The organism is Pseudomonas sp. W2Jun17, assembly GCF_023127795.1.
Classification (GTDB): Bacteria; Pseudomonadota; Gammaproteobacteria; order Pseudomonadales; family Pseudomonadaceae; genus Aquipseudomonas; species Aquipseudomonas synxantha_A.
Map to the genome: position 1 here is coordinate 376 of NZ_SPKO01000007.1, position 57671 is coordinate 58046.

The 57671-nt window shown below is 56.4% G+C and carries 47 protein-coding genes and 1 pseudogene (1 of these 48 running past the window's edge); 10 read left to right on the forward strand and 38 right to left on the reverse strand.

Going from position 1 to position 57671, the window contains the following annotated elements; translation table 11 throughout:
• The 3 genes from E4O98_RS03210 to E4O98_RS03220 all read left to right on the forward strand — a co-directional run.
• Positions 1-907 (forward strand): RHS repeat-associated core domain-containing protein (locus tag E4O98_RS03210; protein WP_248134142.1); only part of this gene is annotated, 907 nt, incomplete at its 5' end.
• A 3-nt stretch (positions 908-910) separates the two neighbouring features.
• Entirely contained in the window at positions 911-1315 is a 405-nt protein-coding gene (locus tag E4O98_RS03215; protein WP_223018568.1) for an Imm50 family immunity protein, read from the forward strand.
• 114 nt (positions 1316-1429) lie between these two features.
• Positions 1430-1792, forward strand: coding sequence for an Mpo1-like protein (locus tag E4O98_RS03220; RefSeq protein ID WP_248128215.1), 363 nt, complete (start codon positions 1430-1432; stop codon positions 1790-1792).
• Between the two features lie 6 nt (positions 1793-1798).
• Here E4O98_RS03220 and E4O98_RS03225 read toward each other — a convergent pair.
• The 3 genes and pseudogenes from E4O98_RS03225 to E4O98_RS03235 form a co-directional block, all read right to left on the reverse strand.
• Positions 1799-2595 (reverse strand): annotated as a pseudogene (locus E4O98_RS03225) (acyl-CoA thioesterase domain-containing protein).
• An 89-nt stretch (positions 2596-2684) separates the two neighbouring features.
• Positions 2685-3446, reverse strand: a complete 762-nt coding sequence (locus E4O98_RS03230) for a CHAD domain-containing protein (protein ID WP_005786356.1) — start codon at positions 3444-3446, stop codon at positions 2685-2687.
• A gap of 44 nt (positions 3447-3490) precedes the next feature.
• Positions 3491-3769 (reverse strand): hypothetical protein, encoded by a 279-nt coding sequence (locus E4O98_RS03235; RefSeq protein ID WP_005786355.1) that lies wholly within the window; start codon positions 3767-3769, stop codon positions 3491-3493.
• A gap of 205 nt (positions 3770-3974) precedes the next feature.
• Between E4O98_RS03235 and E4O98_RS03240 the strand changes: the two genes are divergently transcribed.
• Positions 3975-5012 carry a patatin-like phospholipase family protein gene (locus tag E4O98_RS03240; RefSeq protein WP_216090938.1) on the forward strand — a complete coding sequence of 346 codons (1038 nt, stop codon included), beginning with the start codon at positions 3975-3977 and terminating at the stop codon, positions 5010-5012.
• 102 nt (positions 5013-5114) lie between these two features.
• Here the strand turns inward: E4O98_RS03240 and E4O98_RS03245 are convergent, their stop codons facing one another.
• From E4O98_RS03245 to E4O98_RS03275, 7 genes are all read right to left on the reverse strand, one after another.
• On the reverse strand, positions 5115-5804 hold the full coding sequence (locus E4O98_RS03245) for a response regulator (RefSeq protein ID WP_078820683.1): 690 nt from the start codon (positions 5802-5804) through the stop codon (positions 5115-5117).
• Between the two features lie 47 nt (positions 5805-5851).
• On the reverse strand, positions 5852-8503 hold the full coding sequence (locus E4O98_RS03250; protein ID WP_248134144.1) for a sensor histidine kinase KdpD: 2652 nt from the start codon (positions 8501-8503) through the stop codon (positions 5852-5854).
• A 77-nt stretch (positions 8504-8580) separates the two neighbouring features.
• Positions 8581-9126, reverse strand: a complete 546-nt coding sequence (gene kdpC, locus E4O98_RS03255; RefSeq protein WP_103733586.1) for a potassium-transporting ATPase subunit KdpC — start codon at positions 9124-9126, stop codon at positions 8581-8583.
• 27 nt (positions 9127-9153) lie between these two features.
• Complete coding sequence (kdpB, locus tag E4O98_RS03260; RefSeq protein WP_177464404.1) at positions 9154-11211, reverse strand: potassium-transporting ATPase subunit KdpB; 2058 nt, start codon at positions 11209-11211, stop codon at positions 9154-9156.
• Between the two features lie 12 nt (positions 11212-11223).
• Positions 11224-12918 carry a potassium-transporting ATPase subunit KdpA gene (gene kdpA, locus E4O98_RS03265; protein WP_248134146.1) on the reverse strand — a complete coding sequence of 565 codons (1695 nt, stop codon included), beginning with the start codon at positions 12916-12918 and terminating at the stop codon, positions 11224-11226.
• A gap of 8 nt (positions 12919-12926) precedes the next feature.
• Entirely contained in the window at positions 12927-13016 is a 90-nt protein-coding gene (gene kdpF / locus E4O98_RS03270; RefSeq protein ID WP_003218754.1) for a K(+)-transporting ATPase subunit F, read from the reverse strand.
• A gap of 224 nt (positions 13017-13240) precedes the next feature.
• The gene (locus E4O98_RS03275) at positions 13241-18385 is read right to left on the reverse strand and encodes a hypothetical protein (protein WP_248134148.1); all 5145 of its coding nucleotides are present in this window, start codon (positions 18383-18385) and stop codon (positions 13241-13243) included.
• Positions 18386-18765: 380 nt separating this feature from the next.
• Between E4O98_RS03275 and eat the strand changes: the two genes are divergently transcribed.
• Positions 18766-20130, forward strand: a complete 1365-nt coding sequence (gene eat, locus E4O98_RS03280; RefSeq protein ID WP_032877161.1) for an ethanolamine permease — start codon at positions 18766-18768, stop codon at positions 20128-20130.
• Positions 20131-20240: 110 nt separating this feature from the next.
• Entirely contained in the window at positions 20241-20408 is a 168-nt protein-coding gene (locus E4O98_RS03285) for a DUF2897 family protein (RefSeq protein ID WP_003172675.1), read from the forward strand.
• 8 nt (positions 20409-20416) lie between these two features.
• Here E4O98_RS03285 and E4O98_RS03290 read toward each other — a convergent pair whose 3' ends face one another.
• From E4O98_RS03290 to mtnA, 24 genes are all read right to left on the reverse strand, one after another.
• Entirely contained in the window at positions 20417-21265 is an 849-nt protein-coding gene (locus tag E4O98_RS03290; protein ID WP_032877162.1) for a DUF1989 domain-containing protein, read from the reverse strand.
• 14 nt (positions 21266-21279) lie between these two features.
• Positions 21280-21924, reverse strand: a complete 645-nt coding sequence (locus E4O98_RS03295; protein ID WP_103733583.1) for a GntR family transcriptional regulator — start codon at positions 21922-21924, stop codon at positions 21280-21282.
• A 140-nt stretch (positions 21925-22064) separates the two neighbouring features.
• Entirely contained in the window at positions 22065-22397 is a 333-nt protein-coding gene (locus E4O98_RS03300) for a ComEA family DNA-binding protein (RefSeq protein WP_103733582.1), read from the reverse strand.
• A gap of 351 nt (positions 22398-22748) precedes the next feature.
• Positions 22749-23927 (reverse strand): acyltransferase, encoded by a 1179-nt coding sequence (locus E4O98_RS03305; protein WP_228309566.1) that lies wholly within the window; start codon positions 23925-23927, stop codon positions 22749-22751.
• Positions 23928-24348: 421 nt separating this feature from the next.
• Positions 24349-26337: a nucleoside-diphosphate sugar epimerase/dehydratase gene (locus tag E4O98_RS03310; protein ID WP_103733580.1), complete on the reverse strand. Its 1989-nt coding sequence runs from the start codon at positions 26335-26337 to the stop codon at positions 24349-24351.
• A 91-nt stretch (positions 26338-26428) separates the two neighbouring features.
• On the reverse strand, positions 26429-27436 hold the full coding sequence (locus tag E4O98_RS03315; protein WP_223018561.1) for a glycosyltransferase family 4 protein: 1008 nt from the start codon (positions 27434-27436) through the stop codon (positions 26429-26431).
• 35 nt (positions 27437-27471) lie between these two features.
• The gene (locus tag E4O98_RS03320) at positions 27472-28425 is read right to left on the reverse strand and encodes an NAD-dependent epimerase/dehydratase family protein (protein WP_228309564.1); all 954 of its coding nucleotides are present in this window, start codon (positions 28423-28425) and stop codon (positions 27472-27474) included.
• Complete coding sequence (locus tag E4O98_RS03325) at positions 28422-29558, reverse strand: glycosyltransferase family 4 protein (protein WP_228309562.1); 1137 nt, start codon at positions 29556-29558, stop codon at positions 28422-28424. The genes E4O98_RS03320 and E4O98_RS03325 overlap by 4 nt, the downstream gene beginning before the upstream one ends.
• Positions 29559-29646: 88 nt before the next feature.
• Complete coding sequence (locus tag E4O98_RS03330; RefSeq protein WP_103733576.1) at positions 29647-30744, reverse strand: glycosyltransferase; 1098 nt, start codon at positions 30742-30744, stop codon at positions 29647-29649.
• Positions 30741-31529 (reverse strand): glycosyltransferase family 2 protein, encoded by a 789-nt coding sequence (locus E4O98_RS03335; protein WP_103733575.1) that lies wholly within the window; start codon positions 31527-31529, stop codon positions 30741-30743. The genes E4O98_RS03330 and E4O98_RS03335 overlap by 4 nt, the downstream gene beginning before the upstream one ends.
• Positions 31526-32773, reverse strand: coding sequence for an oligosaccharide flippase family protein (locus E4O98_RS03340; RefSeq protein WP_223018559.1), 1248 nt, complete (start codon positions 32771-32773; stop codon positions 31526-31528). Before E4O98_RS03340 ends, E4O98_RS03335 begins: the two co-directional genes overlap by 4 nt.
• Before the next feature lies 1 nt (position 32774).
• Entirely contained in the window at positions 32775-33995 is a 1221-nt protein-coding gene (locus E4O98_RS03345) for a hypothetical protein (protein WP_005786317.1), read from the reverse strand.
• Positions 33996-34282: 287 nt separating this feature from the next.
• The gene (locus E4O98_RS03350; RefSeq protein ID WP_103733573.1) at positions 34283-35560 is read right to left on the reverse strand and encodes a chain-length determining protein; all 1278 of its coding nucleotides are present in this window, start codon (positions 35558-35560) and stop codon (positions 34283-34285) included.
• A 336-nt stretch (positions 35561-35896) separates the two neighbouring features.
• Positions 35897-36127 carry a LapA family protein gene (locus tag E4O98_RS03355; RefSeq protein ID WP_078820664.1) on the reverse strand — a complete coding sequence of 77 codons (231 nt, stop codon included), beginning with the start codon at positions 36125-36127 and terminating at the stop codon, positions 35897-35899.
• Positions 36128-36151: 24 nt separating this feature from the next.
• A complete protein-coding gene (gene ihfB / locus E4O98_RS03360) occupies positions 36152-36448 on the reverse strand; it encodes an integration host factor subunit beta (protein WP_003189779.1) in 297 nt (98 codons plus the stop codon).
• A gap of 131 nt (positions 36449-36579) precedes the next feature.
• Positions 36580-36864: a lipoprotein gene (locus tag E4O98_RS03365; protein WP_032877175.1), complete on the reverse strand. Its 285-nt coding sequence runs from the start codon at positions 36862-36864 to the stop codon at positions 36580-36582.
• Positions 36865-37024: 160 nt separating this feature from the next.
• Complete coding sequence (rpsA, locus tag E4O98_RS03370; protein ID WP_005786304.1) at positions 37025-38710, reverse strand: 30S ribosomal protein S1; 1686 nt, start codon at positions 38708-38710, stop codon at positions 37025-37027.
• A gap of 120 nt (positions 38711-38830) precedes the next feature.
• Positions 38831-39520 carry a (d)CMP kinase gene (gene cmk / locus E4O98_RS03375; protein ID WP_103733571.1) on the reverse strand — a complete coding sequence of 230 codons (690 nt, stop codon included), beginning with the start codon at positions 39518-39520 and terminating at the stop codon, positions 38831-38833.
• A complete protein-coding gene (locus E4O98_RS03380; protein ID WP_248134484.1) occupies positions 39517-41727 on the reverse strand; it encodes a bifunctional prephenate dehydrogenase/3-phosphoshikimate 1-carboxyvinyltransferase in 2211 nt (736 codons plus the stop codon). Before E4O98_RS03380 ends, cmk begins: the two co-directional genes overlap by 4 nt.
• A 28-nt stretch (positions 41728-41755) precedes the next feature.
• Positions 41756-42868 (reverse strand): histidinol-phosphate transaminase, encoded by a 1113-nt coding sequence (gene hisC / locus E4O98_RS03385; protein WP_032877176.1) that lies wholly within the window; start codon positions 42866-42868, stop codon positions 41756-41758.
• Between the two features lie 9 nt (positions 42869-42877).
• On the reverse strand, positions 42878-43972 hold the full coding sequence (gene pheA / locus E4O98_RS03390) for a prephenate dehydratase (protein ID WP_003172650.1): 1095 nt from the start codon (positions 43970-43972) through the stop codon (positions 42878-42880).
• Positions 43972-45057 carry a 3-phosphoserine/phosphohydroxythreonine transaminase gene (serC, locus tag E4O98_RS03395; RefSeq protein WP_032877177.1) on the reverse strand — a complete coding sequence of 362 codons (1086 nt, stop codon included), beginning with the start codon at positions 45055-45057 and terminating at the stop codon, positions 43972-43974. Before serC ends, pheA begins: the two co-directional genes overlap by 1 nt.
• 245 nt (positions 45058-45302) lie before the next feature.
• The gene (gyrA, locus tag E4O98_RS03400) at positions 45303-47957 is read right to left on the reverse strand and encodes a DNA gyrase subunit A (RefSeq protein ID WP_005786294.1); all 2655 of its coding nucleotides are present in this window, start codon (positions 47955-47957) and stop codon (positions 45303-45305) included.
• A gap of 424 nt (positions 47958-48381) precedes the next feature.
• Positions 48382-49452 carry an S-methyl-5-thioribose-1-phosphate isomerase gene (mtnA, locus tag E4O98_RS03405; RefSeq protein ID WP_248134153.1) on the reverse strand — a complete coding sequence of 357 codons (1071 nt, stop codon included), beginning with the start codon at positions 49450-49452 and terminating at the stop codon, positions 48382-48384.
• A gap of 109 nt (positions 49453-49561) precedes the next feature.
• Here mtnA and E4O98_RS03410 point away from each other — a divergent pair, with 109 nt between their 5' ends.
• From E4O98_RS03410 to E4O98_RS03425, 4 genes are all read left to right on the forward strand, one after another.
• Positions 49562-50893, forward strand: coding sequence for a TRZ/ATZ family hydrolase (locus E4O98_RS03410; protein WP_032877179.1), 1332 nt, complete (start codon positions 49562-49564; stop codon positions 50891-50893).
• Positions 50894-50957: 64 nt separating this feature from the next.
• A complete protein-coding gene (gene ubiG / locus E4O98_RS03415; protein ID WP_003172645.1) occupies positions 50958-51656 on the forward strand; it encodes a bifunctional 2-polyprenyl-6-hydroxyphenol methylase/3-demethylubiquinol 3-O-methyltransferase UbiG in 699 nt (232 codons plus the stop codon).
• Between the two features lie 4 nt (positions 51657-51660).
• Entirely contained in the window at positions 51661-52332 is a 672-nt protein-coding gene (gene mupP / locus E4O98_RS03420) for an N-acetylmuramic acid 6-phosphate phosphatase MupP (protein ID WP_032877180.1), read from the forward strand.
• Between the two features lie 186 nt (positions 52333-52518).
• Positions 52519-53259, forward strand: a complete 741-nt coding sequence (locus E4O98_RS03425; RefSeq protein ID WP_032877181.1) for a YciK family oxidoreductase — start codon at positions 52519-52521, stop codon at positions 53257-53259.
• Between the two features lie 133 nt (positions 53260-53392).
• On the opposite strand, the gene E4O98_RS03430 is transcribed toward E4O98_RS03425, so the two are convergent.
• The 4 genes in view from E4O98_RS03430 to E4O98_RS03445 are tightly spaced (at most 31 nt apart) and all read right to left on the reverse strand, a layout consistent with a single transcriptional unit that may run on beyond the window.
• Positions 53393-54907, reverse strand: a complete 1515-nt coding sequence (locus E4O98_RS03430; RefSeq protein ID WP_248090850.1) for an ABC transporter substrate-binding protein — start codon at positions 54905-54907, stop codon at positions 53393-53395.
• A gap of 31 nt (positions 54908-54938) precedes the next feature.
• On the reverse strand, positions 54939-55910 hold the full coding sequence (locus tag E4O98_RS03435; protein ID WP_032877183.1) for an ABC transporter ATP-binding protein: 972 nt from the start codon (positions 55908-55910) through the stop codon (positions 54939-54941).
• Positions 55907-56863 carry an ABC transporter ATP-binding protein gene (locus tag E4O98_RS03440; RefSeq protein WP_103733564.1) on the reverse strand — a complete coding sequence of 319 codons (957 nt, stop codon included), beginning with the start codon at positions 56861-56863 and terminating at the stop codon, positions 55907-55909. The genes E4O98_RS03435 and E4O98_RS03440 overlap by 4 nt, the downstream gene beginning before the upstream one ends.
• On the reverse strand, positions 56860-57671 hold the 3' portion of the coding sequence (locus tag E4O98_RS03445; protein ID WP_078820656.1) for an ABC transporter permease. 46 nt of this gene lie beyond the right edge of the window; only the last 812 of its 858 coding nucleotides appear in the window; the start codon falls outside the window, past its right edge; its stop codon occupies positions 56860-56862. Before E4O98_RS03445 ends, E4O98_RS03440 begins: the two co-directional genes overlap by 4 nt.

Here is a 57671-nt window from a genome sequence, read left to right on the forward strand (position 1 = left end):
GCGACGTGTCAGCAAAACCGTGGATGGCAAGACCACCGAGTTTTTCTGGCAAGGCGACAAGCTGATTGCCGAACACCATGCAAACTGTCATCGCAGCTACATCTACGAGCCGGACAGCTTCTGCCCGTTGGCACTGCTGGAAGGCTATGGCCCAAAGGGCACCACGCCCTACCACTACCAACTCGACCACCTCGGCACACCGCAAGAACTGACCGACACCGAAGGCGAAATCGTCTGGTCCGCCCACTACCGCGCCTACGGCCAGATCGCCCGGCTCGACGTAGGCAAAATCGACAATCCGCTGCGTTTCCAGGGGCAGTATTTTGACCAGGAAAGCGGGCTGCACTACAACCGCCATCGTTACTACAATCCGGATATTGGTCGTTACCTGACACCGGATCCGGTGAAGTTGGCGGGTGGGATCAACTCCTATCAGTACGCGCCCAATCCTACGGGGTGGGTGGATCCGCTAGGACTAAACACGGAGTGTCCTGGAAACCGAAAACGTAATTGCAATCAACTAACAGGACCCGAAGAACCTGCTTATTCCCGTTCAGGCGCATTTAGGCAAGCTAAGTTAGATGCAAAAATCCCTATGAGCCAGCATCCAGACACCGTATTTGATCAGGAAAAGGGAGGCTACGGGCAGTTCAGGCATGTCAGAATGAAAGACATGAGGGGCAGAGAAATACTAAATAATGATGGAAAGCCAATCCTTACGAGAGAGTATGAGTTCACACGCGCAAACAGTCAGAAAATTGTTATCCAAGAGCACAGCGCAGGACATAAATTTGGAGCGCCCGGAGGCCTCGGCGATCAAGGAGCTCATTTCAATTTGCGTCCAATTGGAGACACCCGTCACGGGAAGCTGAAGGGTGCAAAAGACCACTATAATTTTTCGAGGTGAAAAATGAAATTCTGGAATGAATTCGATAGAAGTGTTTTTTTCAATAGAGTTTTCTCCATACAGGTCCCGATTGGAGAGATAGTGTTGTTTTCTATCGATATAGACAACAACAGATCTCATATAACCCTTGCATTTGATATACCTGAGATTCCAGACAAACCACCAGAAAAATGGTCATTAGAAGGCTTCAACACGTGCCGAATTGGTCTTAGCTGTGGCGGGTTGAGTGATGTCGTTATAAAAAATATTCCCACTCTCAATAGATTGCAAATGACTGTACAAAAGCACGAAAATTTTTTTGTCGTTAGGGCTGAGTCGGCAGACTCGTTGATCGAATTTAGAACAAAACACCCATCCTTGTGCGGACCCTCTGTTTACATTAAAGATCCTGACTCCGCCTGCTATTAAACGAGCATTACAAAAGCGAGACTATGACCCCCATAGCCAGCCTTGATTCGCTACTCCGCCCGCCCACATCTAAACTCCATCCAAGTTGTTCCAACGGACAGAGGACTCACGATCATGGGCAAACGTCACCCCAATCTCCCCGCCTGGCAATGGCGTCATTATCCACAAAACCATCAGCACCCGACCAACCTGGCGTTGCACCTGATTGCCGTGCCGCTGTTTATCGTCGGTTTCCTGCTGATCGTTTCAGGGGTGTTCAGCCTGAGCCTGGCCAGCTTGACTATCGGTGTGGTCGGCATCGTGGCGGGCCTGGCGTTGCAGCGTCACGGCCACAGCCTGGAAGCCCAGGCCAGTGAGCCGTTCAGCGACCGTAAAGATGCGGTGCAACGCCTTGTTGTCGAGCAGTTCGTGACCTTCCCGCGCTTTGTGTTGAGCGGTGGCTGGTGGCGTGCCTGGCGGCAACGTCACCACCACTGAAGGGGCTTAGGCGAACACCACCACGGTCTGGCGGCTGAGGGCGATCAACTCGCCGGTCGGGCTCCACAGCGCAGCGGCCGCATGGCCGTAGCCGTCGCGGGCATGTTCGATGTTGACGTGGTATTGGCACCAATCGAGGGTGGTCAGGTCTTGCAGCGGCTGGATGAACTCGATGGTCCAGGTCAGGGTGCTGCCTGGCGCAGGCTTTTTCAGGTGTGGCAGCAGGGCCGGCGGCCAGGCGTCGACCAGGGCGAGGATATGCGCCTCGGTCAGTGGCTCTTCTTTCACATCCCCGCGCAACCGTACCCAACCGCCCATGTCGCGGGATTTGTTACCGGTGAACGGCAGGCCGCCGACACTCCAGCGCATCGCCAGATGGCGCATGAATTCAGGGGTGACGCCCTTGATGTAGGGCAACTCCTGACATTCATCCCAATGTTTGAATACCGGCGGAGCTTCGCTCGCCACGTCAATTTCCGATGCTCGAGACGCGCCAAAACTGGCCTGGACCAGGGTCGCCACTTCGCCGTTCTGCAACACGCGGCCGAGCAACTGGCTGACGGCCTTGCCTTCGCGCAACACTTCGACTTGATAACTGGCGGGCACATCCGGCGCGACCGGGCCGACAAAGGTGATGGCCAGGGAGCGCAAGGGGCGATCCGCCGGCACCTGCGCGCGCAGGGCCTCATATTGCAGGGCGGCGACCAGGCCGCCAAAGGTGGCACGGCCTGAGCCCATTCGGCAGGAATGGTGACGTCCAACGGGTTGCTTCGGGCAGCGTCGAGCAAATCACTAAAGCGCATGGCGACCTCACATCAAGAAAATCGATGGGGAATCTTAACCATCGAGACGGACCGGCACACCGCCCATTCCGGCCAAAAGCCGGACCGCGTTAAAAACAATCGGCGCTGAGTTTGTCCAGCACACGGTCAGCCTGCCCTTGAGCCTTGAGCATGGTGCGCTGCCAGATGGCAACGCAGGGTTGCAGATCCGCCTGCTGCCCGGCCTGGGCCAGCCACTGCCAGCAGTCATGCCAGTCGCCCAGGGCGCTTTGGGCTTTCTTCAATCGCGACATGGCGTTGGGGGATAGCTTGTCCAGTTCGGGGTAAGCCTCGGCGGCGTAACGCACGCGCTTGATCAGCAACCGCAGGCGGTGGCGATCATGCTCGGGATCCTTCAGGGCTTCATCGAGTTTCTGCCATTGCTTGGCCAGGCGTTTCTCGATGCGCGGGCGCAGGCCTTTGAGCAGTTTCTGGTGCTGGGAGGCGCGAATAAAGCGTGGGAATGCATCCAGAATCAGTAACAGGTGCGCCAGTTCCGGGCTTTGCGCCACATGGCGATAGGCCTCGGGTTGCAGGCGCAGGCGCCGATCAGCCGCCTCGTGATAACCGTGCTGATGCAGATACGCCGCCAGGACCTCGCGGTCACGCAGCGGCGTCGTCAATTGGCCAACCGTACTGGCGGCCAATTCAAGCTGTTCCACACCGGGCAGGCCGCGCAAAGGCCGCAACAAGCTGCGCAAGCGCCGCACGGTGGTGCGCAAATCATGCAGGGCTTCATCGTCAGTGACGGCGGCGAGGCGAGCCTGGCAGCTCAGTAACCCTACTTCCAGGCCTATGACCTGGGCGACTAACTGATTGACCAACGCTGACATCCTGCCCTCACTTTCCAATGAATAATCCTACTCGCCGCTACAGGTCAACGCCCGGCGCGAGACTCACGAATATAGAACCGCGCCTTCTGGGCTTTGTTGGAGCACCCTTCAAACGCTTCAAACTGCTGCTGGGTCTTGGCGCCAGTCAATAGCGACAGAGCCTTGGAGTAGCTCACGGTGCCAGCAAAACCTTCAGCCTTGGCCAGATCGAGTTCTTTCCAGGCGGCATCCAATTGGGAACCGCAGCTGTCGCGGTAGGCCGTCTTGCCGGCACAGCCGGCCAAGGCCAGCACGATCACAGGCACACACATCCAGGCTTTCATTGATGACACCTCAAAATAAGCAAAATCATTCGTAGCCTGTAGACGTTGCCCACAGGGAAAAGTGCCTTGTCCCTAGCCTGAAATCGGTCGTACCTATTGCCAGAGCATACCCGAGCGCAAAGGTTATCCTCTAAAAATAACCGAAGATTGAAGCCGCCCCCCGGATGGGTGCATTGTGGGCACCTGTTTTGCGAAGGACTGGGACATGAAAAAACGTGTTGCCTTAGTGCTGGGCTCCGGGGGAGCCAGGGGCTACGCCCATATCGGGGTGATCGAAGAAATCGAACGACGCGGCTATGACATCGCCTGTATCGCCGGCTGTTCGATGGGCGCGGTGGTCGGCGGCATCTATGCCGCAGGCAAGCTGGACGAATATCGAAACTGGATCGAAAGCCTGGACTACCTCGACGTATTGCGCCTGGTAGATGTGAGCTTTCGCCTAGGTGCGATTCGTGGCGAAAAAGTTTTCGGGCAGATTCGCAAAATCGTCGGCGAGATCAATATCGAAGAGCTGCGCATCCCCTACACCGCTGTGGCCACCGACCTTACCAACCAACAGGAAATCTGGTTTCAGGAAGGCTGCCTGCACCAGGCCATGCGCGCATCGGCGGCGATCCCAAGCCTGTTCACCCCGGTGATGCAAGGCAACCGGATGCTGGTGGACGGCGGGCTGCTCAACCCGCTACCCATTGTGCCGGTGGTGTCGAGCCACTGTGACTTGATCATCGCGGTCAACCTCAACGCCACCAACCAGAAGCACTATCAGTTGCCGGTGATCCAGCGCCCGCCGGCGTTCAAAAGCCGCTTCAACAGCCTGGCCAAGTCACTCGGATCGCACCTGCCATTTCGCCGCAAACAGGCCGAGCAGTTGATGAAGCTCGAACAGGAAGCCTTGCAGGCCCAGGCAGCAGAGATCAACCCGTGGCTGGAGTCGGCTGAACCCGAATCCCAGCAACCCGCTGCCGCGCCGGAAAAAGCCGGCGCACCGAAGTCGGCGACCGGCTCGTTCATCATCGATAACGTCGGGCCTGCGTCGCTACTGGACCTGATCAACCAGAGTTTCGAGGTGATGCAAACCTCATTGGCGCAGTACAAGATCGCAGGCTACCCGCCAGATGTGCTGATCAACGTGCCGAAGCGAGTGTGCCGGTTCTTCGAGTTCTACAAGGCGCCGGAGCTGATCGCCTTGGGGCGGGAGATCGCCAGTGATACGTTGGATCGGTATGAGAGTGAGCAGAGTTGAGCGCGTGGGTGTTGCTGATGGCCTCATCGCGGGCAAGCCCCACATTTTAATCTGTGAATACACTCAAAATGTGGGAGGGGGCTTGCTCCCTCCCACAAAAACTCAAGCATTCAGCAACCGATACCCCACCCCTGCCTCGGTCACGATAAACCGTGGCTGCGTCGGGTCATCCGCGAGTTTCTGGCGCAGGTGCCCCACCACGATACGCAGGTAATGGCTGTCTTCGGTGTGAGTCGGGCCCCAGATGTCCTTGAGCAATTGCTGCTGGGTAATCACCCGCCCCGGATGCCGGGCCAGTTGCGCCAGCACTGCATACTCCTTGCGGGTCAACGCCACTTCGGCACCGTCCAGCAGCACGCGGCGATAAGCCAGGTCCACCGTCAGCGGGCCGAAATTCAAGGCGGCTTCCTGGGCCTCTCCCGCCGGTGCCTGACGCAACAACGCACGCACCCGAGCGAGGAACTCCTGGATGCCGAAGGGCTTGGTCACGTAGTCATTGGCGCCACCGTCAAGAGCCTCGACTTTCTGGCCTTCACTGGCCCGCACCGACAGCACCAGCACCGGTACCGTCGACCACTCGCGAAACTCGCGCAGCACCTGCTGGCCGTCCATGTCGGGCAGCCCCAGGTCGAGCACCAGCAGGTCCGGTTTGTTCAGGGCCGCTTGCGCCAGGCCTTCGTTGCCGGTGCCGGCCTCGATCACCTTATAGCCCTGGGAGGCCAGGCTGATGCGCAGGAATTTGCGGATCTGCGGTTCGTCATCTATGACGAGAATCGTCGCGGTCTGGCTCATGGTGTCTCATCAAAATCCGTTAAAAAATCACCCCATTCAGGAGCCATTCAAAGGTCAGTGTCCAAGCCAGGTTGAGATTGTAGCGGCAGAAACAACGTGATGCAGGTACCCCGCCCATCAATGCCATCGGCCACGCTGATATGCCCGCCGTGCGCACCCACCATGCCCTGGCAGATCGCCAAACCGAGGCCAGTGCCCTGTCCGCCCCGATCACCGCGGGCAGCGGTATAGAACATGTCGAAAATCTTCGCACGCTCCTCCTCGGGAATCCCCGGCCCTTCATCCGCCACGGCAAAAAACAACTGCTCATCCTGCACGCCAGCGCGCAACTGCAAGCGACCCTGGGGCGGCGAAAACCGGGCGGCGTTTTCCAGCACATTGACCAATGCCTGTTCGATCAACGCCGCATGCACATACAACAAGGGCAGTTCCGACGGCACCTCGGTGCTCACTTGCAATGGCGCCAGCACCGCGCGCAAACGCCCGAGGGCACTGCCGACGATATCACCGGGCGACACCCAGTCGCGCGCCAGTTTCAGCGCGCCGTGGCCCAGCCGCGTCATGTCCAGCAGGTTCTGGATATAGCGGTCCAGGCGCTCGGCCTCATCACGGGTGCCTTCAAGCAATTCGCGACGATCCTCCATGGGAATGGCTTCGCCGAGGGCCAGCAGGCTATCGATACTGCCGCGCATGGAGGTCAACGGCGTGCGCAAATCGTGGGACACCGACGCCAGCAAGGCGCTGCGCAGTTGTTCGGTTTCGCCGTGCAGACGCGCCGACTCCAACTCTTGCCCCAACTGCGCCCGCGCCAGCGCCTGGGCCAGTGGCTGGCTCAAGGCAGTGAGCAAACGTCGGCGTTGCCCGCTCAACTCCAGGCCCGGTTTGGCGCTGACACCGAGCAAGCCCAGCGGCCCCTCTTCACCCGACAACGGCCACCACCACCAACGTCCGAACGGCAAGGTGCCGGTGCCCATACCGGCAGGCTGATCATGCTGCCAGGCCCAATCGGCGGCAGCGCGTTCGGCTTCGGTGAGGGTCAGCGGGCCACCGGTCTCGACCGTCCAGCCGCCCTGACCATCGCGATTGACCAGACACAAGTCGAGGTCGCGCCAGCCTTGCAGATGATGGGCGGCAGCACTGACCACGGCTTGGCGATCGGTGGCCGCCGTGAGCTTGCGCGACAGGTCGAGCAGCTCGCTGGTTTCTTCCTGGGTATCGCGCAACGCCTGCAGCTGGCGGCGCTGGCGCGCGGCGAGGTTGCCGGTCAGGGCTGCCATCAGCAGGAAGAACAGCAGGGTCAGCACATCCTCTTCGCGCTGAATGGCGAAGGAAAAGTTCGGCGGGATAAACAGAAAATCGTAGGTCATGAACGACAGCGCCGCGCACACCAGCGACGGCCCCAGGCTGCTGCGCACCGCCACCAGCAATACGGCAGCGAGAAACACCAGCGAGATATTCGGCAGCGGCAACACACTGGACACCGCCCAAGCCACGGCCGCAGCAACCACCGTGGCAACCACCGCCAAAGCGTAATCGAACCACACCAACCCGCGCACATCCGGCAAGCGTGGCGGCGCCGGTATGTCATCGCTGTCGAGGACATTGATTTCCAGGCCACGGGCATTGCGCAACAGCCGCGCCGCCAAGCCACCACCGAACAAGCGCCGGCGCCAGCGCATCCGCGACTGCCCCACCAGCAACAAGCTGGCACGGCGTTCGGCGGCGTGCTGGATCAGGGTCTTGGCGACCTCCCCGGCCCGCAGTAACACCACTTCGCCGCCCAACCGCTCCGCCAGTTGCTGGGCGTTCTGCAGACGCAGGCGCGATTGCTCATCCCGCGCTCGGCCGTTGTCGACGTGCACCAGGCTCCAAGGCAAATGCCGACGCTGGGCCACGCGACTGGCATGACGCACCAGGCGTTCGGCTTGCGCATCGCCATCCACGCCCACCAGCAAACGCCCACGTACCGCCGGCGCGGCCTGTCCGAGTTGGCGATAGCCCTGGGCCAGATCATCGTCGACGTGGGCGGCGGCGGTTTGCATCGCCAGTTCGCGCAGGGCCATGAGGTTGGTCTGGGTGAAAAACGCATCGATAGCCGCACGCGCCTGTTCGGGCACATACACCTTGCCGTCACGCAGGCGTTCGAGCAGTTCGCGGGATGGCAGGTCGATCAGCAACAGTTCGTCGGCCTCTTGCAGCACCCAGTCCGGCAGGGTTTCGCGCACTTGCACGCCGGTGATGCCACGCACCTGATCATTGAGGCTTTCCAGGTGCTGGACGTTGACCGTGGTGAACACATTGATACCGGCCGCGAGCAATTCCTGAATATCTTGCCAGCGCTTTTCATGACGGCTGCCGGGGGCGTTGCTGTGGGCCAGTTCGTCTACCAGCACCAGCTTGGGCTTGGCGGCGAGCAGGCCGTCGAGGTCCATTTCTTCGAGCATCACGCCGCGGTATTCGCTGCGCAACAGCGGTTGTTGCGGCAGGCCGCTGAGCAAGGCTTCGGTCTCGGCGCGGCCGTGGGTTTCGACCACACCGGCAATCAGGCTTACGCCTTGGCGCAACTGGGTGTGGGCCGCCTGGAGCATGGCGTAGGTCTTGCCCACGCCGGGCGCGGCGCCGAGGAAGACCTTGAGCCGGCCACGGCCAGCCCGGGGCAGATCGGCTAACAGGGCATCGGCGCGGCCGGAGTCGCTCATACGGGTTCCTTCAGGCAGGTATTTTCAGGTCAATGAAGATCAACTGTGGGAGGGAGCAAGCCCCCTCCCACAGGGGTTCAGAGTTTTTCCAGGGCCATGTTGAGGGCCAGGACGTTTACCACCGGCGGCCCTACCAACGGGCTTTCGATGTGCTCATCCATCAACCGCTGCAAGGTCGCCACCGGCACATTGCGCGCTGCCGCCACTCGCGCCAGTTGATAGGCAATCGCCTGCGGTGGCAAGTGTGGATCAAGGCCGCTGCCGGAGGTCGTCAGCGAGGCCAGTGGCACCGGGCCCTGGCCAGGCACTGATTGTTTGCCGGCATCCTCGACTACGCGGGTCGCCAAGGCCGGATTGCTGGGGCCCAGGTTGCTGGCACTGCTGGACACCGTCGCAAAGGCTCCTGCTGACGGGCGTGGATGAAACCAGCGGTCGCCGGTAAAGTCCTGGGCGATCAGGCTGGAGCCGCGCACCTTGCCGCTGGCGTCGTGCACCAGGCTGCCATTGGCCTGATCGGGGAAGGCCACTTGCGCCACGCCCGTGACCACCAGCGGGTAGGCGACGCCGGTGATCAGGGTCATGAGTACCAGCAGACTCAGGGCGGGGCGGATGATGTTTGTCATAGTCAAATCCTCAATAAATCAGACAGGTCAAACCAGGTGCAGCGCCGTCAGCAGCATGTCGATGGCTTTGATACCCACGAACGGCACCAAGAGCCCGCCCAGGCCGTAAATCAGCAGGTTGCGCCGCAGCAAGGCCGCCGCACTCGCCGCTTGCACCCGTACACCGCGCAGCGCCAGGGGAATCAGCACCACGATAATCAAGGCGTTAAACACAATGGCCGAGAGGATCGCGCTCTGCGGGCTCTGCAAGTGCATGATGTTGAGCACGCCCAGTTGCGGGTAGATCGAGGCGAACAGCGCCGGCAGGATTGCGAAGTACTTGGCCACGTCGTTGGCGATGGAAAAGGTCGTCAACGCGCCACGGGTTACCAGCAATTCCTTGCCGATCTGCACCACGTCCAGCAGCTTGGTCGGGTCGCTGTCGAGGTCGACCATGTTGGCCGCTTCGCGCGCGGCCTGGGTGCCGTCGTTCATGGCCATGCCGACGTCAGCCTGGGCCAGCGCCGGGGCGTCGTTGGCGCCGTCGCCGCACATGGCAACCAGGCGGCCGTCGTTCTGCTCATGGCGAATACGCGCAAGTTTTTTCTCAGGCGTGGCCTCGGCCAGCACATCGTCCACACCCGCTTCAGCCGCAATCGCGGCGGCGGTCAGGGGGTTGTCGCCAGTGACCATCACGGTGCGAATCCCCAACTTGCGCAACTCGGCAAACCGCTCGCGGATGCCGGGCTTGACCACGTCCTTGAGATGGATCGCACCGAGCAATTTGCCATCGGCGCAGACCAGCAATGGGGTGCCGCCGCTTTGGGCGATCTTGTCGATTTCCCGCGACAGCGCAGGTAAAAGCTCGCTGCGTTGCTGGCCGATAAACGCCAGCAGCGAATCCACGGCGCCTTTGCGGAACACGCGGCCCTGATAGTCGACACCCGACAATCGGGTCTCGGCGCTGAAGGGTACGGCGGTCAATTCATCCAGGCTTGGCTCGGCCTGCGGGTGCAAGGCACGCAGGTATTCAACGATGGATTTGCCTTCCGCCGTGTCATCGGCCAGGGATGCCAGCAGCGCGCCTTCAGCCAATTCCCGACCACTGACGCCAGGCGCCGCGACCACGGCCGAGCAACGACGGTTACCAAAAGTAATGGTGCCGGTCTTGTCCAGCAGCAACACATGCACGTCCCCCGCCGCTTCCACGGCGCGACCGGACTTGGCGATCACATTGAGACGCACCAGGCGATCCATGCCGGCAATCCCGATGGCGGACAACAAGCCGCCAATGGTGGTGGGAATCAGCGTCACCAGCAGTGCGACCAGGAACACCAGAGGCAGGCTGCCATTGGCAAAATGCGCGAACGGCTGCAAGGTCACCACTACCAGCAGGAAGATCAGGGTCAGGCCGATCAGCAGGATATCCAGCGCGACTTCGTTGGGGGTTTTCTGGCGTTTGGCGCCTTCCACCAACGCAATCATGCGATCCAGCGTGGACTCACCCGGGTTGGCGGTGATGCGAATCAGCAGCCAGTCCGACACCAGCCGTGTGTTGCCGGTAACGGCCGAGCGGTCACCGCCGGACTCGCGGATGACCGGGGCGGATTCGCCAGTGATCGCCGCTTCGTTGACCGCCGCAATACCTTCGACGACCTCGCCGTCACCGGGGATCATTTCCCCCGCGGCAACACGTACCACATCGCCCTTGCGCAGGCTGGTGGCCGGCACCACCTTGAAGCTGCCATCGGCCTCCTGGCGCCGGGCGCTCAAACCTTCGCTGCCGGCCTTGAGGCTGTCGGCGCGGGCCTTGCCGCGGCCTTCGGCCAGGGCTTCGGCGAAGTTGGCGAACAGCACGGTGAACCACAGCCACACGGCGATTTGCACCGCAACAAAGGTGGGCACGGTGGTATCGGGCACAAAGCACAATACGGTGGTGAGGATGGCGGTCAGTTCGACCACCAGCATCACCGGCGAGCGTTGCAGTTGGCGTGGGTCGAGCTTGACGAAAGCCTGGACCAGCGCCGGGCGCCAGAGCGCCGAGATGGCGGTTTTGGCAGGCTCCTGGGTTTTGACCGGGGCCGCGTTTTTTGCAGGCATATTCATTTTCATGTCCCTTTAGAAGCCCATGCTCAGATGTTCAGCGATAGGCCCAAGCGCCAGCGTCGGCAGGAAAGTCAGGCCGCCCACCAGCAAAATGGTCACGGTCAACAAGGTCACGAACAGCGGGCCATGGGTGGGGAAGCTGTTCTGGCCAATCGGTTCGGCCTTCTTCATCGCCAGGCTGCCGGCCAGAGCCAGCACCGGGAGGATGTAGCCAAAGCGGCCGATCAACATGCCCAGGCCGAGCATCAAATTATGGAACGCGGTGTTGCCGCCGAAGCCGGCAAACGCCGAACCGTTGTTGGCACTGGCCGAGGTGTAGGCGTACAGCATCTGACTGAACCCGTGTGGGCCAGGGTTACTGATAGCGCCCGCCGGGCCCGGCAGGCTGGCAGCGATGGAACTCAGCACCAGCACACCAACCGGCATCACCAGCAGGGTCACCACCAGCAATTGCACTTCCTTGGCCTGGAGTTTCTTGCCCAGGTATTCCGGGGTGCGGCCGATCATCAGGCCGGCGAGGAACACCGCGATCAGTACGTTAAGCAACATGCCGTACATGCCAGCACCGACACCGCCGAAGATCACTTCGCCGACCATCATGTTGACCAATGCCACCATCCCGCTCAGCGGGCTGAGGCTGTCCTGCATACCGTTGACCGAGCCGTTGGATGCTGCGGTAGTGGTCACCGACCACAGCACGGTGCCGGTGGTACCGAAGCGTGTTTCCTTGCCTTCCAACGGTGCAGTTTGCTCCACGGCCGGGTTGTTCAGGGTCGGATTGGGCTGGTATTCGGACCACAGCGACGTCGCGCCGCCGATCAGGAACAGCGCCAGCATACACGCGAGGATCGCCCGGCTCTGACGCAGGTCCTTGACGTAGTGGCCGAAGGTAAATACCAACGCCACCGGGATCAGGATGATCGAGGCCACTTCAAACAGGTTGGCCCAGGCCGTCGGGTCTTCGAACGGATGCGCCGAGTTCACCCCGAAGAAGCCGCCGCCATTGGTGCCCAGTTGCTTGATCGCAATCTGGCTGGCTGCCGGGCCCAAGGGAATCACCTGGTCCACGCCCTGCAGCGTGACGGCGTCAACATAGTGGGCGAAGGTTTGCGGCACGCCCTGCCACACCAGAAATAGTGCGAGCACCAGGCACAACGGCAGCAGGCCGTAGAGGGTGGCGCGAGTCATGTCGACCCAGAAGTTGCCCAAGGTCTGGGCAGATTTGCGCCCGATCCCACGGCACAAGGCGACCAGAACGGCGAGACCGGTCGCCGGACTGACGAAGTTCTGCACCGTGAGGCCGGCCATCTGGCTCAGGTAGCTGAGGGACGCCTCACCGCTGTAGTTCTGCCAGTTGGTATTGGTCATGAAACTGACGGCGGTGTTGAACGCCAGGGTCCATTCCTGGCCCGGCAACTTCTGCGGGTTCAGTGGGAGGGAGCCCTGGAATAACAGGATCGAGAACAACAACAAGAAGCCCGCCAGGTTGAACGCGAGCAAGGCCAGCATGTATTTCTGCCAGCTCTGTTCCTGCTGCGCGTCCACGCCCGAAAGGCGATAACAGACCTTTTCGACAGGCCCCAACACCGGCGTCAACCACGTGCGCTGGCCTTCCATCACCTTGTAGTAGAACCGCCCCAAAAACGGCGCCGGCACCAGTACCACGGCAAAGAAGGCGATGATCAGCCAATAGTCATAACTGTGCATAGCCGCTCCTAGTTCCGATCCGCGCGTAACAGCGCAACCAGCAGATAAATGAACAGCGCCACGGCCAATAGCAGTGACACTCCGTCCAGAACGCTCATGGAAATTTCCCCGTCTTGCGGCGATTGCCGCGTGTGGGGGCATTGTCCCTAGGAGGGGTGTAAAGGAACGAGAGCAAGGCGTTGGGTGAGGCGTAAAGATGGCGTAAAGAGTGGGTTTATCCGGGGTTTACAGGGGGCCTTATGGGGTAACCATCCAAAGGTGCCAGGTTAATGATCGCGAGCAAATCGACCCTTGCACTGCCACCTTTTGACCCACTGAGTGATTACAGAGGCGTGAACAAGTCGGAAACTCCTCCTGGCACCGCGGCCACGTTGGGATTTACCTGCGACTCTTTAAGCACTGACACTTGATACTCAGGTAAGCCCGATTCACCGTCGAAGTGCGACAGCATTGCCTTGCTCTGGCCTTTTCTCAAGGTCATTTCCAGGGCCGCTTTCATTTGCGTCTCGTCGGTGAATATCGCAAGACCATAGTTAGGGTCAAAATAGAACCATGTCTTGTTCCCATTGAGATCAACCACAACACGGGCCATCAAGCCATGGTCTGGGGTGCTGATTAACAAAGTTTTCGTTTCGCGGCTACTGGCCAAATCGGAAATGATACCGGTGGAGGGAACCTGTTTAAGTTCACCGGGTTGAAGGTATTTAGTTTCGATTTTTTCCTGAAGCCGGCTCAGCTTACTACGGAAGGTAGCGACTTGAGTGGCGCGCAGTTGTTCGGCATCGGCTTTCGCCGGGTCCAGTTTTCGCAACTCTGCAATGTCCTCGCCCGGAGGCACGGGGCGCATCGCCTGACTTAGATTTTCAAGAAAAATTTCGTGTTTGCCCTGCTTGAGGGCTTCCGCCATCAGCGTAGACAGCGCCGCGCACTCCCCCTCCGACAACAAGTCAACTCGACTGAGGTACAACCCTTGAGGAATACCCTTGATCACTATAGGCGGGCGGGCGTCTGTTAATCCAATGTCTTCGCTGAAACGTTTGAAGTTTCTCTTGCTCGCCTGTTCTCTTATCTTTTCCATATGCCTGACCAAGTAACCAATTTGTTCAGGTGTGCGTTCGGGTGCGATAGCCAGCTCTGCCACCTGATCGAGAGTCAATTTTTCCGTCAACTTGTCTAGCCCTGCCGGCTGCCCTGCGCGATACCCTCTCGCATAGCCGTCTTTGTCAGTGAGGGCCGCTTTAAGATGGGCCATCTTGAACCTGTCGGGCAGTTCTTGGAGATCTGCAATTCGTTTTGCCAGACTACCGAGTTGGCCCGGCGTACGGCGCTGGGCTACCGCAAGGCGTTTTAACTGATCGATGGTCATCGCTGGAAAGTAGCCATAGACGGCTTCTGGGTTTAACTCTCTCCACCCCTTTGAGTACGTGGCGAGGTCTTTACTCTTTGCATCGGCTATAACGTTATTGTAGTCAGTGCGAAAGTTTTTGTTGGGCGGCACAGGAGGTGCCAATGTGTTTGTTATTCTTTCCCACGACAGGTAATCAGAGAATCCTTTGATTTCCCCTTTGATTGCACCTTGTTCGGGCTTGAAACCCTTCGCGGTACCATATGGGCGACCGCTGATGGGGTCATAGAGACCCCACTTACCATTCTGGAAGACCGCAGATCCATGTAGGGTCTGCTCGCCAACCTTGAATGTACCGTTGGCTACCGCGTCATAACGCTTACTGAGGTTGATGAGTTCCGGCCGGCCTAATGTGCTCTTGACGAACCGGAAGTTGTTAATGACGTGGCCAGCGCCCTGGGTGACCACTTTCGCCCCCCCCACAATCAAGTCACCAACACCGGCTAGCGGATTGAGCTCGGATAGAAGGCTTGTGCCCATTATTTTGGTGACCTTGAGCACCTTTTTCAGTGCGCTCCCCCCTTTAGCCAGCACTTTCGCTGCTTTGGCAGCAGCACCGACACCAGCGGTGATAAAACCAAAAATATCAAATGCAACATCTGTGATTCCTTCACTGTAGTTACCGTCTATAAAGTTGACAATTGCCGATCGAAAGGGAATAAAGTCGAGAAGAAAATTCCCTATCACTTTCTCCTGTTCCGCCCCCTGTTCGGACCGCGTCGCCCCCATAGCGGCTTTCCGAATGGCAGGGTTATCGAAGTCCAGTGCCTTAACAATCGAGTCAGCAATATGGTTGGCTCGTTCGTCGGTGAACAGGTACGGTGCAGACGGTGCGGAGGCTCTTGGCTGATCAAGAATGTGTCGTTTGATATCATCAGCATGTCTCACGCCAAACGGTAATATAGCCGCTAGCGTATTACTGCCATCGACCCATTTACTTAAATCTTGATCGGGGAAAAACTCCTCGGTTTTAGTAACCTCGTTCTGAATGTACTCAGGATCACGCGGCACCTCAATATTGCCAAGGTTTTTGATCAGACCTTTTTCCGTATCGAACTCATAGTTACTGGTGGTGCCGTTGCGTTTAGCGGTTACTAGTACCTTGGAACTGGTATGAAACAACGTATTACCCAACGTTCCGATTTTATAGCTTTTCTCTTGATAATATTGGATTTCGCCAAAGCTGAGATTTTTTTTATCTTCCGGTGGCAAGTTGGTAAGGGCGTTCATAATAGACAGCTTTTTGACTGCCTTATGGTTGGCTGTTACCGTTGAAAATGCCTCATCAAAATCTTTTTGAATACTAAATTCCGGACTCTTAGTAAAAGCGGTAAACCTCGCAAGATCAATGCCATCGCCCTCTTTAATAATTTTCCAGCGTTCATCCATTGCATTCCCTTCCATGACGATATCCAGCATGGAATAAGAAATGCCAGGAGCGTAGGACGCGTAGGGCGAAGTTTTGGCGAATTTAGGCTCCTCGAACGCTACGTTTTCCCCAAACGTCTTCTTGAGTAACGCCAGGGCGATCTCTCGACGGCTTGGCAGGGGCGTATCCAGTAAAGCCGAAGCTTTTTCGAGTTCTGTTTGCTGATGGTTGAAAGCCGCTTGCGCTTTGTTGATGTCGTCCTGGGTGTAAAGCGCATCCTGTTTTCCGTTGAGAATGTTATTGGCCACAGCCCAATTGAGCAGTATCGCCGTTTGCGCAGGCTTGGGAGCCGCGTCTCGGGCGTCGGCGGCGATCATCACTTCAGCGTAGGTCATATGGGCGACGCTGCCGGGTGACTGGGCTTCGATGGCGGCGACCGCAATGCACAGAGTCGCCCACGCCACACTGCCGTAGACCACACTGTCGGGGACATCTTTGACCAGTAATTGCGGCGCTGCCCGCATCAGCAACAGGTACGCCCCCGCCTTGGCCATCGCCGATGATGCACGGCCGGTTTCAATCAGGTGCCGGCTCAGGCCTTCGATGATGGCTGAGAGGGGCTGGCCCCAATATTTTTTATCGGTCAGGTCGAAACCGGCTACCCAATTTCGATGCGCCCTGGTGAGAGACTCCGGGTCCAGCGCCAGATTCATGAGTGCCAGCGTATAGTCATTGACGCTGATGTCCGTGGAGACGCCACCCAAATTGGTTTGCATCTCTAGTCCCAGCGCATGCCCTTGCGGGGAGCCCACGAGGGCCTCCAGCATCGTCACTGGATCCTGCAATACGTCCTGAGAGTGCGGTTGACGCGTGTTCAAGTAGTCCAGCAGCCCCATCTGCGTGCTGACCTTATAGTCACTGGCGACGGCCCGCACCGTCTGCTGCTCGCGGGCAGTCATAGGAATCGGCCAGGACAGGCCGCCCCCGAAATTGCCTAACGGGTGCTGCTGGGCCCTTGCAATTGCCGTTTGTGCCAGGGAAAGCAGCTCGTCCAGGGTCTTGGGCAGGGGCAAGTCATTTTCGTTGATGAATGCCTCCAGACTGATCGACTTACCGGGTTCGCGGACAGATGACTGGTAATGAGCAGAGTCCGGGGCAATTCTCATCGGCGTACTTTTCAAGAGGGCCGATATGTCCTGCGCCGTGGCATTTTCCGGTAGCGCCTGGCCGGCCTGGTTAAGCTGTTGTGCCAAATACTGCCAGTTGCTGCGATTCGCTGTCCGTTGCTGCATCACCTGGAGATTGTCCTGCTCGCTCAAACGCTCCAGCAGCCACTCATTGCGTGCCCGCAGAACGTTATCGGCGCTGAAATGTGGCGCCAGAGCAGACGCCTGATCCAAGTCCCTGAGCGTTTGCGATCGTTGCCAAGGGTCCGTGCTCGCTACACCGCTATCGTCGTCGAATAGCGCTTGCAGCTCGGTGTTTACCTGCTGCTGCTGGCGTTCGAGCAGCTGCGGTACGCCTGCGGCAATGACGTCAGTGGTGAGTGGAATAAGGGTTTGGCTTAGCTCGTTTTCCCAACCAGGCTTGAGGCTTTGCTCGACCGAAATCGGCAAACGCTGCTTGGCCTGTTGCGCGGCATAAGCGTTGTTGCTGAGGCGCTGGCGCCAGGCTTGCAGGGCTTTGGCCGGGCTGTCGAACACCTCGTAGCCATCGCGGGGGGTATAAAGCACCGTGAGGCCGCGTTGCTCGCTGGGCGATAGTGCCCTGTTGGTGTCCGAGTTATTGAACGGGCGCTGTGTCGACGAACCGTCACTACTCGTGATCAGGAAGGCGCCTGCCATCAACGTACCGTTGGGCTTTGGCGTATCGAGCTTGAGCGGATACACCCCAGGCCGCTCTCCATCCTGCATGGCGCTTTCCCGCGCCTCCAGAGTGGGGTATTCAATCGCTTTGTCGATCAGCACCTTGGCGGCCGGGAGCATTGTGCCTTCTTCTACCTGAAGCGCTGCAAGGGTAGACAACATCTGCCGTTGAATACGCAGTAACTCGCCTTGCCGTGCCTCAGGGTTCGCTTCGCCAGAGCGTGGCTCCGTCCAGAATCGGGCAAGGCTCGAGGGCAGCTCTTTTTCGATGGTTTGGGCAATCGACAACAGGCTACCGGCAGCGTCCAGTTGTTTATCGCGTTCGGCCGGCGCGTCCCCCAGATAAAAACCGCAGTCTGTGGTGGCGGGGCTTGTGGAGGGGTCCGAGCCACCGAGCCCCTTGGAGGTCTTGAGCGCGTTAAAGAGTGCCGCAGTGGCAGGCTCTACAGAGAGCAATGTGCGCTGCCCCTGCTCATCAGTGTGATAGCGATGAAAATAGAGTTTAGTGGCGTCCAGCGGCGTCTGTTTGTAGAGCGCCTCAGCGAGTTGCTGTTCGATGACGCTCGAAAGGGTTGGCTGCTGGCCCGTCAGTGCGTGGATTTGCTGATTCAGCGCCCGAAATTGGTGAAGCAACTGAAGGTGTTTTTCGCTGATTTGCCGGCCGTTTTTCAAGCCTGCCGGGGTCACGCTGATGGGGGCAATGCCCTTCACATGAGGAATCGTTGATGGCTCATTTGCCGGCGATAGGGCATTGGCCTCGGGCAATAGAACGCTGTGCGAGGGGGGCAGATCCCGGCGCGCATGAAGACCAGTCACAGCTGAAGTCATTTCGGCTTTCTCGGATGTATTAACCCATGCGTCCCTGACGATTATTCATGTAACACTCTTCCTGAATGGGCACCGCATAGTGAAAACTGAGCAGGGAACAGTTCCGACAAGGTCGATCAGTAATAGTAAGTAAGCGTAAATGGACCGCCTCCAACAGCCCGTTGATTGCAACCATGTCATGGGCCAAGACATGCACCACCGTCAGGTCATGGCGGATAAACCGACCGGGCTGGCGCACATATCTGGTGCGCACCGGAAAACTTCAAACACAAAACCATCCTCCAAGCGACACTGGCGCCGCTTTACGACGTATCCCCATGGCATGGCACGCCTGCTGCAACACGCTGAACCATTTCCAACGGTTCAGGGAGCGCAGCACAATGAACACACAACTCAAACCCACCTTAGGCACCCTGCATCTCTGGGGCATCGCCGTGGGGCTGGTGATTTCCGGCGAGTACTTTGGCTGGAGCTACGGCTGGGGCGTGGCCGGCACCTTAGGCTTTCTGGTCACTTCGTTGATGGTCGCCGCGATGTACACCTGCTTCATCTTCAGTTTTACCGAGCTGACTACCGCCATTCCCCATGCCGGAGGCCCCTTTGCCTACAGCCGTCGCGCCTTTGGTGAAAAAGGCGGCTTGATTGCCGGGCTGGCTACCTTGATCGAATTCGTCTTCGCCCCGCCCGCAATTGCCCTGGCCATCGGCGCCTACCTGAACGTGCAATTCCCGGCACTTGATCCCAAGCACGCCGCCGTCGGCGCTTATATCGTGTTCATGGGCCTGAACATCCTCGGGGTCAAACTTGCCGCGACCTTTGAGCTGGTGGTGTGCGTACTCGCCGTCGCCGAACTGCTGGTGTTCATGGGCGTGGTCGCCCCGGCGTTCAGCTTCAGCAACTTCGCCCTCAACGGCTGGGCCGGTTCCGACACCTTCGGCGCGCCGGCGATTGCCGGGATGTTTGCCGCTATTCCCTTCGCCATCTGGTTCTTCCTCGCCATCGAAGGTGCCGCCATGGCCGCCGAAGAAGCCAAGGACCCCAAACGCACGATTCCAAAAGCCTACATCAGCGGCATCCTCACCCTGGTGTTCCTGGCCATGGGCGTAATGTTCTTCGCCGGTGGCGTAGGCGACTGGCGCACCTTGTCGAACATCAACGACCCACTGCCCCAGGCGATGAAAACCGTAGTCGGCGAAAGCTCCGGCTGGTTGCACATGCTGGTGTGGATTGGCCTGTTTGGGTTGGTGGCGAGCTTCCACGGCATCATCCTCGGCTACTCGCGCCAGTTCTTCGCCCTGGCCCGCGCCGGTTACCTGCCGCCCTTCCTGGCCAAACTGTCGCGTTTTCAGACACCCCATCGAGCAATTATTGCCGGCGGCCTGGTCGGCATCGCGGCCATCTACAGCGACGGCCTGATCAACCTGGGCGGCATGACCCTGACCGCCGCCATGATCACCATGGCGGTGTTCGGTGCCATCGTCATGTACATCATGAGCATGCTCAGCCTGTTCAAACTGCGTAAGACCGAGCCCCTGCTGGAACGCACCTTTCGCGCACCGGGCTACCCCATCGTGCCGGGTATTGCACTGGTACTGGCAGTGGTGTGCCTGGTGGCGATGGCCTGGTTCAACGCCCTGATCGGGCTGATCTTCCTGGGCTTTATGCTGGCAGGCTTCATCTATTTCCAACTGACCGCGCAAGACCGCGCCGACGCCCCGACAGATGCGATGTTGACGGGACTATAGCGCCCGCGAGGCAGAACGGGCCTACACTGAACTACTCAGAAAGCCCGTGACTCAAAGCAGTCATTACCGTGGGAAACTTTCCCACGGACATCTGCCTCAAGGAGAGCCTTATGCCGTGGTATGCGTGGTTGATTATGGTAGTCGCAATCGGGTCGATCGTCGGAGGGCTGATGATGCTGCGCGACAGCGCCAACAAAGTCGAACTCACCGACGAACAACGTAAACGCGTGGCCGAGCGCAATGCGCAGGCGGATGCCAAGGATGCGCAGGATCGCTGAACATTGAGTTACTCCCAATCCGCCTTGGCGATATGCAAACCGTGCTGCCCCTTGTAGGCAGCACGTTCCGGCTGGCTCCAGCCATTGAGCAACTCATCCTCCAACCGGTAGATCTCCACCCCCAACGGACGACACACCGTCAGCGGATCCTGCGCATCCGGCCCCCACATCGGTAGCGATAAATCCCCGCCAGGGCACGTCGACAACGCACACAGCAAATCAATCTCGGCAAAAAACTCCAGGTAATCACCCTTCTGCGCCGGACAGGCTTTCATAAAGTACATGTCATCGTGATTGAGGCCCGTGCACTGGAAAATATTCAACACGTCATGCACGTCGAATTCCGTCAGCCCATGGGGCAATACCGCACGGGTCAGGTTCGAGTGGCAATGGTGATGAAAGTCCTCCCCAGTCAGCATCCGGTTCACATAGGGATCGCAGCGCGTACCGAGCAAATCGTGCAAGCGTCCGCCGTATTCATCGATGCCGTAACTGGCGAGGCTGTCGTCGGTGATGGTCACCAGTGGCCGTAGAAAAGGCAGGTTCGACCACAAGCGATCATGGGTGCTGACATGGGCACCCTGAAGCTGCCGAGTGCGCGCAGCCCACAAACGCTCGCGCGGGTCATTGGCGTTCCATACGTTGAAGTCCCCCACCTGCGGGCCCACCGGCGTGGTCACACGGAACACATGCCCGGCCGGCACTTTCCATGCCCTGCCCGTACGGATAGGTACCTCGAACTGTTCGATCAACGTGCGCTGGGTTTTCTGATCACGAATGCGCTCATAGAACGCCGTATCCACCTGCAATGCTGAGCCTTTGCTGACTTGGTACGCGGCCGGATAGTCTTTGTACATGGGGCAATCCTCCATCAAGGGTGATCAAACAAGGCCAGGGAAAGATGTTCCGAATCATCCAGGTACAGGCTCATCGCCTCGCTGGCGGCCTGGGTTTGGTTGCGGGTTAACAGCGTGTATATCTCATGGTCGCGCTCCAGCCAGGGTAACTGGAAACTCTGCTCATCCGGCGCGGCGCAAAACACTAGGCGCAGCTGGGCGATCACCTGGGCAAAAAACTCGTCGAACAGTGGGCTGTCCATCAACGCGACGATCTGTTGGTGGAAAACAAGACTGTGGGTAGCCACCGCTCGCCAATCTTCGCGCTCCCGGGCCAGGGTGGTGGCGTCGATAGCGTTTTGCATGCGGCCTGATTGAGTGTCCGTCAGCGGGCCGCTTTGGGCTATGGCCTGCAATTGCAGGGTGCGGCGGACTACGAAGAGGTCACGTACTTCTGCCCGCTGCAGGCGCCGAACCATTACGCCCTTATTGCGGACATAGCGGGTAAGCCCTTCTTGGCCCAAGCGATGCAGCGCCTCACGGATAGTATTGCGCGAGGCGTTGTAGCCCTTGACTAAGTCGGCCTCGACGAGCGACACACCCGGCAGCAGCCGCCCGCCGATAATGTCGGCGCGTAATTCCAGGGCGATTTGGTCGGCTAAAGACAAGCTGGACGTCATGTACACCTCAAGATTGTTGAACAATCATTGAGTTGAATGTAATCACGTTTCATGCCAACGCGGCCTGAGAGTAAATAGACGCAGCTTTGATAAAGGAAAGGCCGGTCAATGACCGGCCTTCTGGGGCTATCTTCGCATCTTCAATTAATAACCAATCTGTCGCGATTCTTCTCCAGCAGTGCTTTACCGATGCCTTTTACTTCCAGTAACTCATCCACCGCCGTGAACGGACCGTTGCTTTCGCGATACGCAACGATTGCCTTCGCCTTGGAAGCGCCGATACCGAACAGGTCGCGGCGCAGGGTTTCGGCATCGGCGGCGTTGAGGTTGACCTTGGTGGATTGCTCGATCTTGGTCATTTGGGTGGAGATTGGGCTTGAAGCTTCCGGCTTGATGGAGGGCGCAGCAGTAGTGGCGACGGAGAGGCTAGTGAGGAAGGCGAAGATGAGGGATGAAATGTAGAGATTTTGCATTGGTGACGCTCCATGACACGGTAAGAGAAAAGCAGCTTTCCGAAGCTGCATTTCTACATTAGGCGATAGATGGAGGGTGTCAAAAATGGGGGTATTGCAAGGTATGAAAGAGTTCGGCTTTTTGTGTACAGGCCAGTAAACGCTTGCCGTCAAGCAACGGTGGATGCCGACGATCGCCCGATAAATCTTCGCACAGAATCGCAAATTGAAGTCGCGAGCGGTGCCTGGAATATCCAACCACTTTCCTAATGACCATCGATAATATCAAGGTCCGCAGCAAACTCGGCGGCCCCGGCATTACCGATGGACAGTAGGCGGAACAAAGAGGCCGATGCAGTAGCACCGCACACTTCATATCACAGCGTTTGTTTTTTCCGAGTAGGCAACCGTGGGGGCGTTGGTCTGCTCCACTCGTTTCTTGCGCATAAACCTTTTCTCTACATGAACAAAAGTAATGGTCGACAAGGCGACGATGATTGGAATGGTCACGAAATTTGCCACCCAAAAAGTTACTTTATCAAGAGCAGCAAGATCAAAAAATACAGACAGGAGCTTGAAGGATAAAAACAGTACCGGCAAGTGGAGCAGGTAAACACTGTAGCTGATATCACTGAGCCTGTTCAGGAACTGGTAATGCAAGAAGTACGGATTTGAAATTGTAATACATATGAAGAATATTGTTGCCAGAGCGAATCTCAACGCTCCGTAGCCGGGGACATCAACCAGCCCGCACACCCAAACAAATATACCCACTGCAATTAACATGGAAAAGAATTTAACCGGTTTATTCGTGATATTTTTTTTATGAACAACCGCTGCCACCATGCCTGACAGAAAGTAGGCCCAACACACCACGGCAGAGGTGCCCAGGTCAATGGCAGCAATCAGTATCGCCACCGTCATGATAATGGACCTATAGCGCGACCTGTAAAAAATTGCCACCATTGGCAGCACTGCATAAAAACGCCATTCATGAACCAACGTCCATGTCACGGAACTCAGAGGCACAAGCGATACGCCGCCAATTTTCATTGGGTTATCTATGAAATTAAACGTTACCAGACCAGCGATAGTGGTAATAGACTCTTTATCCAGGAAATCAAACCCTGCAAAAGAAATCGCAATAATAAATACCAAGAACGACGCCAGATAGTAAAGCGGAGCCACTCTCCTGATTCTGGCTACGAAAAAATCACCCCAATCTATATGCTTGCTCTTCATGACTTTGTCAAAGAAAAGAAAACCCGTTATGCAGAAAAAAATCTGCACACCAAAAGATCCAAGGTTCGGGTAAATTTGTCCCCACGCAGAAAAAACTGTATTTTTCACACCCAAATTTATTAATACAAACGGCGCATGATTAATAAAAACAAATATAGCCGCAAGACCACGCAGGCCATTGATGAATTTATATTCATGCTGAACTTCTGCACTTTCTATTTTCGACCTGAATATCGACGAAAAAGTAATGAACATCAATATTATCAATAGCGTAAGTGCAATTACTTCAAGTGAATATTCGGTTTTCATTTAGAAAAATTACTCATGCAATGCCTTCCTGCTTTGGGCTATGTTGAAAAAGCTCCATGGATGATCAAGCCGCCGGCTCTGCCCGGCCGCTTATCACGAGGCAGCGCTCAATGAAAATGTCATCGTGCAGCGCCCCAAGCGGATTGTATTCCGTAAGCGGTGTGCAGGGGAAGAAAATGTAGAGCGCGAACGCTCCGTAAAAAGGGCGAGGTTATGCCAAAAAACGCTCTAAATGCACCTCGTGGCAGACAATGAAGCTGATAGCTGAGTATTTCAACGTGTCGGCAAAAAAAGCCTTCTGATCAATAGATGTTGATTGACGTGAGTGCGCTGTAATTAATTAAATTATTTAACAGACCGAATGTTTTTAAAGCATAGATAACAGCACCGGTGTACTGTTATCTTCCTCCAAGACCATACATTATGGTTCCAGCCGCCTTTGTTGATAAGACCAGTCTACAATTTCACCATCGGGGGCATAGCCGCTAACAGTTTCGCGCAACAATTGACGTACTTTACTGTAATCATGGCTTTCAATAGCACATAACAACTCGGACAACCTCGGTTTCAATACGCTCCACGATAAATAATCTTCGTTTGCACTCATGATCATTGGATGTTGTGTGGCATCGACATTATCACCGATGAGTAACTCCTCGTAGAGTTTTTCTCCGGGCCGAAGCCCTGTAAACTCGATGGCGATATCGCCCAGCGGTTTTTTATCTGAACGAACACTCAGGCCAGACAGATGAATCATTTTCTCTGCCAATTCCGTGATTTTAACCGGCTCCCCCATATCCAATACAAAAACATCTCCTCCCTGGCCCATTGAGCCTGCCTGGATAACAAGTTGAGCCGCCTCAGGGATGGTCATGAAATATCGAGTGATTTTCGGGTGGGTCACTGTTATCGGCCCACCTGATTTGATCTGCTTATGAAATAGAGGAATGACGGAACCAGAAGAACCCAGAACATTTCCAAACCGAACCATTGTGAAGCGTGTACGATTTTGAGGGGTAGCAGCACCGTTGAAGAGAGCTGGTTGTAGCTCACGGCTGAGCGCCTGCAACGTCATCTCAGCGAGCCGCTTGGTGCTTCCCATTACATTGGTAGGGCGAACCGCCTTATCAGTCGAAATAAGTACGAAATTAGCAACATTCGAAATAATGGCCGCTTGAGCGGTATTTAACGTACCAATAACATTATTCAGAAAACCTTCCGCAATATTATGCTCTACCATCGGCACATGCTTATAAGCGGCCGCATGATAGACGGTATTTACATGCCAGGTTTTCATCACATCAACCAATTTATCCTGGTGACGTATTGAGCCCAGGATCGGCAGCAATTTTACCGCCAATGAATCCCTGAGTATGCGTGCCTCCAGTTCAGACATAATGCTGTATAAATTGTACTCACTGTGCTCAAAGAGAATCAGGGTGGTAGGTTGCAGTTCAAGGATCTGGCGACACAGTTCAGATCCAATCGACCCACCAGCACCGGTAACCAGCACCACATGGCCCTGTATGCAATGCTCCAACAGATCTTCTTGGGCGGGTACAGGATCGCGCCCCAACAGGTCGGCAATATCCACTTCTTGAATATCATCAACTTTGACACGACCGCTGGCCAAGTCCATGAAGCCCGGGACACTACGCACATGTAAAGGAAAACCTTCCAGAAATCCGAGGATTTCCCGACGACGCCCGCGCGTCGATGAAGGTATCGCCAATAAAATTTCTTGAGCCCCTGTGGCATCGATCATACGCTGGATATGTTTGGGCTTATAAACCTGCAGCCCCGAGATTACCCGATCCGAAATAGTGGAATCATCGTCAATGAACGCAACGGGTCTCATCAAGCGGCCCATGCGTAATGCCGCGACGAGCTGATTTCCAGCAGATCCGGCACCGTAGATAGCTACACGCGGCAAACCATCGTCACGGTTGGTGAAAGGCACATGTTGAGCAGCGGTAAACCAATCTCCCAGGAAGAATTGGCGCAGCGCTAATCTCAAGCCCCCAATCATGATCAGGCTGAGCCACCAATAGTTGAAGATGATCGAACGCGGAATTACATTCTGGTGATTACTATACCAATAAACGACCACACCAATAATTAGCGAAGACAGGCTGACGGCTTTGACGATAGCAATTAACGCATCATTTCCGAAATAGCGCAAAACCGCCCGATACATACCAAAATGTATAAACAGCGGGATAGTCACGATCGGCGCGGTCAAAAAAAGCCAAGTGTGCAGCATAAACGGATTGATCATTTCATCGAGACCTATCCGCACGACAAAAGCCAACCAAAGCGCAAACCAGACTAAGAAGACGTCAGTAATCACCTGCAAAATACGTTTATACCTGCGCGGGAGGCTTAATAAGCGCGATCTCAGTGAGTTCATATATTTCTAAACCTCTCGCAGTTCTAACAATCTAAAATCTAAATAGACGCACATCACGATTACGCTCTCGCCACTCCGAACCCTAACAACATTACTCTTTAACCCCGGCCTTGAATTTCAGAGCCAGGACAACGAGTGGAACATAGGCGATCAACATACCGACAGCACCATCAATTCTGTCAAATGCAACAAGCCATGCAATCGGTGCGAGCCAAACCAGGTTTATCAAGATTACGCACAGTGTGACAGGGACGTGGGCATTAAAGCGCCGTGAGGCGTATTGATAAGCGTGACTGCGATGTGCCTCATACACTTTTTCGCCGCGTAGTAGCCTGCGCATCAAGGTAAATGTCGCGTCAACGATAAATACTCCTAATAAGATCAGCCAGACCCATAGCAGCGTAGAGGAAAAAGAAGCCGCTTTAAGAGAAATAATGGCCAGCGTGATTCCCAGGAAGCCGCTGCCCGCGTCGCCCATGAAAATTCGTGCTTTTGGAAAATTCCAGTAGAAAAAGCCTGCCGTTGCCAACGCTAAATAAATAGGCGGCCATAACAACTCCTCATACCCCAACATCCAATAGATGAGAGCGGCAGAAGAGCACGCACAGATGGCTTCAGCACTTGCCAAGCCGTCAATACCATCCATGAAGTTGTAAAGATTCAACATCCACACTGCATACAAAACGGCTAACGCCCCGCCAATCCAGCCTAGGTTGACGTGTAATCCAAAAATCGTGACAGACGGTAGCCCGCCGATCCAATACACCGCCCATATCGCAGAGAGAAAATGTCCTAACAGGCGCCAGCGTGCAGGAATATGCCCGTGGTCATCCAGGAAACCTAACGCGGCTACCGTTATACCCGCCAGGAACGATGCAAGGAAAAAGGCGTTATCGATCAAATCAAAGGAACGCATCAACCCCAGGGATATCAGAAATCCCAGCACAATTGCCAGTCCACCACCACGAGGGGTCGGTACAGAGTGTGAACTTCTGCTGTTAGGAATATCCAATACATTGCGCTGGAGCGCATACCGACGCAATAATCCTGTGAAAAAAATGGAACTCGCTATTGAAATAATCGCTATCCAGAACGCCATCTGCCTATCCCTACCTGCAATAATTTCGAAGTGAATCACTTTAATAAACGGAACTTTCGGCCTGTTTCGACCAAAGCATTACTGGCTTCTTCCGCAGGAACCCAATTCAATAATGTTTGAGCTTTGGCAGCATCCACAACCAATGACCTACACAACTGCGTATATAACGATCGCTTCCCGAGTGCGCTGGCGACCGAACGTATTACAGTGTCAGGAAGGCTGAACAATTTTTCTTTTCGCTCCATGCCCGAGGCGAGAAGTTTGATAATTTCGCCAATGGAAAAATCATCTCCGTCAGAAATTAAAAATAGTTCGTTTGCAGCCAAAGGGTGCTCAATACACAGCTCAACGAAATCCACCAGATTATCCAGCGCTATCATGCTGCGCTTGTTTTTCACGGCGGCGAAGGGTAACGGCAATCCAGACGCTATCAGCTTCAGGAGACGATTAAAATTACCTGGCGCTTCAGCGGCATACACTAAAGGAGGCCGGATAACTGTCAACTCCATCGCCTCTGCAGCAAGTAACTCTGCTAGCTTTTGCTCTGCTTTTAATTTCGAGCGGGCATATTCTGCATGCGGCCGGGGCTCATCGCTCTCAGTAAAACCACACTTATCCGTCTCCGCACCATTTACGCCAATAGAGCTAATGAATATAAACCGACGGACACCTGCTTTTATCGATTGCTTTGCTAAATTAACGGCACCTTCGACATTTATTCGTTCAAACTCCGTAACTGGATCTTCGCTCCCCGCATTCAACACATGCGCGCGCGCGGCCAGATGGATAACGGTATCAACGCCTTGCAGGGCACGATCCCAGTCAGTATTACCGTCTACCTCACCGGTCGAAAACATCTGGATATCAGATGGCACATCAGTAGAGGGCCTGCGGGAAGAGCCGACAACTGAGTATTTGGCTAAACTGACGAGGTGCCCGGATAACGCCCGCCCAATAAAGCCATTCGCACCAGTAATAAGGATTTTCATTTAGTCCTGTCTAACACTTTCTGGTAAATTTTCAGAATTTTATCCAACATAATATCGAAAGTAAAATTTGTGCGATATCTGTATTGACCTGAAATGCCTTGTTTTTTTCGAAGCTCAGCGGATTTAATCAATTGCGTCAATGCGTCGATCAGCCCTTGCTGATCCCCACGCTCTACCACGAAACCGTTATCACCATTCGCAACCAGCTCGGACACCCCTCCGACGTTAGAGGCGATGACTGCAAGCCCACTGCGCATAGCTTCCAATATAGTCAGCGGCAGTCCTTCCCAGTCAGAAATCAAGACGAAAATGTCAGATCGTGAAAGCCTGATCGGAACGTCATCACAAGCCCCGGAAAACACCACCTTCTCGCCAATTCCCAGCTGTGCTGCCAATTTCCGGGCGTTCGCAAGTGAAGGGCCGTCGCCCACCAATTCAAGCTCCCAGTTTTTGGCTTCCACTTTTGCAAGCGCTTCCAATAGGAATTTTTGGTTTTTGGGTACTTCGAACCTTGCAACCATGATCAAGCGTATTTGATCAGACTCGGTAAAGCCGACGCGATTGGAACAGACCTCGGGCATACCATTGTGGATGGTCAGAACAGTATCTTCATCGCCCACTTTGGCCTTCAAGGCAAGTTGCCTGTCAAACTCGGAAACCGTAAGGATCTGGTCTGAGAAACGAGCCATTACCCTCTCAATATTACGGTACACGAAACGACGCTTCTCAGACACGCCCTCCGTAAAAGCCCAACCATGTGCCGTAAAGATCGCTGGTAAACCAAGACTCTTAGCGGCCAGCCTGCCGAGGATGCCAGCCTTGGAGGAGTGCAAGTGGACGAGATCGGGTTTTAGCTTGGAAAGCATCGCTCTCAATTCAAAGAAGGCGCGAATATCCTTTCCAGGACTGATTTCACGAACGAGATATTTCAATGAATAGCACGACAGCCCCAGATCCCGCGCTCGAGAGTTAAAGACGCCCTCGCCACCCACGAGGATATCAACGCTATGACCTGCTTTAGATGAGCCCAAAGCCAAATCAAGGAGATGCACGCTGGCGCCACCTATAACATCCGAACGAGTTATGACATAAACAATTTTCACACTACGCACCTTTTCAAATAACTTGCCCAAGCCCAACTTACCGGGTCCAGAGATTGGCTATTTCTCATCGAGATGATCACACTAAAAACCGCTCGAGGATTGCTGACAACCAAGATCCTCAGGCCTTGGGCTGGGCATATAACTCCTCCCACCTACCAATCACAGACTCCATGGAAAAGTTATCAAGTACTCTTGATCTTGCCGAAGTGACGAGTGACTTTTTTTGCTCTGGAAGTAGATCAAGTGCCGAGTTGATAGCTTGACGTAGCGCCTCAGGATTGAATGGTTCAACAAGATAGCCGCTATCCCCCAGCACCTCCTTCACCCCTCCGCAGTCTGTGGCAACCACTAACGTTTCGCACGACATCGCTTCAGCGACAACTAGCCCAAAGCCTTCCCATGCAGAAGACAAAATATAGATATCCGCAGCACTGTAGAATGACGGAACGTCGTCGCGCCGCCCGAAAAAACTTATCTTTTCGCTCAGGTTGGCTTTGTTAGCATATAGCGCAAGATCAGCAGCCAAGGGGCCGTCGCCTACTATCCACAGACGTACATTGTCGTGGTCTTGTGAAACCAGCGTGAATGCATCTAATAGACAGGGATAGTTTTTGGCTTCAACCAGACGGCCGACTGCCAAGAGAACTTTAATAGAAGGATCTACAGACTCTCTGGCACGAACTTGATTTCGCACCGACTCATCAAATACAAAACGCTCCGTATCTATACCGTTGGGTACAAATACCATACGCCCGACAGGCGAAGCGCCTTTCGCAATAAGTATATCAACCGCTTCCTGACTTACATTCGTTGTGAGATCCGCCAAAAAATCAGTCAGACGGTAAGCCAGCATTTTCAGCTTACCTCCTTCATTTGAACTATGTGCCGTACAAATCAGCTTGGGAATTCTTACAACTGAACGAACCATTCTGGCTATTAAATTCGCATGTACCATGTGGCTGTGCAATACATCCGGCTCAAATCGCTTGATTAATTTGACCAGATTACTAATTGCACGCACCATCGCGAAGATGGTTTTATTGCCGTTTAGAGCCACCACCGTTACATCGGGCTCCTCTGGAAGCACATCCGCGTCGCCCGTCAAATAAGCAATCACGACGTTATGTCCTCGTGCGCTCATCCGGTCAGCCAGATTTACGACTTGCTTCTCGGCCCCACCCATACCCAACCCAGTGATAAAATATAATATATTCATCGAGGCCGCCCTAGAAGCATATACAAAATGCACTGCACGGACCTGATTAAATTCTTCAACTTATAATATACTGTTTTTTCACGCAAAAATTGCGACCAGTAATAAGTAAAGAACCCTTTGGGATTAGCTCTTAAATGGCGTGAAAAGTTACGACTGTATCCATCTTCCAGGTAATCGCAGAGGTAAATTATTTTTCGTGTAAAAAAGATGATATCGCCCGCATCCCCCAATTTATTCCAGATATATAATTCCGGAACAAATTTTTCGTTCTTGAATATGGGAAACGGAAAAGCTGACATCACGTCAGTTCTAAATATGTAAGCCAAGTCACCCTTGAATAACTTGCCTGCTTCCGTCGGCGTCGAGATAAAGCTCTGCTCGACCGTGCTTAAGTCATTACCAAGCAGCTCACCGCTGAAATACGCCTTTCGATAGCACAAGCCCACTGTCTTATCAGTCGCCGTGGCGATTGAGGTAGTTATCGTTTCAACGGCGTCAGGCACCAGTGCATCATCGCTGTCGACTATAAAGATCCAGTTTGTTTTCGCAGCTGCTACCCCGCTATTGATAGCTGCGTGCTTTCCAGCATTACTTTGTCGCACCGCTGTCAGCGTGAAGCCTAGGTCTTTCTTTTTTAACTCTTCAATGAAATTCTGAGTTTCATCTGAGCTGCCGTCGTCTATCAGCACCCACTCAAACTCTTTTGAGCTTTGTTCAAGCAAGCTCTTGAGTAGCCTAGGGAGAGTACTGTAACGATTATATGTCGCTGTTAAAATTGTTATCACTCAGTGCGCCCCTCAAGATAAGTGACCGGCTTATATCGGTAAGACAATACAAGAAACGTCACGCACAACATGACTTCCGCCAAAATAAACCCAAGCACGATACCATTGACGTAATAGTTAATCGACAACAGACTTGCCAGAAGTATCGACACTACCGAGAACAAAAGCATTGCAGAGCTCGCAACTTTGTCCATACCGCGAGGTATAAGCATGCACAAACCCAATGCTTGATTAGTCATTCTAAAGGGGATTATCCATACAAAAATCTGCAAGGTCGTCGTCGCCTGCTCGAAATCAGCCCCCAATAGTTTGTTTATCAGGAACCCACCAGCTACGGAAATGGAAAATGCACTTACGCACCCCAGCAAGAACATCAACCCGACAATGATCCAGGAGAGCCTTGATGCTGATTTTGCAGAGGAAAGATACTGTCTATTCAAATACGGAAAAAACCCAATTAGGACTGGATTTATAAACCCCACAAATCCTCTTATGATTTTTTCAGCTGGGACATATCCTGAAACGGCGATTTTTCCGCAGAGCAGTCCTACAAGAGCAGGCCCAGCGCTAAGCAGAATATTGTTTGAGCTCTTATAGATGAAAACGTGAAACCCTTTGCAAATCTGAAGCCATCCACCTGACAAGCTGAACCGAACGCGGCATCCATTTCGGTAGCACAAATAATTTCCTAGCAATGTATTTGCCAATGCAAATGTGGCTAAAATCGATAACGCCACCAATGCGTCACCTGGGTCGTGAACAAAAACAAATAAGCATATAAGGCTTGCGACCCGCAGACCTACTTCTAAAAAGACCACAAGCGCAATTTTCTCAAGCCCTTGAAAAAACCAAAACGGGCTAAACCCAAAAGCTATAAAGTACAGAAAACCCAAGCCTATTACTTCAAGCTCGAAGGTCTGTGAATTGATAAACATATAAAAACACAGTGCCGCGATGCTTATAACCGATGAAATTATCAGCTTCGCGGACAGCACCTCACCAAAGACCCTAGACAGTACCGTCACATCAGTCTTCGCCAAAGAGACTTGTCTGGCAGCACTCAACGAAAAGCCGTATTCAACAACGAGTGAAGACAGTAAAGCAATTGATTGGACCAGTACGACCTTGCCGTATTCCTGTACACCCAATGAGCGCGCCAGTACCGGAATCTCCAGAATAGGCACCAAATAACCAAAGAGCTGTACAACAAAAAGCAGGCTCATATTTTTAAATACGGTAAACACGTTATCGCCCTATCTGCTTGTCATACATAATATTCACCACCCCGGCATTGTCATACTTGTAAATACGAGACAACCAGGACACCATCAGAATCCAATAACCCCACTCTGACATCTCAGTACTCAGCGGGTGAAAGAGCATAATAAAAATATAACAAAGAACGCCCAATACTGCGGCAAATTTAAAGAATATATTCTTATTTAAATCAGAACCGTCCACCAGCGACAACAAGAAAAAAACAAACGGCATTAGCATTAAAAATAAAAGTGCCAACTCACCCAGTACGCCCACATCACCCAGCATGCCCAAATACACATTATGAATAACAATATTTTCCCCATCCACCACGCTAAATGAACTGCCGAATCCGCACCCGAATGGAAAGCATTTTTGGACGTTTGATATTCCATCCTGTATCATCGCCGACCTGACTGGATCGCCCTCAAACAAACGATTCAAGACCAACAATGAATCATGATTCGTCAGGTCAATATTTGAAGAGAGCAGCACACAAACCCCTGCGATCAAGCACAGTATTGCGACCAGTAGCGTCCTGATAGGGAAAATCAAAAAGCGCAAAAGAAAAAAGGAACATACAACGATCGCAAACCATAGAAAACCGGTGCGACTGGAGTCCGCCAACAATATATACACCGACGCCATTAAAATAAGGCCAGCAAAAAGTGCATTTTTAATACGCGTCGTGAGTAACATTGCAATAATGTAGGGCGCAAAGAAAGCACACACTTTCCACATCACCCCTGGGTAGGCAAATTCACTGCCTTGCCGACCGTCACCCAATTGAATATAGAGGTCGGTAAAAAAGAATTTCGACAGCATAAATACAACAAGACTCACCACAATCGAAATCGAAGCAATCTTATAAAAGTCGTTCAACTCCAGCAAACCCGAACAGCTATATATCACGAGAAACAATATATAAATAGCTATGAATTTGACACCTTGATAAGCGGTATAGATATCCGAATTAATTACTCCGGAGATCATAAAAGCTAGTGTCATCAACGTAAAACCGAGGGTAATAGAGCTTACTTCTGGCGACAACTTCACTCTGCCGCCGCTACCATAAATCCCAAATACTAGTACTCCACCCCACAGCAACCAGTAGTTAAGCGAACCAATAATATTCCTAGTGTCACCCAAGGTCACGAGTACGCTGGCTGCCAGCACGGCCAGGAAGGCGTAACGCTTATTAGTTTTCATATCGACCTCAGAATACGCTCAGTTGAAGCATGCGCCGGTTGCCAATCGAGCCATTCTCAGGTACCGATTAGATGAAGGGGACCACTAGAGCAAGCCATAGGCCCGACAGCGAGTAAAAACAATTTTACACTGCAATCGAGGCTTCTATCTAGGATCTTCTGCTGGGTCAAGGCTAAGAAAACCAACACTACAACAGATGGCAATTTGCCTCTAGGATAAAGGGTCGCGATTTTTACGCTTGCCCCCGCGATCGAAACCCATCCTATATTGTATAATTGAAGAACTTGCTAAAGATCCGGCTCGCGCAATGCGTGCTTTATTATCCGGAAGAAAGCGATTGCAAACCCAACAACAAGACCAAGCAGTAATCCACCGATTATCAGCAAGGGACGATTCGGGCTTATCGGGGAAGTTGGCTCTAGTGCTTCTTTATCAATGGCCACCAGCTTAAGATTACTCATATCCTTATTCACACTCAGCAATCGTGCTTTCTCTGCGCGTAATGGCTGCACATCTGTCAGAAACAATTCATCCTTCACGCGACTCTTCAACACCTCAATCTCTCTATTGGACTCCAACAACTTTAATTCTTTGGCAATTTGAGAGATCCGTCGCTCAGTGAAGTCATTAGACTTTCGCTGTAGCAAGACTGCGCGCTCAGCTTCAAGCGCATTGACACCCATGAAATACAATGGAATCTGCTGATTGTTAATTTCCGTTCTCATGCTGACAGAACCGGAATGTGCATCATCACCCACGGAGGTAGGTGAAGCAGGCATCATAATATTCAGTTTCTTGGCAATTGTTATGGCCTCATTAAGCTCGGCAATTCGATTCGAATTTAAGCTATGAAGCTGCGTCCGCAGCCCTTGAAGCTCGTCTTGTAGCTGAGCTCGGCGAATTCTATCTGACTCGGAAAGGGATGCAATTCGTGCTTCTTTCCACGTGTCATAGTTTGAGCGGGCTGCGGCCAACCTGCCGTCGATCTCCTTTAAACGGTTATTGATAATAACCGTCAAGTCGGCCGATATATGATCACGCTCATTCGCTATTGCATACTCTACAAAACCATTGAGTATTGAAACACCATCAATTCCCTTTGGGTAGGTCAACTCAAGTTTCAAATAAGAACTAAGCGAATCAGCTTTATCTTTATCGGACAACATCAAACTTATAGATTTTTTATTGAACTCTTCGAACGTCTGCTGAAGATTACGTCCAGGGCGCACAAACCCCTCAAAGAGCTTTTGATTGGATCTAAAAAAACCCATGCGAATCTCGTATGACTCTAAGGCCATACCTACCCTTACCAATGCTTCACCAGGAGGTAAAACGTAAACTTCCGAGCGGTTAAGCGCATCCAATTCATTAATCGCAGCAGGCCTAAGCACACTGCTCACCTTGTATTCTGGCGTGACCGAAAATGCATAAATCGCAAAAACTGAAGAAATCAGTGCGCCCACTGAAAAAATAATGATTTTTTGACGCCAGAGGCTTGTTACAAGCGCTAACGAGTCAAATTTTTTATGCTGGGGGATGAGAACGGAGCGTAAGCTACTACTCACAACAAAAACCTGCCTTCAAAGAGAAACTGCGGGCTCGTTATGCAAAACAGATTGTGTATTTTCTTATTTTAATTGGATTATCGTCAAAACCCTGCGTCTCTGCCGAATTTCGAGCGCACAAAATGCCTGTTATCGAGAACAGATTCCATTTTGCCATCTCTCAGACATTTTACAAGTCTTGACATGTATGTAGGGCGATTCTGAGTTTTCCAAGGAACTATCGCAATCTACGGGGCTGCGCCAATAGGCACCCGCAGCGATTCATAATCCTTGATGGGCATGAGATTTCTGACAAGCGGTCACGATCACCGCTTATCCAATCCCTGCCTAAGACAATCAAGCAATCGACTTATTCTGACGCCTACGCAGAAACACTCCCAACACTGGACCAATCAACATCCCAACAATCAAAGCCACCACCACAAACACCGCCACCGGCATCTGCGCAGTACTCCACCCCAGGAACGACAGCGCCACACCCTGCTGGTTCTCCAGCACAAATGCCAAGACCACCAACGCCGCAAGCACTGCAATCAATACCGCAACAACGCGCTTAACCCCACGCATACCCTTCTCCTTCCCCAAAAACACTCAGACGCCTTCTTCCTCTTCTTCGTTCACCCGATCACGCAATTCCTTGCCCGGTTTGAAGTGGGGTACGAATTTGCCATCGAGGCTGACGGATTGGCCAGTTTTTGGGTTGCGGCCTACGCGCGGTGCGCGGTAGTGCAGTGAGAAACTGCCGAAGCCACGGATTTCGATGCGGTCTCCGGTGGCGAGGCATTGGGACATTTGCTCAAGCATGGTCTTGATAGCCAGCTCCACATCCTTGGATGAGAGCAGCCCTTGATGGGTGACAATTCGTTCGATCAACTCCGACTTCGTCATATTTTTCCCTTCTTTTTCAAGCAGCTAGGAAAAGCGCTTCGAAGGTTTTAGCATGACTTGATGAATTTGAACAGCCCATGTGTAAACTTATCTGCCGACCGCATAAACGCCTTCAGCCACCCTACCGTTACTCATTTACAGATCACCAACATCGTCCGCGTAACTGCGCCAGCCGGGTTCCAGCCGAACAGGTAGTCACCCTCTTCATCCTCTGCATCACTGGAGCGAGTGATGACTTTGTAGCCCTGCATCTTGCACTCACGGGCAGCACGCTTCTCGCACTTCTCCCATTTATTACCCAAGCCGGAACAGTCGATCTCGATGCCACTGACACCTCGCTTGGCGTGCGTCTTGGCGCTGGTGGAGGAGCAGCCGGCAAGCACTGCCAATGCAAGTATTACGATAATCCTGTTCATTCAAACCCTTATTGAGTCAGCAACGCGAAATAGCCGTTTCAAAGACTATAGTCAGTTCTGACATTGGGCTGAACGCCTTCGTTCGATGCAGTTGCTTCATCAAATTTCAGGCGCAAAAAAGGGCGACCGAAGTCGCCCTTTTTCAACAGCTTTACAGAACTTAGTTCTGCTTGGCCATTGCCTGGCGCAGCAGTGCCGCCATGGTGGTGTCAGCAGCAGCTTCCGGAGCAGCTTCTTTCAAGCTCTGGATAGCTTCTTTCTCTTCCACTTCGTCTTTCGACTTGATGGAGAGTTGGATCACGCGGCTCTTGCGATCAACGCTGATGATCTTGGCTTCTACTTCTTGGCCTTCTTTCAGAACGTTGCGCGCGTCTTCAACGCGGTCACGGCTGATTTCGGAGGCTTTCAGAGTCGCTTCGATATCGTCGGCCAGAGTGATGATGGCGCCTTTAGCGTCAACTTCTTTCACAGTGCCTTTAACGATGGCGCCTTTGTCGTTCTCTTGAACGTACTCGGAGAACGGATCGCTTTCCAGTTGCTTGATACCCAGGGAGATGCGCTCGCGCTCTGGGTCAACCGACAGGATAACGGTGTCCAGCTCGTCGCCCTTCTTGAAACGACGAACAGCTTCTTCGCCAACTTCGTTCCAGGAGATGTCGGACAGGTGAACCAGGCCGTCGATGCCGCCGTCCAGACCAATGAAGATACCGAAATCGGTGATCGACTTGATGGTGCCGGAGATTTTATCGCCCTTGTTGAACTGGCCAGAGAAATCTTCCCATGGGTTAGATTTGCACTGCTTGATGCCCAGGGAGATACGACGACGCTCTTCGTCGATGTCCAGAACCATGACTTCCACTTCGTCGCCGACTTGTACGACTTTCGAAGGGTGGATGTTCTTGTTGGTCCAGTCCATCTCGGAAACGTGTACCAGGCCTTCCACGCCTTCTTCCAGCTCTGCGAAGCAGCCGTAGTCGGTCAGGTTGGTAACACGCGCGGTTACGCGAGTGCTTTCTGGGTAACGAGCCTTGATAGCAACCCATGGATCTTCGCCCAGCTGCTTCAAGCCCAGGGAAACGCGGTTACGCTCACGATCGTATTTCAGAACCTTGACATCGATCTCGTCGCCAACGTTGACGATTTCGGAAGGATGCTTGATACGCTTCCAAGCCATGTCGGTAATGTGCAGCAGGCCATCGACGCCACCCAGATCGACGAATGCGCCGTAATCGGTGAGGTTCTTGACGATACCTTTGACTTGTTGGCCTTCCTGCAGGGATTCCAGCAGAGCTTCACGCTCGGCGGAGTTCTCTGCTTCCAGCACGCTGCGACGGGAAACGACAACGTTGTTGCGCTTCTGGTCGAGCTTGATGACTTTGAATTCGAGTTCTTTGCCTTCCAGGTGCGTGGTGTCGCGCACAGGACGAACGTCGACCAAAGAACCTGGCAGGAACGCACGGATGCCGTTAACGTCGACAGTGAAGCCGCCTTTAACCTTACCGTTGATAACGCCCTTGACCACTTCTTCAGCTGCGAAGGCTGCTTCGAGAACAATCCAGCATTCAGCGCGCTTGGCTTTTTCACGGGACAGCTTGGTTTCACCGAAACCGTCTTCAACCGAGTCCAGAGCAACGTGAACTTCGTCACCGACATTGATAGTCAGGTCACCAGCATCGTTGTAGAACTGTTCCAGCGGGATCAGAGCTTCAGACTTCAGACCAGCGTGAACGGTTACCCAGCGAGCTTGGTAATCGATATCAACGATAACACCGGTGATGATGGAGCCTGCCTGAAGGTTCAGGGTTTTTAGGCTTTCTTCAAAGAGTTCCGCAAAGCTTTCGCTCATTTTAATTCCTGTTGATAAGGGCGAAGAATACGCCCATCTCCACACCCCAGACGGTGTGGGTCAGTTTCAGTTAAAAGAAGCCACCGCAGGACTATGACTGGTCCCCTGCGGCCTTCTTGATCACCCGGCGATATCGCGAATGGCGATTTCACTCATGATGCGTTCCAGCACCTGCTCGATGGACAACTCCGTGGAATCCAGCTGTATGGCGTCAGCCGCCGGCTTGAGCGGGGCTACCGCACGCTGGGTATCACGCTCATCGCGTGCACGGATCTCATCTAGCAGACTCGACAGACTAACACCTTCGACTTTGCCCTTCAACTGCAAGTAGCGGCGGCGCGCTCGTTCCTCGGCACTGGCCGTGAGGAATATCTTCAACGGCGCCTCGGGAAACACCACCGTGCCCATGTCACGGCCGTCGGCCACCAGGCCCGGCGGCTCCTGGAACGCACGCTGGCGCTGCAGCAAAGCCTCACGAACCGCCGGCAAAGCAGCCACTTGGGAGGCGCCGGCACCGATGCTCTCGGTACGAATCACATCACTGACTTCGTCGCCTTCCAGAATGATGCGCTGCAGTTGACCGTCGGTCGCCGCGATGAACTGCACGTCCAGATGGGCGGCAATTTTCGTCAGCAACTCTTCGTTGGTCAGATCGACACCATGGTTGCGCGCCGCGAATGCCAACAGGCGGTACAGCGCGCCGGAATCGAGCAGGCACCAGCCCAGGCGCTTGGCCAGGATGCCGGCGATGGTGCCTTTGCCCGAGCCGCTTGGCCCGTCGATGGTAATCACCGGTGCTTTGATATTCACAATTGAGCCTCTTGGGCAACACGAATGCCGACGTGGGCACACAGTGTAAGAAAGTTCGGAAAAGACGTAGCAACATTGGCGCAGTCACGAATACGAATCGGCGCCGCTGCCTGCAGGGAGGCCACGCTGAACGCCATGGCAATGCGGTGATCGCCATGGGCATGCACTTCGCCACCGCCTATCGGGCCACCGTCAATGATAATCCCATCAGGCGTGGGTTGGCACTTCACACCCAGGGCCAGCAGACCGTCGGCCATAACCTGGATACGGTCCGATTCCTTGAGCCGCAGCTCCTCGGCACCGCGTAATACGGTACGCCCCTCGGCGCAGGCAGCGGCGACAAACAATACGGGAAACTCATCGATCGCCAACGGCACCAACGCCGCTGGAATCTCGATACCCTTCAAGACAGCTGCCCGGACACGCAAGTCCGCAACAGGCTCGCCACCTACCTCACGCGGATTTTCAAGGCTGATATCAGCCCCCATCAGCCGCAGGATATCGATCACGCCGGTGCGGGTAGGATTGACGCCGACATGCTCAAGCAGCAACTCCGAACCCTGGGCAATCGAGGCCGCCACCAGAAAAAACGCCGCAGACGAAATATCCCCAGGCACTTCAATGTGGGCAGCCGTCAACCGATGACCCGACTCCACCGACGCCGTCGCGCCCTCCACCGCCACCGGATAACCAAAGCCACGCAACATGCGCTCGGTATGATCGCGGGTCGGCGCAGGCTCGGTGACTGCGGTTTTACCTTGTGCATACAGACCAGCCAGCAACAGGCAGGATTTAACCTGCGCACTGGCCATCGGCAACGCGTAAGTCAGGCCCTTGAGCGTCTGCCCACCACGAATGGTCAGCGGCGGACGCCCTTCAGGACCGGTCTCGATCACCGCGCCCATTTCCCGCAGCGGCTTGGCCACGCGACTCATCGGGCGCCTGGACAGCGATGCATCACCGGTCAGGACGCTATCGAAGCTTTGCGCCGCAAGCAGACCCGCCAACAGGCGCATTGATGTACCGGAGTTACCGAGGTAGATCGGTCCTGGCGCTGCCTTCAAGCCGTGCAGGCCAACCCCATGAATAGTCACTCGCCCATGGTGCGGGCCCTCGATCACCACGCCCATGTCGCGAAACGCCTGCAAGGTCGCCAGGGCATCTTCGCCTTCAAGGAAACCGTCGACCTCCGTTACGCCGTCAGCCAATGAACCCAGCATGATCGATCGATGGGAGATCGACTTGTCACCTGGCACCCGAATGCATCCGCTCAAGCGGCCACCCGGATTGGCGATAAAAGTCAGCTCATCGGCGTTCACTGCAGTTTCCATATAGGCCCGGCGCGCCAGGATCTTGCTGAAATGCTCTCGCGCCATCCGCGCCCGGGTGAACACACCCAGTAACTGATGGCCATCACCCGCATCCACCGCATCGCGCAAGGCGTCGAGGTCACTGCGGAACGTGTCCAGGGTGCGCAACACCGCTTCGCGATTGGCGAGAAAGATGTCATGCCACATCACCGGGTCACTGCCGGCAATCCGCGTGAAATCGCGAAAACCACCGGCGGCGTAACGGAAAATCTCGAGGTTTTCGTTGCGCTTGGCCAACGAATCCACCAAGCCGAATGCCAGCAGATGGGGAAGATGGCTGGTCGCGGCCAACACTTCATCGTGGCGCTCGACCTGCATATGCTCCACATCCGCGCCCAGCTCGCGCCAGAGCCGATCCACCACGGCCAACGCCGCCGGATCAGTCTGCGCCAGCGGCGTCAGGATCACCTTATGCCGACGGAACAACTGCGCATTGGACGCTTCCACCCCGCTCTGCTCGGAACCGGCAATCGGATGGCCCGGCACAAAGCGCGGCGGCATAGCGCCAAACGCCAATTGTGCCGCGCGCACCACATTGCCTTTGGCGCTGCCGACGTCCGTGAGGATCGCCTGCCCCAGGTCCATGCCAGCCAATACGGCGAGCAATTTCTCCATGGCCAGGATCGGCACCGCAAGCTGGATCACGTCCGCGCCCTGGCAAGCGATTGCCAGGTCCGCTTCACAGCGATCCACGACACCCAACTCCACCGCCAGCTTGCGCGATTGCGGGTCAAGGTCCACGCCGACTACTTCGCCACACAGCCCGCTGTCCCGCAGGCCCTTGGCGAACGAACCACCGATCAACCCCAGGCCGACCACCACCAGGCGACCGATCATAGGCACAGCAGGTTGCAATGCAGTGACATCAACCACGGGCCAGAACCTTGGCCAACGCCTCCAGGAAGCGGCTGTTCTCGGCCGGCAAACCAATGGTGATACGCAGGTGGTTCGGCATACCGTAGTTGGCCACCGGACGCACGATCACGCCTTCGCGCAACAAGCCCTGAAATACCGGTGCAGCCTCTTGGCCGAGGTCGACGCAGATGAAGTTGCCCTTGGACGGAATCCAGCCCAGGCCCAACTCGCGAAAGCCGTCCTGCAACTGCAACATGCCGCTTTCGTTAAGGCGGCGCCCTTCTTCCAGGTATTGGGCATCCTTCACCGCCGCACACGCAGCCGCCAGGGCCAGGCTGTTGACGTTGAACGGTTGGCGTACGCGGTTCAGCACATCGGCCACTACCGCTGTGGACAGGCCGTAGCCAACCCGCAACGACGCCAGGCCATAAGCCTTGGAGAAGGTGCGCGACACCAGCAGGTTCGGGTAGGCCGCGAGGAAATCCAGGCCATCGGGCAGGTCGCCGCCTTCGGCGTACTCGATGTAGGCTTCGTCCAGCACAACCAGCACATGCTCCGGCACGTTCTGCAGGAACTCGTTCAGGGCCTGCGCATCGAACCAGGTGCCGGTCGGGTTGTTCGGGTTAGCGATAAACACCACGCGGGTTTGCGCATCGATCGCTGCCAGCATCGCCGGCAGGTCGTGGCCCCAGTTCTTGGCAGGAATGACGCGCGCATCAGCCCCTACGGCCTGGGTCACGATCGGGTAGACCGCGAATGCATGCTCACTGAACACCGCATTCAAACCGGGCGCCAGGTAGGCACGCCCGACCAGTTCAAGAATGTCGTTGGAGCCATTGCCCAGGGTCACCTGATTGAGCTCGACCCGGCATTTTTCTGCCAGCAGGGACTTGAGGGCAAAGCCATTGCCGTCGGGATAACGGGTCAGCTCGGCAAGCTCCTCCCGAATCGCCGCCAATACTTTGGGGCTCGGACCCAGCGGGTTTTCGTTACTCGCCAGCTTGACGATCCTGGACGGGTCCAGATTCAACTCACGGGCCAGTTCGTCCACAGGCTTGCCTGGAACGTAAGGCGAGAGTTGTTGCACGCCCGGCTGTGCCAGGGCGAGGAAGTTGCCACTCATGTCAAAGCCTCACAAAACCGCTTTCGGGTAAGAGCCCAGCACTTTGAGTGCCACGGCTTCCTGACTGATCTTCTCCAGCACACCCTTGACCAGCGGGTCGCGGTGGTGGCCGATGAAGTCGATAAAGAACACGTAGGTCCATTTACCGCTACGCGAAGGACGAGTCTCGATGCGCGTCAGGTCAATCCCGTTGTCGTGGAATGGCACCAGCAGCTCATGCAACGCGCCGGGCTTGTTGCTCATGGAAACGATGATCGAAGTCTTGTCGTCGCCGGTTGGCGGCACTTCCTGGCTGCCGATCATCAAGAAGCGCGTGGAGTTGTCCGGGCGGTCCTCGATTTTCTCGGCCAAGCGTGTCAGCCCGTAGAGGCCCGCAGCCATATCGCCGGCAATCGCCGCCGAGTTCCACTCACCCTTGACCCGCTTGGCCGCTTCGGCGTTGCTGGACACCGCCACGCGCTCGACATTCGGGTAATGGGCGTCCAGCCACTTGCGGCACTGGGCCAGGGACTGAGCGTGAGAGTAGATACGGCTGATGCTGTCGGTCTTGGTGTTCTCGCCCACCAGCAGGTGGTGGTGAATACGCAACTCGACTTCCCCACAGATCACCATGTCGTGCTCGAGGAAGCTGTCCAGCGTGTGGTTGACCGCGCCTTCAGTGGAGTTTTCCACCGGCACCACGCCAAAATTCACCGCGCCGGCCGCCACTTCGCGGAACACTTCGTCGATGGCCGCCATCGGCTTGCTTATCACCGCGTGGCCGAAGTGCTTCATCGCCGCCGCCTGGGTGAAAGTGCCTTCGGGGCCCAGGTAGGCCACTTTCAGCGGCTGCTCAAGGGCAAGGCACGAAGACATGATTTCACGGAACAACCGCGCCATCTCCTCATTGCCCAGCGGCCCCTTGTTGCGCTCCATCACGCGCTTTAGCACCTGGGCTTCGCGCTCAGGCCGGTAGAACACCGGCACTTCGCCTTCCGCCAGGGACGCCATTTTCACCCGAGCCACTTCCTGGGCGCAGCGCGCGCGCTCACTGATCAGCTCCAGGACTTTCTCGTCCAGGCTGTCAATGCGTACGCGCAGGGCTTTGAGTTCTTGCTCAGACATTAGCCGTGTTCCTTTTCGAACTCTGCCATGTAGGCAACCAGCGCGTTGATGGCGTGGATGTCGACAGCGTTATAAATGGAGGCGCGCATACCACCGACCGAGCGGTGGCCCTTGAGGTTCAGCAAGCCACGCTCGTCGGCGCCGGCCAGGAACGGCTTGTCCAGACGATCATCGGCCAGGCGGAACGGCACGTTCATCCACGAGCGGTCGGTAAGGTTGATCGGGTTGCTGTACAGGCCGCTGGCGTCGATGAAGTCGTACAGGGTGCGCTTCTTCTCTTCGTTGCGCTTGCCCATCGCAGCCACACCGCCCTGCTCCTTGAGCCATTCGAAGACCAGGCCGGACAGGTACCAGGCAAACGCCGGCGGGGTGTTGTACATCGAGCCGTTATCGGCCGCGACCTTGTAGTTGAGCATGGTCGGGCACAGCGAACGGGCGCGGCCGAGCAGGTCTTCGCGGATGATATTGACCAGGATGCCGCTCGGGCCGATGTTCTTTTGCGCACCGGCGTAGATCATGCCATAACGGGACACGTCGATCGGGCGCGAGAGGATGTCCGAGGACATGTCGCACACCAGCGGAACGTCACCGACTTCAGGCACCCAATCAAATTCCAGGCCACCGATGGTTTCGTTCGCGACGTAGTGAACGTAGGCCGCGTCCTTCGTCAGCTTCCACTCGTTCTGACCTGGAATGGCGAAGTAGTCGTAGGGCTTGGCGGTACCGGCCACATTGACGTGACCGTAGCGCGAGGCCTCTTCAATGGCTTTCTGACCCCAGATACCGGTGTCGATATAGTCGGCAGTGCCCTCTTCGGGCAACAGGTTCAGTGGGATCTGAGCGAACTGCTGGCTCGCGCCGCCTTGCAGGAACAACACTTTGTAGTCGGAGGGGATGTCCAGCAAGTCGCGCAAGTCCTGCTCGGCCTTGGTGGCGATGGACACGAACTCATCGCTGCGATGGCTCATTTCCATCACGGAGAGGCCTTTTCCATGCCAGTCGAGGAGTTCACCCTGCGCACGCTGCAGGACTGCTTCAGGAAGCGCCGCGGGACCGGCACAGAAGTTATAGGCTCTCTTGCTCACATCCAATCTCACTCTGATCTGGTGGGGCTGCAATCATGTTCGGCAACACCCTTTGTCTGAAGCCAACCCGTGTGGGAGCTGGCTTGCCTGCGATACAGGCACCTCGGTAGTTCCAGTGATACCGCGGTGATGCTATCGCAGGCAAGCCAGCTCCCACATGGACCGCGTCCAGGCAAAGGACGTGTATTTTTCAAAGGGGACAAACAACAAGGGGGCGAATCTTCATCCGCCCCCTGTGTGTCCGCTTATTCCTGCGGTTCTTCTTCGTCTGCGGCAGCATCGAGGGTTGGCTCGTCGACGTTGTCATCGCCGGCTGCGATCACCTCGCCGTCGAACTCCTCGCCTTCCAGCTCTTCACCTTCAACTTCCGAAGGCTCCTGCACACGCTCCAGGCCGACCAGTTTTTCATCCTTGGCCAGCTTGATCAGGGTCACGCCCTGGGTATTACGGCCCAGGCTCGACACTTCAGCCACACGGGTACGCACCAGCGTCCCCTGGTCGGAAATCAGCATGATCTCCTCGCCATCAAGCACCTGTACCGCGCCAACCAGGCGGCCGTTGCGGTCGTTGCTGACCATGGCGATCACGCCCTGGCCGCCACGCTTGTACTCCGGGAACTCGCTGATGGCAGTGCGCTTGCCATAGCCACGCTCGGAAGCGGTGAGGATCTGGCTGCCTTCTTCCGGGATCAGCATCGAAATCAGCTTCTGCCCTTCCGGCAGGCGCATACCACGTACACCGCGGGCGGTACGGCCCATCGCCCGCACGTCGGATTCCTTGAAGCGCGTAACCTTGCCGCCATCGGAGAACAGCATGACTTCGCGCTCACCATCGGTAATGGCGGCGGAAATCAGTACGTCACCTTCATCCAGCTCCAGGGCGATCAGGCCCACGCTGCGTTGACGGCTGAAGGATTCCAGCGGGGTCTTCTTCACGGTGCCCTTGGCGGTAGCCATGAAGATGAAGTGACCTTCGGTGTATTCCTCGACCGGCAGCATGGTGGTGATGTATTCATCACTGTCCAGCGGCAGCAGGTTGACCAATGGGCGACCACGGGCAGCACGGGAAGCTTCCGGGATTTCGTAGGTTTTGAGCCAGTACACCTTGCCCTTGCTGGAGAACAGCAGCAGCGTGGTGTGGCTGTTGGCGACCAGCAGGTGAGCGATGTAGTCCTCATCCTTGACGCCGGTAGCCGATTTACCTTTACCGCCACGACGCTGGGCCTGATACGCAGCCAACGGCTGGGTCTTGGCATAGCCACCGTGGGAGATGGTCACGACGCGCTCTTCTTCCGGGATCATGTCACCCAGGGTCAGGTCCAGGCGCGCATCGAGGATTTCGGTGCGGCGCACGTCGCCGTACTCGGCGCGGATCACTTCCAGTTCTTCGCGGATCACTTCCATCAGGCGCACGGCGCTGCTGAGGATGCGGATCAACTCGCCGATCTGGTTGAGGATCTCCTGGTACTCGGCCAACAGCTTCTCGTGCTCAAGACCGGTCAGGCGGTGCAGGCGCAGTTCCAGGATGGCCTGGGCCTGCTCCGGCGACAGGAAGTACTTGCCTTCGCGTAGGCCGTATTGCGGGTCCAGGGTTTCCGGACGGCAAGAATCGGCGCCTGCGCGCTCAACCATGGCCACCACGGCACTGGATTCCCAAGGCGTGCTGATCAACGCTTCCTTGGCTTCCGACGGGGTTGGCGAGGCCTTGATCAGGGCGATCACCGGGTCGATGTTCGACAACGCAACGGCCTGGCCTTCCAGGATGTGGCCGCGCTCGCGAGCCTTGCGCAGTTCGAACACGGTACGGCGGGTGACCACTTCGCGACGGTGACGTACGAAGGCTTCCAGCAGGTCCTTGAGGTTCAGGATGCGTGGGCGGCCGTCGATCAGTGCAACCACGTTGATACCAAACACGCTTTGCAGCTGGGTCTGGGCGTAGAGGTTGTTGAGGATCACCTCAGGCACTTCGCCACGACGCAGTTCGATCACCACGCGCATACCGTCTTTGTCGGACTCGTCGCGCAGTTCGGTAATGCCTTCGAGCTTCTTCTCTTTAACCAGCTCGGCGATCTTCTCGATCAGACGCGCCTTGTTCAACTGGTACGGGAGTTCGGTGATGACGATCTGCTGGCGGCCACCGACCTTGTCGATGTCTTCGATCATCGAACGGGCACGCATGTAAATGCGCCCGCGACCGGTGCGGTAGGCTTCGATGATGCCGGCGCGACCGTTGATGATCGCGGCGGTCGGGAAGTCCGGGCCGGGGATGTACTGCATCAGCTCATCGACAGTCAGCTCGGGGTTGTCGATGAGGGCCAGGCAACCATCGATGACTTCACCGAGGTTGTGCGGCGGGATGTTGGTGGCCATGCCCACGGCGATACCGCTGGAGCCGTTGACCAGCAGGTTGGGGATCTTGGTGGGCATGACGGCCGGGATCATTTCGGTGCCGTCGTAGTTCGGCACCCAGTCCACGGTTTCTTTATGCAGGTCGGCCAGCAGCTCGTGCGCCAGCTTGGTCATGCGCACTTCGGTGTATCGCATGGCCGCGGCGTTGTCGCCGTCGACCGAACCGAAGTTGCCCTGGCCGTCTACCAGCAGGTAGCGCAGGGAAAACGGCTGGGCCATCCGAACGATGGTGTCGTACACCGCAGTGTCGCCGTGAGGGTGATACTTACCGATCACGTCACCGACAACACGGGCAGATTTCTTGTACGGCTTGTTCCAGTCGTTACCCAGCTCGCTCATCGCGAACAGCACACGCCGGTGCACGGGCTTCAAGCCATCGCGCGCATCAGGCAGTGCCCGACCGACAATTACGCTCATCGCGTAGTCGAGGTAGGACTGTTTCAGCTCGTCTTCGATATTGACCGGGAGGATTTCTTTGGCCAGTTCGCCCATGAGAAGCCTGATTCCTTTTTCGGGTGAAACCTCGTCACATCCATTCGGGACGAACGAAGCTCGCCGCTGCCGGCACGGTGCCTGACAACGACTTACGACAAATCAACGAGTTATGACACGGATCTGCGCGTTATGAGCAACCCCTCGGGGCAGCCCTGGAAACCGCCGGATGTTATCACAATCGCCGCCACGCACCTATCCCCCTGATGCGCATGGAGGCTAGTAATTTGACGGATGACAGGCTTGAAGGGGACGAGAGGGGCTCAGAGGTGGGGTGATGCTGTTTTTTGAGGATGGATCCGAGGGTTTTATTGACTTTCGGGCCCAATCGGGGGCAAGCCCCCTCCCACACTTGAATTGTGAACACAGTCAAAATGTGGGAGGGGGCTTGCCCCCGATTGCTATTTCACAGACACCACTGTCCTCAATGCAGCCGCTTACGGCACATCAACCTGGCCAATTTGGCAGTATCCGGCCGCTCGACCACGCCTTTCTCAGTCACGATCACATCAATCAGGTCGGCCGGGGTCACATCAAATACCGGATTAAAGGCATCCACCTCCAGGCGCTGCCCCATGACGTCCAGCAGCTCAGCGGGATCGCGCGCCTCCAGTGCAACATCATCGCCAGTAGCCATCATCAAATCGAGCGTCGAACTCGACGCCACCACCATAAAGCGCACGCCATGATGCATGGCACAGACGGCCAGCTGATAAGTGCCGATCTTGCTGATCACGTCGCCATTGGCGGCAATACAGTCAGCACCGACCACCACCCAGGTCACGCCTTTGGTCTTGAGGATATGCGCCCCGGCGGAGTCGGCATTCACCGTCACCGGGATGCCCTCGCCCGCCAACTCCCACGCCGTCAGGCGCGAGCCTTGCAGCCATGGACGGGTTTCGTTGACATAGACCTGCTCGACCAGCCCCTCCAGGAACGCCGCGCGAATCACGCCGTGGGCCGTGCCGACACCGCCCGTGGCCAATGCACCGGCGTTGCCATGGGTGAGGATCGCCTGGGCGTTGCCCTGGTGCTTGCGAATCCGCTCCATACCCAACTGGGCCATGACCACATTGGCCTCCCGGTCGCTTTCATGGATCACAATGGCCTGGGCTTCCAGCACGGTAACCGGGTCGGCGTGCTGCTTGACGCGGTCCAGGCAGTCGCGCATATTCTTGAGTGCCCAGAACAGATTCGACCCGGTCGGGCGGCTATCGGCCAGCAGCGCGTAGTCTTCTTCCCACGCTGCCTGCCAGTCGCCACCCTCGGCAATGCGCTCACGGGCAGCCAGCACCAGGCCATAGGCGGCACTGATGCCGATGGCTGCTGAGCCCCGCACCACCATCGAACGAATGGCCTCGGCCACCGCCGCGACGGTATGGCAGGCCACCCAGCTCTCCCGGGACGGCAACACGCGCTGATCGAGCAGGTACAGCGCGCCGTCACGCCAATCGATGGCCTTCACTTTCTCTGCAGCCAACAGTCGGTCGCGCATCCCTTACCCCGCACTCATGAACAAAAGCCGCGGATTATAGCGATCCGCCAGCCAGGACGCTCGGGTATACTTCGCCCTTCTTTTATAGCTGCCTGGGAAGAAGCCTGCGATGACCTCCACTGCCGCCCCGCTCGACGTGTTGCTCTTGCCGACCTGGCTGGTACCGGTCGAACCTGCCGGCGTGGTGCTCAAAGAGCATGGTCTGGGCATCCGCGATGGGCGCATTGCCTTTATCGGCCCACGGGCCGCCGCATTGAAGCTGGCGGCCAATGAGGTGCGCGAACTGCCCGGCATGTTGCTCAGCCCCGGCTTGATCAACGCCCACGGCCATGCGGCAATGAGCCTGTTCCGTGGCTTGGCCGATGACCTGCCGTTGATGACCTGGCTGGAAAAACACATCTGGCCGGCCGAAGCCAAATGGGTCGATGAAGCCTTTGTGCGCGACGGCACCAACCTGGCCATCGCCGAACAGATCAAGGGCGGCATCACCTGCTTCTCCGACATGTACTTCTTCCCCAAGGTCGCCAGCGATTGCGTGCACAATAGCGGTATGCGCGCGCAGATCGCCATGCCGATCCTCGACTTCCCGATTCCCGGCGCCAGCACTGCCGACGAGGCGCTTCGCCAGGGCATCGAGCTGTTCGGCGACCTCAAGCACCACCCGCGCATCAAGATCACCTTCGGCCCTCACGCGCCCTACACCGTGTGCGACGCCAACCTGGAAAAGATCCGGGTGATCGCCGAAGAGCTGGACGCCGCGATCCATATGCATGTGCATGAAACCGCCTTTGAAGTACAACAAGCCGTGGAGCAGACCGGCGAGCGGCCATTGGCGCGCCTGGGTCGCCTCGGCTTGCTCGGGCCGCGCTTCCAGGCCGTTCACATGACCCAAATCAGCGAAGAAGACTTGGCTTTGCTGGTAGAAAGCAACACCAGCGTCATCCATTGCCCGGAATCGAACCTGAAACTGGCCAGCGGCTTTTGCCCGGTTGAGCGCTTGTGGCAGGCTGGGGTCAATGTGGCCATCGGCACCGACGGCGCCGCCAGCAACAATGACCTGGACCTGCTGGGCGAAACCCGTACCGCCGCGATGCTGGCCAAGGCCGTCGCCGGCTCGGCCACCGCCCTGGACGCCCACCGTGCCCTGCGCATGGCAACGCTCAACGGTGCACGGGCCATGGGCCTGGAAAGCCAGATTGGCTCGCTGGAAGTCGGCAAGGCCGCAGATATAGTCGCCTTCGATCTGTCGGGGCTGGCGCAACAACCGATCTACGATCCGGTCTCACAGCTTATATATGCCACCGGACGCGATTGCGTGAAACACCTTTGGGTCGCCGGCAAGCTATTGCTCGACGACCGGCAATTGACCCGCATGGATGAACAACAGTTGACCGCCACGGCCATTGCCTGGGGCCAACGCATCAGCGGGCACAGCGAATAACGAAGGCGCTGAGCCCATGCGCTCGGCACCCACTCACCGATTTTTCAGATTTAGAGGATTCATCATGAGCAACGTCGACCACGCAGAAATCGCCAAATTCGAAGCCCTCGCCCACCGCTGGTGGGACCGCGAGAGCGAGTTCAAACCCCTGCACGACATCAACCCGCTGCGGGTCAACTGGATTGACGAGCGCGTCAACCTGGCCGGCAAGAAGGTGCTGGACGTGGGTTGCGGCGGCGGCATCCTCAGCGAAGCCATGGCTCAACGCGGCGCGACCGTGATGGGTATCGACATGGGCGAAGCGCCATTGGCCGTGGCGCAGTTGCACCAGCTCGAATCCGGCGTGAGCGTGGAATACCGCCAGATCACCGCCGAAGCCCTGGCCGAGGAAATGCCCGAGCAGTTCGACGTGGTGACCTGCCTTGAGATGCTGGAACACGTGCCGGACCCATCCTCGGTCATCCGTGCGTGCTTCCGTATGGTCAAGCCGGGCGGCCAGGTGTTCTTCTCCACCATCAACCGCAACCCCAAGGCTTACCTGTTCGCGATCATTGGCGCCGAATACATCATGAAGCTGCTGCCGCGTGGCACCCATGACTTCAAGAAATTCATCCGCCCCTCCGAGCTGGGTGCGTGGAGCCGTCAGGCCGGGCTGACCGTCAAGGACATCATCGGCCTGACCTACAACCCGCTGACCAAGCACTACAAGCTGGCCAGCGATGTTGACGTCAACTACATGATCCAGACCCTGCGCGAGGAGTAAGCCTGTGAAGTTGCGAGCGGTTCTCTTCGACATGGACGGTACCCTGCTGGATACCGCGCCGGACTTTATCGCCATCTGCCAGGCCATGCGCGCCGACCGCGGCCTGGAACCGATCAACCCGCAGCACATCCGCGATGAAATCTCCGGCGGTGCGCGGGCGATGGTTGCCGTGACCTTTTCGATGGATCCTGAATCGCCAGGCTTTGAAGAGCTGCGCCAGGAATTCCTCGATCGCTACCTCAAGGGCTGCGCGGTGCACAGCAAACTGTTCGACGGCATGGCCGAGTTGCTGGAAGACATCGAGAAGGCCAAGTTGATCTGGGGTGTGGTCACCAACAAGCCCGTGCGCTTTGCCGAACCGATCATGCAGCAACTGGGCCTGGCCGAGCGCTCGGCCGTGCTGATCTGCCCGGACCACGTGAAGAACAGCAAGCCGGACCCGGAGCCGATGATTCTGGCGTGTAAGCTGCTCGACCTCGACCCGGCGAGCGTATTGTTCGTGGGCGATGACCTACGTGATATCGAATCCGGCCGCGATGCCGGTACGCGCACGGCGGCGGTCACCTATGGCTATATCCACCCGGATGACAACCCACGTCACTGGGGCGCGGATGTGGTGGTGGATCACCCGCTGGAATTGCGCAAGGTGCTGGATAACGCGCTGTGCAGTTGCTGATGGCTCCCACACTCTAATGACCCATGAAGATTAAAAAATGTGGGAGGGGGCTTGCTCCCGATAGCTGTGGGTCAGTCAGTAAATGCAGTGACTGACACACTGCTATCGGGAGCAAGCCCCCTCCCACATTGGATTTTCAATGCACTCAAAATTGGTATTACCTACTGAATTTTGTCGAGGCTATTTATGTTTGATTATTCTGCCCCTCCAGAACTGCTCAAAGGCCGGGTCATCCTGGTCACCGGCGCCGGCCGCGGGATTGGCGCAGCAGCAGCAAAGACCTATGCCGCCCATGGCGCCACCGTGCTGTTGCTGGGCAAGACCGAAGCCAACCTGGCCCAGGTGTATGACCAGATCGAAGCCGCCGGCCAGCCGCAACCGGTGGTGATCCCGTTCAACCTGGAGACCGCCCTGCCCCATCAATACGATGAGCTGGCAGCGATGATCGAAAAAGAATTCGGCCGCCTCGACGGCCTGTTGCACAACGCCTCGATCATCGGCCCACGCACGCCCATCGAGCAGTTGTCCGGCGAGAATTTCATGCGCGTGATGCATGTAAACGTCAACGCGATGTTCATGCTGACCAGCACCTTGCTGCCGCTGCTCAAGCTGTCCCAGGATGCATCGGTGGTGTTCACCTCCAGCAGCGTCGGGCGCAAGGGGCGGGCGTACTGGGGGGCTTATGGTGTATCGAAGTTTGCTACCGAAGGCTTGATGCAAACCCTGGCCGATGAGCTGGAAGATGTAGCGGCAGTGCGCGCCAACAGCATCAACCCGGGCGGTACACGCACGAGTATGCGGGCCCAGGCGTATCCCGGTGAGAATCCGATGGAAAGGCCGGCGCCGGAAGACATCATGCCGGTGTACCTGTACCTGATGGGGCCGGACAGTGCTGGCATCAATGGGCAGGCGTTTGATGCGCAGTAAGCCCTGACACCCCGCAAAAAAATGTGGGAGCTGGCTTGCCTGCGATAGCATCACTGCGGTGTAACTGAAGCACCAAGGTGTCTGCATCGCAGGCAAGCCAGCTCCCACACTGCTTTGTGGTGTAGTCAAAAACTCAGTTTTTGACTACTTCTTCAAGGGTGAAACGGCCCAGCGGGTTCTGCAGGAAGTTGCTCACATTCTTGCGTGAAATATTGATGTACGGGCTGTAGTACAGGTCAATCCAGTTCACATCCTGTTTCGCCAGTTTCTGCAACTCGACATACATCTGCTCACGCTTGGCCGGGTCTGCCTCGACTCGCGCCGCAGCTACCAGCGCCTTGACCTTGTCGTTCTTGTAGCGGGTCATGTAGTTCTGGTTGGTGTCGTGGCCCAGCACGAAGGTGGTCTTCTGGTCCGGGTCGAGGATGTCGTTGGTCCAGTACATCACCGAAATATCGTACTCACCGTCCACCAGCATCTGCCAGCTTTGGGTCGGGTCGACCTTTTGCAGGTTGGCGGTCACGCCGACCTTGGCCAACTGGTCCTTGATGATCACCGCAATCTGCTCGTCGGCCTCGTTGCCGGCGTTGACCACGTAGTTGAGCTTCAAGTCCTTGGCACCGGCCTCTTCCAGCAGTTTCCTGGCCTCAGTCGGGTCATAAGGACGTTGCAGGTTGTTGGCGTAGTGGTACAGCGAGCCTTTGGGAATGTAGGAATACGCCACGGTGCCTTGACCGTAAGTGGCGGTTTTCACCAGCGATTGTTTGTCGATGGCCATGTCCAATGCCTGGCGCACCTGCGGCTTGGCGAGCAAGCCGTGCTCGTGGTTGATCAACAAGTGATCTTCACGGGTGGACGGGTCGGCGTGGATCACCACGTTCTTGTCTTTCTTCAGCTCTTCGACCCGCGAGAACGGTACGAAGATCGCCGTGTCGAGTTCGTTGTTCTGCACCATGCGCATACGGGTGTTGTCGTCGGTCACCGACACCCACTCCACGCCGTCGAGGCTGACGTTATTGGCCTGCCAGAAATTCGGGTTCTTCTTCAGGATGACCCGGTCGCCCTTGCGCCACTCTTCCACGGTAAACGCACCGGACGTCACCGGGTTTTCCGAGTAGGCGTCTTCGCCCATCGTGGTCATGGCTTTTTCCGACAGGATCGACACCGTCGGCGACGCCAATTGCGAGAGGAAGGCCACCGCCGGGGTTTTCAGAGTGACCACCAGGGTCTTCGCATCGCTGGCCTTGGCGGTGTTGATCAGGCTGAACGGATCGCTCCACAACGACGCCTTGTTGTCGCGGATGCGCAACAGGCTGAACGCCGCGTCGGCCGCGGTGATCTTTGATCCGTCGGAGAACTTCGCTTCACGCAGTTTGAAGGTGTAGGTCAAGCCATCCTTGGATATCTCCCAGCTCTCGGCCAGGCCCGGTTCCATCTTGGTGCCCAGGTTATCCACGCGCACCAGGGTGTCGTAGACGTTGGCGAATACCCAGGTGTCGCGGTTTTGCGCGCTTTTGATCGGGTCAAAGGTGGTGCTGTCTTCACGGCAGCCGATGGTGAGGACACCAGCGGCCTGGGCCAGTCCTGCGGTCAGCGACCAGGCGGTCAGCGTAGCGGCGGCGAGCAACTTCAAGTGGCGCGATTGCATATCACAACTCCTTGTTAATGAATGGCAGAGGTCAAGGCAAAGGTTCTTCAAGCACGCAACTGTACCGATGCTCGTGCAGGAAATGGGTCGGCGGCAACACCGCGGAACACACGGCTCGCGCATACCGGCAACGCGGGTGAAACGCACAGCCTGTAGGCAGATTCAGTGGGCTTGGTGGCTCACCCGGCAAGGGGTGCGCGGGCAATGGCCGATGCGGGTCAATCTCGGGAATCGCCTCGATCAACGCCGCCGTGTACGGATGACGCGGCGTGGTGAACACCGCCTCCACCGGCCCTTCTTCGACGATCTTGCCCAGGTACATCACCGCCACGCGGTCGCACAGGCGCCGCACGATGGCCAGGTCATGGGCGATAAACAGGATCGCCAGGTTCATGCGTTGTTGCAGTTCCAGCAGCAAGTTGATGATCTGGCCCTGGATCGACACATCCAGCGCGGCCACGCATTCATCGGCAATGATCAGGCGCGGCTCCACCGCCAGTGCCCGGGCGATACCCACGCGCTGGCATTGGCCGCCGCTGAGGGAGCCCGGTTTGCGCCCGGCCAACTCGGGGCGCAGGCCCACCAACTCCAGCAGCTCATTGACGCGTGCCGGGATCTGCTCCACAGCCACCTTGCGCTGCACGCGCAACACCTCGGCGAGGGTTTCGCCAATACTGTGCCGGGGGTTCAGCGCGGCGTACGGGTCCTGGAAAATCATCGCGGTTTCATGGCGCAGGCGGGCAATGTCGATGGCGCTGCCGTGCGCCATATCGATACCGTCAAACAGCACCTGGCCGGCGCTGATCGGGTTGAGGTGCAAAATCGCCCGGCCCAGGGTGCTCTTGCCGCTGCCGGACTCGCCCACCAAGCCGAGGGTTTCACCGGCGGCAAGGTTCAGCGACACCCCGTTCACCGCCCTCACCCACTGCTTGTTCAGTCCGAGCAGGCCACTGCCGGACGCGGCAAAGCGCACCTCCAGGTCCTTGATCTGCAACAGGCTCATGGGCGACCTCCCAGTGGATAGTGACAGGCCACGCGTGCGCCTTGGGGCAACAGCTCGGTGCATAAGGCCCCGGCCTGCGGGCAACGCGGATTAAAGCGGCAACCGTCAGGCAAGGCATCGAGCAACGGCGGCTGGCCAGGGATGGTGCGCAACAAGGCATGACCGCTGCTGTGGGCCGGCTGGCAGTCGATCAGCCCAGCGGTATAGGGATGTTGCGGCCGCGCCAGCAGTTCGTATTTGCTGCCGTGCTCGCACAGGCGCCCTGCGTACATCACCGCGATGGAATCGCAGGTTTGCGCGACCACGCCCAGGTCATGGGTGATCATGATGATCGACAGGCCACGCTGGTCGCGCAGGTCGAGCAACAGGCGCAGGATTTGCGCCTGCACCGTCACATCCAGGGCCGTGGTAGGCTCGTCGGCAATCAGCACTTTCGGGTTGCAGCCCAGTGCCACGGCGATCATCGCGCGCTGGCGCATACCGCCGGAAAACTCATGGGGATAGTTGTCGACCCGCGCCTGCGGGTCAGGAATCCCGACCTGGCGCAGCACCTCGATAGCCTGCAAGCGGGCGTCCTTTTTCGACGCACCTTGATGCAGGCGGATGCCCTCGGCGATCTGCTCGCCGATGCGCATCAGCGGATCCAGGTGGCTGCTGGGGTTCTGGAAGATCATGCCCAGTTGCCCGCCACGCACGGCGCGCATACCGGCGTCATCCAGTTGCAGCAGGTCCTGGCCGGCCAGGCGTACGGCGCCGCCTTGCACACGCAGGCTGGGCGATGGCAGCAGGCGCATCAAGCCGCGGCAGGCCATGGTCTTGCCCGACCCGCTCTCACCCACCAGGCCGAGAATCTCACCTTCGGCCAGGTCGAAGGACACGCGATCCACCAAGGTGACATCACGCCCGCTGTTGTTGGCGATCACGCTGAGGTCGCGCACGTGCAGCAGGCTCACGAGCGGTCCCCCAACACTTGCGCGACACCGTCGGCCAACAGGCTGAAGCCCATGGCCAGGGTCACAATGGCCAACCCCGGGAAGGTGCAGATCCACCAGGCCGTGGTGATAAAGGCTTGCCCCTCGGCCACCATCGTCCCCCATTCCGCGGTAGGCGGTTGCACGCCAAGGCCCAAGTAACTCACGGCGGCGCCGTTGAGCAGCACCAGCACCGCGTCGGACATGGAAAACACGATGGAGCCAAACAGGGCATTGGGCAGCAAATGCAGGAACAGAATGCGCCCATGGCCAAACCCCAGGCTCTTGGCGGCCAGGGCAAACTCGCTTTCCTTGAGCACCAGGATCTGCGAGCGAATCAACCGCGCATACGACACCCAGCCCACCAGTGCCATGGCGATATAAAAGCTCTGCAAGCCAGGCCCCAGAATGGCCATGATCGCCAGCATCAGCACCAGGAACGGGAACGCCAGCACCACATCGATCACGCGCATACAGAAACTGTCGAAACGCCCACCCACATAACCGGACACCGCGCCGACGAAAGTGCCGATGATGAACGGGAAGATCACCCCGACAATCGCCAGTTGCAGGTCGATGCGCGCGCCCCAGATCACCCGCGATAACACATCCCGGCCGTAATTGTCGGTACCCAGCGGATGGGCAAGGCTGGGCGCCAGCAAACTCATGTCGGTGTTTTGCGCGATGGGGTCAAACGGTGCGATCCACGGCGCAAACAGCGCCAGGGCCAGCCACGTCAACAGGATCAGCAGGCCCCAGGCGGCGGTCAGGCGGCCATTGCGAAAGCCAA

Bases quoted from the DNA above. Each gene is read 5' to 3' on its own strand.
- E4O98_RS03245 (WP_078820683.1), bottom strand. From the start codon at position 5,804: ATGAGCCAGACCGCGACGATTCTCGTCATAGATGACGAACCGCAGATC.
- E4O98_RS03345 (WP_005786317.1), bottom strand. From the start codon at position 33,995: ATGAAAACTAATAAGCGTTACGCCTTCCTGGCCGTGCTGGCAGCCAGC.
- gyrA (WP_005786294.1), bottom strand. From the start codon at position 47,957: ATGGGCGAACTGGCCAAAGAAATCCTCCCGGTCAATATCGAAGACGAG.
- E4O98_RS03355 (WP_078820664.1), bottom strand. From the start codon at position 36,127: ATGCGTGGGGTTAAGCGCGTTGTTGCGGTATTGATTGCAGTGCTTGCG.
- kdpA (WP_248134146.1), bottom strand. From the start codon at position 12,918: ATGCACAGTTATGACTATTGGCTGATCATCGCCTTCTTTGCCGTGGTA.
- kdpB (WP_177464404.1), bottom strand. From the start codon at position 11,211: ATGAATATGCCTGCAAAAAACGCGGCCCCGGTCAAAACCCAGGAGCCT.
- rpsA (WP_005786304.1), bottom strand. From the start codon at position 38,710: ATGAGCGAAAGCTTTGCGGAACTCTTTGAAGAAAGCCTAAAAACCCTG.
- E4O98_RS03235 (WP_005786355.1), bottom strand. From the start codon at position 3,769: ATGAAAGCCTGGATGTGTGTGCCTGTGATCGTGCTGGCCTTGGCCGGC.
- E4O98_RS03300 (WP_103733582.1), bottom strand. From the start codon at position 22,397: ATGCAAAATCTCTACATTTCATCCCTCATCTTCGCCTTCCTCACTAGC.
- hisC (WP_032877176.1), bottom strand. From the start codon at position 42,868: ATGAGTGGCAACTTCCTCGCCCTGGCACAGCCGGGCGTGCAACAACTC.
- E4O98_RS03410 (WP_032877179.1), top strand. From the start codon at position 49,562: ATGACCTCCACTGCCGCCCCGCTCGACGTGTTGCTCTTGCCGACCTGG.
- E4O98_RS03230 (WP_005786356.1), bottom strand. From the start codon at position 3,446: ATGTCAGCGTTGGTCAATCAGTTAGTCGCCCAGGTCATAGGCCTGGAA.
- E4O98_RS03250 (WP_248134144.1), bottom strand. From the start codon at position 8,503: ATGAGCGACTCCGGCCGCGCCGATGCCCTGTTAGCCGATCTGCCCCGG.
- kdpC (WP_103733586.1), bottom strand. From the start codon at position 9,126: ATGACAAACATCATCCGCCCCGCCCTGAGTCTGCTGGTACTCATGACC.
- ubiG (WP_003172645.1), top strand. From the start codon at position 50,958: ATGAGCAACGTCGACCACGCAGAAATCGCCAAATTCGAAGCCCTCGCC.
- E4O98_RS03315 (WP_223018561.1), bottom strand. From the start codon at position 27,436: ATGGCGTTCTGGATAGCGATTATTTCAATAGCGAGTTCCATTTTTTTC.
- E4O98_RS03310 (WP_103733580.1), bottom strand. From the start codon at position 26,337: ATGAACTCACTGAGATCGCGCTTATTAAGCCTCCCGCGCAGGTATAAA.
- ihfB (WP_003189779.1), bottom strand. From the start codon at position 36,448: ATGACGAAGTCGGAGTTGATCGAACGAATTGTCACCCATCAAGGGCTG.
- E4O98_RS03295 (WP_103733583.1), bottom strand. From the start codon at position 21,924: ATGACGTCCAGCTTGTCTTTAGCCGACCAAATCGCCCTGGAATTACGC.
- E4O98_RS03435 (WP_032877183.1), bottom strand. From the start codon at position 55,910: ATGAGCCTGTTGCAGATCAAGGACCTGGAGGTGCGCTTTGCCGCGTCC.
- E4O98_RS03320 (WP_228309564.1), bottom strand. From the start codon at position 28,425: ATGAAAATCCTTATTACTGGTGCGAATGGCTTTATTGGGCGGGCGTTA.
- E4O98_RS03380 (WP_248134484.1), bottom strand. From the start codon at position 41,727: ATGATCGGTCGCCTGGTGGTGGTCGGCCTGGGGTTGATCGGTGGTTCG.
- E4O98_RS03430 (WP_248090850.1), bottom strand. From the start codon at position 54,907: ATGCAATCGCGCCACTTGAAGTTGCTCGCCGCCGCTACGCTGACCGCC.
- E4O98_RS03220 (WP_248128215.1), top strand. From the start codon at position 1,430: ATGGGCAAACGTCACCCCAATCTCCCCGCCTGGCAATGGCGTCATTAT.
- E4O98_RS03365 (WP_032877175.1), bottom strand. From the start codon at position 36,864: ATGAACAGGATTATCGTAATACTTGCATTGGCAGTGCTTGCCGGCTGC.
- E4O98_RS03290 (WP_032877162.1), bottom strand. From the start codon at position 21,265: ATGTACAAAGACTATCCGGCCGCGTACCAAGTCAGCAAAGGCTCAGCA.
- E4O98_RS03240 (WP_216090938.1), top strand. From the start codon at position 3,975: ATGAAAAAACGTGTTGCCTTAGTGCTGGGCTCCGGGGGAGCCAGGGGC.
- E4O98_RS03330 (WP_103733576.1), bottom strand. From the start codon at position 30,744: ATGAATATATTATATTTTATCACTGGGTTGGGTATGGGTGGGGCCGAG.
- E4O98_RS03285 (WP_003172675.1), top strand. From the start codon at position 20,241: ATGCCGTGGTATGCGTGGTTGATTATGGTAGTCGCAATCGGGTCGATC.
- E4O98_RS03305 (WP_228309566.1), bottom strand. From the start codon at position 23,927: ATGAAAACCGAATATTCACTTGAAGTAATTGCACTTACGCTATTGATA.
- E4O98_RS03215 (WP_223018568.1), top strand. From the start codon at position 911: ATGAAATTCTGGAATGAATTCGATAGAAGTGTTTTTTTCAATAGAGTT.
- mtnA (WP_248134153.1), bottom strand. From the start codon at position 49,452: ATGCGCGACCGACTGTTGGCTGCAGAGAAAGTGAAGGCCATCGATTGG.
- kdpF (WP_003218754.1), bottom strand. From the start codon at position 13,016: ATGAGCGTTCTGGACGGAGTGTCACTGCTATTGGCCGTGGCGCTGTTC.
- eat (WP_032877161.1), top strand. From the start codon at position 18,766: ATGAACACACAACTCAAACCCACCTTAGGCACCCTGCATCTCTGGGGC.
- pheA (WP_003172650.1), bottom strand. From the start codon at position 43,972: ATGTCTGAGCAAGAACTCAAAGCCCTGCGCGTACGCATTGACAGCCTG.
- E4O98_RS03425 (WP_032877181.1), top strand. From the start codon at position 52,519: ATGTTTGATTATTCTGCCCCTCCAGAACTGCTCAAAGGCCGGGTCATC.
- E4O98_RS03275 (WP_248134148.1), bottom strand. From the start codon at position 18,385: ATGACTTCAGCTGTGACTGGTCTTCATGCGCGCCGGGATCTGCCCCCC.